Source organism: Corynebacterium sp. HMSC067D03, from assembly GCF_001811185.1.
GTDB classification, from domain to species: domain Bacteria; phylum Actinomycetota; class Actinomycetes; order Mycobacteriales; family Mycobacteriaceae; genus Corynebacterium; species Corynebacterium coyleae.
In genome coordinates this window covers 1-45,852 of record NZ_KV803834.1, presented here as the reverse complement: position 1 = coordinate 45,852, position 45,852 = coordinate 1, and the positions used below count along the sequence as shown (strand labels likewise).

The following is a 45,852-nucleotide window of genomic DNA, read 5'->3' as shown; positions in this document are numbered from 1 at the left end:
TTCGCAGGTGCCGTCACCGTCACCGTAAAGGAAGGCGACGAGGTCAAGGAAGGCGACCCGGTCGCAACCATCGAGGCTATGAAGATGGAGGCCGCGATCTCCGCACCGAAGTCGGGCGTGATCGAGCGCATCGCGCTGACCAAGCCGACCAAGGTGGAAGGCGGCGACCTCGTGGTAGTTATCGCCTAATGCTTAGGCGGTGAAGTCCTTCACGTCGACGGCCATGACATTGTCGTGGCCGTCGACGTTTTTAAATCCGAAAGTTTCGTAGCGGTGGCGGGCACGCTCGTTGTTCGGGTCCACCCACAGCGCCACCTTCGGCGCACCCTGCTTCGCGGCCAACTCCACCGCGGCAGCCAGCAGCCGGACGGCGAGTTTGTGCCCTGCGTAGCGGCGTTCCACCGCAATCGCGATTTCCGGAATATCGCTGCCCAGGTTCGCCCAACCCTGCTCGGGCGTCGACCAGTAGCGCAGCCACACACCGCCCGCCGGCACGCGGAACTGATCGAACGCGAGAACGCCGCCCTCGGCTTCCGGATCCCAGTTTCCGACGTAGTCGTCAGACCCTTCAGCTTCCTCTTGGCCGATCTCGCCGTGCTCGTCACCGAACACGTCGGTAAGAAAGTTCAGCCGGCGCAGGTACGTCCGGTCAGATTCGGTCGCTTCCCGTAGTTCGAACTGAGGTGTGTAATCCATGCGCACCACGTTAATCTTTTCCCATGCTTCGACGCATATTCCTATCGACGACCACCGCAACCACCCTTGCCCTCACCCCCATCGCCAACGCCGAGGTTCCGGTGGTGGAGCAGGGCGCCCGCGTGGTAGTCGTCGATAAGGGCATTTGCTCCATCGGATTCAACGACCCCAACCAACGGATTAGCTACACCGCCGGACACTGTGGCGAACACGGCAGCCGCGCCGCCGTGGGCCAGGCGAACGGAACGTTCTATCCCTCCACGGAGTTTGGTAGGTCTGCGACCGGCAACGACTGGGGCATCATCCGCTGGGACGACGGTGTCCAACTGGGCGCGAACACCATCACCACCGACGCCGTGGTGGACCTCGAGGATCTTCACCCCAACGACGAGATCTGCCTGCTCAGTGCAGGGGAGAAGCGGTGCGGCACCTTCGTTGACCGGCTGGGTAACAACGTCTACTTCGACAGCGACCTTGGCGTGAAGGGCGACTCCGGCGCACCCGTCTGGGCGCCCGGTAGGGGACTGGTGGCGGTCTACTCGGGTGTGAGCACCGTGTCGAACCGGAAAAGCGAGTCGGCCTCCTTGAACCGTGCTTCGAAGCCGCTCAACGGGCCAGGCGTGACGGAGGCGCAGGAGATCGAGCTGATCAGCGCCACGAAACCGATTGGTACGCCCGTTACCCACGACGCCGAGACCCCCGAGTCGCCCGCGACTGATGTGGCTCACTCTGGCTCGAGCGCTTCTCCGGAGGCCATCGCCACGATTGTTGTGGCGGTCGCCGTTGTGTTGGGCTTCCTCGTGCCGTTTATCGGACCTGTGCTGGAGCAGTTCGCGGTTTCCATAGGCCTGCGCTGACAGATTCTGCAAAATCTGTCAGTCGACCTTTGAAGGGGTATAGAACGCCTGGTCGTAGCGTCGTAAAGAAAAGCCCTGACAGATTCTGCAAAATCTGTCAGGGCAATGGGTGGGACAAGCGCCACCGAAGCAACCAGCTACTTCAGCTCCATAAGCACGGCGCCCTTGGACACCTGGCCGCCAGCCTCGGCGGCGAGGCCCGTGACGGTGCCGGCCTTGTGTGCCTTGACCGGGTTCTCCATCTTCATGGCCTCGAGGACCAGCAGGACGTCGCCTTCAGCAACCTCGTCGCCTTCGGAGACGTTGACCTTGATCACGGAACCCTGCATGGGGGAGGCGACGGCGTCACCGGAGACAGCAGCCTTGCCTGCGCGGCGCTTCTTCGGCTTGCGCTTGGCGGGGCCTGCGGCGACGAGTTCCTCGGGTAGGGCGACTTCGACGCGGCGGCCGTCAATTTCAACGGCAAAGGTGCGACGGGTCGGCAGGTCGGTGTCGGCGTCGTCACCAGATGCATCGGCGCTGGACGCGGGCAGTTCGCCGTCCCACTCTTCCTCGATCCAGCGGGTGTACACGTCGAAGCCCTCTTCGGTGCCGACGAATGCCGGGTTATCCAGGATGGCCTGGTGGAAGGGGATGACGGTGGGGAAGCCGGTGACCACGTATTCGCCGAGTGCGCGGCGGGCACGCTGGATGGCCTCTTGGCGGGTGGCGCCGTAGACGATCAGTTTCGCCAGCATGGAGTCGAACTGGCCGCCGATGACGGAGCCTGCGCGCACGCCGGAATCGACACGCACTCCGGGGCCGGTGGGCTCAGCGTATGCAACGACGGTGCCCGGTGCCGGCATGAAGTTTGCGGCGGCGTCTTCGCCGTTGATGCGGAACTCAATAGCGTGGCCACGCGGAGCCGGGTCTTCGGTCAGCTGCAGTTCCTCGCCGCGGGCAATACGGAACTGCTCGCGCACAAGGTCGATGCCGGCGGTGACCTCGGTGACGGGGTGTTCGACCTGCAGGCGGGTGTTGACCTCCAAAAACGAGATCAGCCCGTCAGAGCCCACGAGGTACTCCACGGTGCCGGCGCCGTAGTAACCTGCTTCGCGGCAGATGGCCTTGGCAGAGGAATGGATGCGCTCGCGCTGCTCGTCGGTGAGGAAGGGCGCTGGGGCTTCTTCGACAAGTTTTTGGAAGCGACGCTGCAAGGAGCAATCGCGCGTACCGACGACCACAACGTTGCCGTGCTGATCAGCCAGCACCTGCGCCTCAACGTGGCGGGCCTTGTCCAGGTAGCGCTCCACGAAGCATTCGCCACGGCCGAAGGCTGCGGTGGCTTCGCGGGTGGCGGACTCAAACAGTTCCGGAATCTCTTCGCGGGTGTAGGCGACCTTCATGCCGCGACCGCCACCGCCGAAAGCTGCCTTGATGGCAACGGGCAGGCCGTGCTCGTCGGCAAACGCAACGACCTCGTCAGCGTTGGCCACGGGGTCCTTAGTGCCGGGCGCCATGGGGGCGTCGGCGGCTTCAGCGATGTGGCGGGCGGTGACCTTGTCACCGAGTGCCGCGATGGCCTCCGGCGACGGGCCGATCCAGGTCAGGCCAGCGTCGATGACCTTCTGCGCGAACTCGGCGTTCTCCGAGAGGAAGCCGTAGCCCGGGTGGATAGCGTCGGCGCCGGACTTCTGCGCGGCGTCGATGACCTTGTCCATGTCCAGGTAAGACTCGGCGGCGGTGGTGCCGCCGAGGGCGAAGGCTTCGTCGGCAAGAGCGACGAACGGCGCATCGACATCAGGGTCTGCATACACCGCGACCGACGCAACACCTTCGTCCTGGCACGCGCGGATGACGCGCACGGCAATCTCGCCGCGATTAGCGACGAGCACCTTGCTCAGGCTGCGGGGCAGATCAGTATTCGGTGCGGTGGTGGACACGAAGCAATCCCGTCCTTCAATCGGAAATACGAACCGTCAGAAAATCGGACAAATGTCGTTCTATGTTACAGCCCCACCACGGGAATCCCCTTTAGCCACGGGGACGCGGACCATGTTGCCCCACTCGGCCCAGGAACCGTCGTACAGCGCAACGTCCTCGAAACCGAGAATATTGTTCAGGACGTACCAGGTGTGCGACGCGCTTTCGCCCAACTGGCAGTACACCACTGTGCGCTTCTTCGGATCGAAATCCTTGTAGATCTCGCGGATGTCCTCCAACGGGCGGAAGCGCGCGTTCGGGTGCACGGAACGGCCCCACGGGACGCTAAACGCGCCCGGAATGTGGCCCTGGCGCAGCGTCGGTACTTGGGGTTGCACAGGGGCGGTGCCGTCGCCGCGGTAAGCGGGGGCTGGGCGGGCGTCGATAAGCTGCTCCGGCGGATTATCCAGCAGCTCGGAGGCGAAGGTGCGAACTGCGGTGTCCTTGCGCTCCACCACGGGGTAGTCAGACTCGGGGTAGGAGGGAACGACGAAGGACGTGTCGCGCTCCTCACCCATCCACGCGTCGCGTCCGCCATCGAGCAAGCGCACGTCGGGGTGGCCGAACAGCTCGAACACCCAGGCGGTGTAGGCAGCCCACCAGTTGGCGTGGTCGCCGTAGACCACCACCGTGTCGTCGCGGCTGATGCCGCGGGACCGCATGAGTTTGGCAAAGGCTTCGCCGTCGATGAAGTCGCGGTTGAGCTCGTCGTTAAGATCGCTCTTCCAGTCAATGCGCACCGCGCCCGGAATGTGGCCGATGTCGTAGAGGAACGCATCCTCATCACTTTCGACAACCTTCAGACCATCCACGCCGAGCCGCGCCGAAAGCCACGCGGCGGTGACAAACTTCTCAGGATGTGCGTAGTCCTTGAACTGGGGATTGTCGTCGAGTTCGATACCCACGTCAGCTGCCTTTCGTCTCTGCGGCCCCCGCCGGAATAGGCGAGTGAACAATCACCGACAAGGATACAGGTAGTACCAGCAAATCCCGGCCGGAATCGGCGAGAAACCTCGCCTCGCCACAACAGGTGTGAACTTGCACACTATCAATTCTGCCGCCCTGTGTGGGTCGCTTTAAGCCGATAGAGTCAGAGACGGAACACGACGGCTACGGCTGAGATGTTTCGCGAGTTTTTACCTACCCCGCCGATGCATGCGCTGACCGCATTCACACGCTGCGGGACAACATCATGAAAGGGATCACCGTGCACAAGGCGATTGTTGTCTTCGAGGTTGAGGGCGGCTCCGACAAGTACATTGACGGCCACCGCAAGGACACCATGCCCATTGTCAACGCCATCAAGGAAAAGGGCTGGCACGCAGAGGTTGTCTACTTCCGTCCGGAGTGGGCCGACGACCTGTTCACGTACGTCTCCGAGAACTTCGACGGCTACATCTCGCGTGTGAACCCGGGCAACATCCCGGGCGGCGAAAAGGGCTACTTTGACCTGCTTACCCGCCTGTCCGAGGCCGGCCTGGTCGGCATGTCCACCCCGCAGGAGATGATCTCCTACGGTGCGAAGGATGCCCTGGTGAAGCTGAACAAGACCGACCTTGTGCCGGAAGATACCGCCGCGTACTACGAGGTTGAGGACTTCCACAACACCTTCCCGACCTCCCTGTCCTACGGCGAGCGCGTGCTCAAGCAGAACCGCGGCTCCACCGGCTCCGGCATCTGGCGCGTGCGCCTTGCCGACGAAGCCCTGGCCGACTCCGTCGAACCGGGCACCGCCCTGCCGCTGGACACCAAGCTCAAGTGCACCGAGGCCGTGGACAACCACACTGAGGAGCGCGAGCTCGGCGAGTTCATGGACTTCTGTGACCAGTACATCGAAGGCGACAACGGCATGCTCGTGGACATGCGCTTCATGCCGCGCATCGTCGAGGGTGAGATCCGCATTCTGCTGGTCGGCCCGCACCCGGTGTTCGTTGTGCACAAGAAGCCGGCTGAGGGCGGCGACGCGTTCTCCGCAACCTTGTTCTCCGGCGCGAAGTACACCTACCAGAAGCCGGAGGAGTGGCAGGAGCTCGTCGACATGTTCGCCGAGGCCCGCCCGGTCATCGCCGAGAACCTTGGCGGCGACAACATTCCGCTGATCTGGACCGCAGACTTCATGCTTGCCGACGACGACGAGACCGGGGAGGACACCTACGTGCTCGGCGAGATCAACTGCTCCTGCGTCGGCTTCACCTCTGAGCTCGACATGGGCATCCAGGAGATGGTGGCCGAGGAGGCCATCAAGCGCGTCGAGGCGAAGCACGCGTAAGCGCTGACTTTTCGACGACACCAACGCCCCGGCCCGAAAATCCCGTGCCGGGGCTTCTTGTCTGTCGTGACCCGGTTTTCGCCGACCGGGAATGCGAATCGTCTAGTTGCATTTCGGAGCTGCTAGACGATCCGCATTTTATTGATATCTGTTTTCAATATCACCTGGGGAAATGCATCCGGGGACTCGTGATCGTCTAGTGCCCCTTCCAAGCAGCTAGACGATCTGCTTTTGACGCCTACCCCAGCAGCTCCTTCACGCTGGCCGGGTCGGCGTCGGAAAGCATTTGGCGGCAGCGGTCATACTCGGCGTCGTCGCCAATCGCCTTGGAGGTCAGCGCCAACATCGCAATCGCCTTGAGCACGCCGCGGTTCGGCTCGTGGGACGCCGGGACCGGACCCCAGCCCTTCCAACCGTTGGCGCGCAGGCGGTCCAGGGAGCGGTGGTAGCCGGTGCGGGCGTAGGCGTAAGCGATGAGTTTGTCGCCGGATTCGAGTTCACGCTCGGCGCGGGTGGCCCAGACGGCGGGGGAGTCGGGGTGGGCGAGCGCGGTGTCGTCGGCAAGGAGGTCCTTGCCGGTGGCCGGATCGGCGGGAAGTTCGATGGGCTTCGGTGCGAGCATGTCGTTGATTTCCATGATGGCCAGGCTACCCACAACGTGCGCTACGCGGTCCAGAAGTCGGAGGCGTCCAGTCCGAATCGGTACAGGCAGCGGCGAAGCAGCGGCATGGATAGGCCGATGACGCTGGTGGGGTCGCCGTCGATGGAGTCGATGAACCAGGAGCCGAGCGCCTCGAGTGTGAACGCGCCGGCGCACTCCAGTGGCTGACCGGAGCGGGCGTAGGCCTCGATGTCGGCATCGGACACGTCACCGAAGCGGATCGCGGTGGTGATGGTATCGACGACCCATTCGCCGCCGAACCACACCGCGTGTCCCGTGAGCAGGTGCGCTTCCTTACCGCGCTGTGCTTTCCACCGGCGGATAGTTTCGTCGACGGTGTGGGGTTTGCCCAGCAAGGTGTCGTCGAGAAGCAGCATGCTGTCGCAGCCAACAACAACGTCGTCGGGGAATTCCGCAATTGCGGTCTCGGCTTTTGCGCGGGCGAGGGTGGCCACGGTGGTGGCGGGTGGGACATCGCCAAGTACAGCGATCACCGCATCCTCATCGATGTGCGCGGGGCGCAGCACCGGGGTGACGCCGCCTTGTTCGAGCAGCATGCGTCGCGACGGCGACTGCGACGCCAACACCAACCGCATTAGAAATACGCCGCCGAATCGAACGCGTGCGGATTAAACGCAGTCGCCGGGTGGGACGCACCCCACATGTTGGCGTCCGGCTGCACCCCGGACTGCTTGCGTTCGCGCTGGAGCTGCAGCAACACCTCGGTCAGCGCCTGCAGTTCCGCCTCGGTGGGGTTGCCTTTAACTACCTGAATATCCACGTCAGCCTCCTTACAGCGGGATGTTGCCGTGCTTCTTCTGTGCCGGGTAGGTCACCTTGCGCTCAAGCAGGCGCAGACCCTCGAGGACGCGGGCGCGGGTGGTGGACGGTTCGATGACGGCGTCGACCATTCCGCGCTCGGTAGCCACGTACGGGTTGAGGTTGTCCGCGGCGTACTGCTCCTCGTCGGTGCCGATCGCCTCGGCGGCGGTGGTGGCGTCTGCCAGTGCGATCTGTGCGGTCGGCCAAGCGAACACCAGGTCCGCGCCCAGGCCCTTCGAGCCGAGCAGCGCGTACGACGGACCGAACGCCTTGCGGGTGACCACGGTGATCGTGCCCACCTGGGCCTCTGCAAACGCGTAGGCGAGTGCGGCGGCGGCTGCGGCGGACCCGGAGCGCTCCTCCTCGACCGACGGGAGGAAGCCGGGGGAGTCCACGAACTGCACGATCGGCAGGTTAAACGCGTCGCAGGTGCGGATGAAGCGTGCGGCCTTGCGTGCGGCGTCGCGGGTCAGGCAGCCAGCCAAAACATTCGGCTGCGTTGCGACGACACCAACCGCGCGCCCGCCCACGTGCGCAAAACCGGTGACCACGGAACCTGCGAAGCCAGCGGAGAGTTCCAGAACGTCGCCGTCGGTGACCGAAGCCAGGATGTCGGTGACGTCGTAGGGCTGGTTGTCGTCGTCAGGCATGAATGTGTCGAGGTCGGCCTCCGTCGCAGGGGCCTCGGCGTTGTCGGCACCCAGCGGGGAAGCGGCCTTGTTATTCAGCGGCAGGTAGCTGACCACGGTACGGGCCAGGTCCACCGCTTCCGTATCGGTCGCGGCGACGAGCTGCGCCAGGCCAGTCTCCGCGGCGTGGACGGCGGTGCCGCCAAGCTCATCGGAAGTCGTTTCGGCGCCGGAGACCTTGCTCACGATGTCCGCCGTGGTCACGTGCAGGGACGCGCCCTCGGCCATGACGGTGATGTCCGCGATCGGGACCGTGGTGGCAGCGAGCGAGGCGACATCCCCGGCCACGACCGCGATCTGCGGAATCAAACCCGACGCACGGGTTGCCGCACGCAGGATCTGTGCCTGCATATGCGCGGTGACAATGCCTTCCTTCCAACGCGGGCCAGTCGAGTCATAAATACCGATCAGCGGCACGCCGGTCTTGGTTGCCAAGTCGTAGATCTTGAGGATCTTCTCGCAGTACACCTCACCGACCTGGCCGTCGAAAATCGTCGGGTCTTGGGAGAAGACGCAGACACGACGGCCGTCGATCAGCCCGTAGCCCGTAATCACACCGTCGGTGGAAGGCTTGGACTTGTCCATCTTGTATGCCTCGACGCGGTGCTTGGCCAGGGCGTCGGTCTCCACGAACGTGCCGTCGTCGAGAAGCGAAAGCACGCGCTCACGAGCAGTGGTGCCGCCAGCCTCATGGACAGCATCGATCGCGTCCTGACCGACCGGTGCCTGCGCCTCATCCAGGCGATTGCGCAGATCCTGAATGCGGCCAGCCGTCGTGGTCATGTCGGGTTTAGATGAACTCATAACGCCCCAGTCTAGATTCCGAGATTGTTCCTGCCACATTGCCTATCGACGGCGCGTCGCCAGACGTTTCGCTACGGCGGGGCGTGGTTGGCGTGGCCGGGGCGCGGGGTTGGGGTGAGGGAGCGGGGAACACTAATTGCCGAGAAGCGCGAGAGGCATAACGATCACACCGTCACGTCGTACATAAGCCTGTTTCCCCGTGGTAAGGACCATGAGGTTGGTGACGCGGTCTGGAATACGTTCGCGCAACCATAGGAGGTGTCGGACGTCGGCGTCGTCGATATGAGGCTTCAGCTTGACCTCCACCCCGAGTACCTCCCGTTCAGCGCCCTCAATGATGAAGTCGACTTCTCGCTCTCCCGCGTTCGACCTGAGGTGGTAGACCTTGGCCCTGTTTGCTTGGGCCAGTACACGCAGGGTGAGCGCACACAGAGACTCGAAAAGCGGCCCGAACATGTGCGCAGCACGGTTACTCAAGAGGCCAGATGGGGATATTCCAAGAAGCCTGGCAGCGAGTGCAGGGTCAGCCAAGTGATGCTTTGGGCCTTGCTGCAGGCGTTTGAACTCATTGTTTTCTGGAACCCAACCAGGAACTGGATCAAGCAGCCAAATCTTTGCAAGGTGCTCACGATATGCGAGTGTGGTCTTCTGATTCGGTTGTTCAGTCTGACCGCCGGTGGTCGCATCAAGCAGTCTGGAGTAAGCGGTGGTAGTCGCTGTTGCAGCAGCGTATGCACGCAACCAGCTTCGAAGCGATTCCGGCCGTCTCACCTCGTATCCTGCATCGGGAATATCACGATCGATGATTCGCTCAATGTAGGAATCCAGCAGTGTGACCTGGATGAGCGGATTCGCGGAAGCGATGGCGGGGAATCCGCTTCCGGTGATGAGGCGTGCGTAGTCGTCGAGCGTACAGTCAGAAGAACCAGATACATCGGTGTTTCCGGCCAAGATCCCGGCGAAGCTGCATGTGGGGTTAGCGACGCCACGTTCATGCACTGCCATTGGTCGCATCCTCAGTGAGACGATGCGTCCGGCCCCAGAGTGTGAGCCCTTCGGGTCGACTGGAGTAGCAGAGCCGGTGAGGAGGAAGCGCCCGGGCCCAGCGCCCTGATCTACTTGGCGTCGGACAGAATCCCAGATCTGGGGAAGATGCTGCCACTCATCTAGTAGAAGAGTTCCATCTGGTGCGGAGGAGAGCGAGAAATCTGCCTCGGCAACGTTCCTCATATCGGGATCGTCGAGATACCAAGCAGCGTCGGCTCGGCGCCTTGCGGTGTCGGTCTTACCCACACCTTTTGGTCCGTCAATTGCGATTGCGGGCAGGTGAGGCATGAGGAGATCAAGCTCGTCATCAAGCGTGCGCCGAAGATAAGACATACGGGTAGTGTACAGCATGAATAGTTCCTACTACCCGTTTTTCAGAAGGACTACTACCCGTTTTTCAGAAGGACTACTACCGGATTTTCAGGACTCTTACTACCCGATTTTCAGAAATGGGATGCCTCTCCGGAGAAGCGTGCTACCCGACGTTTTTCGACGACGGGCCGTGGTTCGCGAGGGCCCGCGAGCGCGCCCCCACCTTCCCACCCCAACACCCCGCCGCCTACTACGCTCGTGACCATGAGTGTCAAGGACGTGCAGGCAATTCAGGACAAGGTGGCCGGATACTGGACTGACGTGCGGTGGGTCGAGTCCACCGGGTCGACGAACGCGGACCTGCTCAAGGACGGTTCCGCGCCGGGCACGGTGCTCATCGCAGACGAGCAAACCGCTGGCAAGGGCCGCTTGGGCCGCCATTGGGTATCGCCGAAGGGCTCGCAGTTGGCCATGAGCATGGTCATCGACGTGACCGATACCCCGCCGCCGTTCGGGTTGCTGTCTATCGCGCCGGGGGTGGCGGTGACGGATGTGGTGCCGCAGGCGCAGTTGAAGTGGCCCAATGATGTGCAGATTGGCGGCAAGAAGATCGCTGGCATCCTCTCGGCGTTGGATATGCCGCGGGTGATTGTGGGCATCGGCATTAACGTCGCTATGCGTCCGGAGGATCTGCCTGTGGAGACCGCCACCGCCCTGAACCTGGAGGGCATTGACGTGGATTTCGACGAGTTCACCGCCGACATCCTCGCCGCGATGGGCCGTCGTTTGAAGCAGTGGCAGGAGCGCGACCCGCAGTTGTTGGAGGATTACCGCAAGGTCTGTTCCACGATCGGCCAGCAGGTTCGCTTGGAGTTGCGCGAGGGGGAGGAGACGGTGCGCGGCCTGGTCACGGGCATTAATGATGAGGGCGAGGTGCTTATCGACGACACCCCGTTCTCCGTCGGCGATGTCCACCACCTCCGCCCGACCCAGTAGGCGTGCAGTAACCTAGCCGGTCATGGCTAACAAAGCGGTGTTTCGCGTCGGCGAGGACGAGGTGGTCCTCGCCGATGTGTGTGCGCCGCTTTCTTCGTTGACGTTCCCGTTGCTGGAGTTGGTGGCGCTCACCGGTGTTGCCTGGATGGCGATCGGCTGGATGGATGTGACCCCACATATCGACCCAAGTATGCGCAACATTGTGGTGCTGATCTGGGCGATGCTGGCTCTGTGGCGGTTTGTGTTGCCGTTGGTGTCGTCGCGACGCAGGCGCTTCGTGGTCACTGACAAGCGCGTCCTCGCAAGGGGGCGGCGTGGCGCGGTGGATTCGATCCCGTTGCGCCAGATCCATTCGGTGCGGCGGGAGCGCGGGGGCTTGTGGATCGCGCTGTACGGCTACGCCCAGCCGGTGCGGTTTGACCGGGTGGGCAAGACGCGCGCGGTGGAGAAGGTGCTGCAGTCGCAGCTGCGCGGCTAGGCGGACGCACTGAGCCCGCGCACCCGCGCCGCAGCCCCGCGGCTAGTCCTTCACTTCCGTGGTGTGGAGTTGCTCGTCGAGGTCCTCGGGCGAGAGGTGCCCGCCGAGGAATTCGGCGGTGACGGGCAGGTGCAGTTCCATGTCGGTGCCGGGGCACAGTTCGATGACGGCGTCGTCGACGGTGTAGTCGAGGACGTGGCCGCCGCGCGTGTGGTCGTCGTCAATGAAATGCACGTGGCAGCCGGGCACACCGATGCCTTTGGCGTACATGGGGGTGCGGAATCCGCCGATGACGCCTTCGACGTCGGTGAAGATGTGTTCGGCGTCGTCGGAGACTGCCTCGGACATTGGGGGATAGGGCTTTTCTTGTTTGGTCACGGTGCGCACGCGGACTTCTTTGAAGCGGCCGGTGATTTTGACGGCGGTGAAGAAGTTGTGGCTGGGTTCGGCGTCGTCGATAAATTTGGCGAGTTCGGCGCGGACCATGCCGGCGGGAGCGTCGAAACGCAGGCGGGGTACGAAGTTGGTCACCACGGTAAATGGGGTGTGTTGGTCGAGGTCAGCGACGCGGGCTTTGCCGTCGGAGGTGAGTTGGTGGCATACGCCGTCGAGGATGAGCATCTCGCCGTCGAGGGCGTCGAAGGTGCCGAGGCCGAAGTTGCCTTTGCTCAGGATGTCGCTGATGGTGAGCTCGCCGTCGTAGATGCCGTCGAGAAGTGCGGTCATCAGAGAGTTTTGGAAAATGGTGTGGCGGGCGATGGTTTCAGACATGGCTGCGATGCTAGTCGGTTGGCCGACTACAGTGTGGGGCGTGAGTAACGCGTATGGGATGCCTGTTGTCGCCGTGCTTGGCGACGGCCAATTGGCACGAATGATGCAAACAGAAGCTATCGAGCTCGGCGTGGACACTCGCGTGCTCGCGTCGAGTAAGGACAAGTCGGCGGCGCAAGTCTTCGGTGATGTCCGCATCGGCGACTACACCAACCTTGAGGATCTGCGCGCGATCGTCGAGGGCGCGGACGCGGTCACGTTTGATCACGAGCATGTGCCGAACGAGTACGCGCAATTGCTTATCGACGACGGCGTCGCCGTCGAACCCCGCCCCGAAGCCCTCATCTACGCCCAGGACAAACTCGAGCAGCGCCGCCGCCTCGCGGAGGCGGGCCTGCCGGTGCCGCCGTTCGCAGCGATCACGTCGGCTGCGGACGCGGAGGCGTTCTGGGACGAGACCGACGGTCAGGTGTGTCTGAAGGCGACGCGGGGTGGGTATGACGGGCATGGGGTGTGGTTTCCGTCGTCGAGAAGCGAATGCGCGGAACTCGTGGAGCAGCTTTTGAGCCGCGACCTGCCGCTGATGGCAGAGAAGAAGGTCGCCTTCACGCGTGAGTTGTCCGCCATGGTGGCGCGCAACCGTTCCGGCGATGTGCGTGCGTGGCCGGTGGTGGAATCGCGCCAGGACGACGGCATTTGCCGCGTGGCCATCGCGCCCGCACCGAACATGTCGGACGAGCAGGCCAAGCATTGCGAAGACCTCGCCGTGCGTGTCGCCGAAGGCTTGGGTGTGACCGGCGTGCTGGCGGTGGAACTGTTCGAGTATGAGGGGCCGAACGGCCCGGAGGTGGCCGTCAACGAGTTGGCCATGCGCCCGCACAACACTGGCCACTGGACCCAGGACGGCTGCCTGACCTCCCAGTTTGAGCAGCACATCCGTGCTGTGTTGGACTGGCCGCTCGGTGCCGTGGACACGCTTGCGCCGGCGACCGTCATGGTGAACACACTTGGCGGCGACGAGGATCCGGACACTCCGATGGCCGAGCGCGTCGTCGCGGTGATGCGCAAGTACCCGCAGGCCAAGGTGCACCTCTACGGCAAGGATCACCGTCCGGGCCGCAAGATGGGCCACGTCAACGTGTGCGCCGATACCGTCGAGGAGGCACTCGCGATTGCCGAGGACGCCGCGCACTACATCATCCACGCAACCTGGAAGGACTAAGCAGATGGCACAGCCGCAAGTTGGCATCATCATGGGCTCGGACTCGGACTGGGACACTGTCGCCCCGGCCGCCGAGGTACTCGCCGAGTTTGGCATCCCGTTCGAGGTCGGCGTGGTTTCCGCGCACCGCACCCCGGACAAGATGCTCGCCTACGCCAAGGAGGCACATACCCGTGACCTTCAGGTGATCATCGCCTGCGCTGGCGGTGCCGCGCACCTGCCGGGCATGGTCGCCGCGGCCACCCCGCTGCCGGTCATCGGTATTCCGCGCGCGCTGGACACGCTTGACGGCATGGATTCGCTGCTGTCCATCGTGCAGATGCCCGGTGGCGTCCCGGTGGCCACGGTCTCCATCGGTGGTGCAAAGAACGCCGGCCTGCTCGCCGCCCGCATCCTGGGTGCCGCCGACCCGGCTGTGCAGCGCAAGATGGTGGACTACCAGGCACGCATGGCAGCCGAGGTGGAACGCAAGGACGAGGCGTTGCGTCAGCGCCTGATGGGTGAGTAACCCAATCGTTGTGTTAGGCGCCCGGATTGTGGACGGGCGCCCTTCTCGCATGCTCGAGCACCGCTTGCACAAGGCGCTCGAGGTGTGGCGTGCGAATCCGGCGCCGATCGTGGTGTCCGGCGACGGGGAGGCCGACATCATGGCCGCCTGGCTCACCGCCCACGGTGTGCCTGCTCAGGCGGTGGTGCTCGAGCCGCATGCGCGGTCCACGAACGAAAACCTGGAACGTTCCCGCGCGCTGTTCCCCGACGCGTCGTACCTCACCGTAGTGACCAGCGGTTTCCACGTCCCCCGTACCCGCGTGTGGGCGTGGCACCTGGGCATCCCGGTGCGCATGGTCGCTGCGACGACGCCTGAAACCTCGCGGAAGAAAAACTACGCGCGCGAAGTGTTCGCCGTGCCGCACTCCATCACGCGCGTTGCTTGGCGACGACTCGCCCGCCGCCTCTTCGGCCGCTGAGCCATGCAACACGTGCCGGGCGGCGTCGGCCAGCACGGCGGCGCCCGGGACTAGCGGGGGAGGCCCGGCAGGTTGATGCCGAAGTGTGGGCCAGCAAAGTACAGGCCTGCTGCGCCGAGGGTGGCGATGATCGCAGCCGCACCGACCAGCAGCGCGACGAAGCGCCCTGCGTTATCGACTTCATCCTGGGTGTACTCGGAGCTACCCGGGCCGGTGGCCATCTTCTTGTCTTTCGGGGTGCTGTTTGTGTTCTCGGTTTCCGTCTGAGCCGTGGTCTCAGCCTGGGCCGGGGCGACAGTTGCGGTGGCGAGGCTGACGGTCAGTGCGGGGGCGAGAGCCAGCGCACCAGCGCGGCGGATCAGCGTGCGGGACATGCCGGATTCCCTTCATCAATGCGGGTAGTGTCCGGCACAGCTTAGCCCAGGAGTGCAGGGGTAACAGTCATGACTACTGGATACGGCGCGTGACGTTCTCAGCGGCGGAGATCTCCTGGAGCCGTTTATCGGATACCGAACCCGTGACGACGACCACGGACCCGCCGGCGGCCAGCGGTGCCATCACCGACATCGTGAAGTCATCGGTGCCACGCCAATCTTGGGCGAGGTAGCGTTCGGCCTTAACGCCTGGCTGGGCGAAGGTGGACAGGTCTGGGCTGTTGCCGAAGTAGTCGTCGCCGTAGAAGCGCACGGTGGGGCCGAAGTCCACGGTGCCGGGCGGGATGGTGCCACCGGCTTCCTCGACGCCGCGGCCGAACGGGTCGTCGGAGACAAGGACGCACTCGGTGGCGTCGGTCCAGTTTTCGGCGCGTTCCGGGGTGGTGAAGACGATATCGGGGGCGGTGGGGTGGTCGTCGATGAGCGGAGTGCGCGAAGAGTTGAACGTGCCAACCGCAATCACCGCAGCCTGCCAGGAGATGGGCAGGTCGATGACGATGCTCGCGTCGAGGGGGAGGTCGAATTCCTCGTCGAGCATGTTGGCTACTTTGCTGGCCCAGTTGTCCAGCGTTTGGGCGGAGAAATCCATGCGTAATCCCCGCGCATCGTCGTAAATGGTGAAGCGCGGGGATGCGGGATCTGCGGCGAGAAGTGGGGCAAGCATGCTCATGCTCGCCCAGTGTAGGCACTACAGGAAGATGGCAGCGCCGGGGCCGAGCGGCAGGTCGAAGATGTACCAGATGAACAGCAGGGTAGCCCAGGACACCCAGAACGGAACCACGAACACGATCAGGCGCGACATCAGCGTGCCCAGGCCAGCATTGGGCTCGTATCGACGAAGCAACGTCAGGATCACGATGATGTACGGGTTCAGCGGGGTGATGATCTGGGTGGCGGAATCGCCGACACGGAACGCGGCCTGCGTGAAGGCTGGCTCGAAGCCGATCAGGGCGAACATTGGGACGAACACGGCCGCCATCAGGGTCCACATCGCGGAGCCGGAAATAACCAACAGGTTCAGGCACGACGCCAGGATGATGAACGCGAGGATGGCCGCGAAGCCGGTGATGCCAGCCGCCTCGAGCATCTCTGCGCCCTTGACGGCGGAGAAGGTGCCGATGCCGGACCAACTAAACAGGGAAATGAACTGGCCGAGGATGAACGCGAGAACCAGGAAGCCGAGCATGTCGCCCATCGCCTTGGTCATCATGTCCACGATGTCCTTGATGTTCTTCACTGTGCCGGCGACCTTGCCGTAGACGATGCCGAGGACCATGAAGTAGGTGAAGACGATGAACACGATCGACTGCAGCAGCGGGGACTTCGGCAGGAAGCCACCTTCTTCGTTGCGCCACGGGGAATCCGGGATGAGTACTGCGAACAGGATGATTGCCGTGACGATAAGCGTGGCGACGCCCGCCCACATCAGGCCGCGGCGTTCCGGCTTGGTCAGTTCGACGGAGATCTCGTTGCCGTCGGTGTCGCGGTTCATGCCGTCGTCGCCCTCGACCATCTCCTGGGGGACGTCGAGTTTGTGCATGCGGGGCTCGAGGATCCTGTCGATGATGAAGCCACACACCAGGCCCAGGATGATAGAGGCGGCGATGTTGAAGTAGTAGTTGGACACCGGGTTGACCTCGGTGGCGTCCATGCTCGGCAGGGTTTCCATCACGGCGTTGGTGATGCCGGCGAACAGGGCGTCCAGCGACGTCGGCACCAGTGCGGTGGAGTAGCCAGCGCCGACGGCGGCGAAGCCACCGAGCAGGCCTGCGACCGGGTGGCGGCCAGCGGCCTTGAACACCATCGCGGCCAGCGGCGGGATGACCACGAACGCGGCGTCCGCCATGATCGAGCCGGTCACGCCAATGATGCCAACCGCGTACGGCAGAACCGAGCGGTTAGCGGAGCCGAAGAGCTTGCGGATGAGCGCGGAGAGCATGCCGGAGCGCTCGGAAACGCCCACGGCGAGCATGATCGGCAGGACCGTGACCAGTGGCGGGAAGCCGAGGTAGTTCTGGCCGAGGGTGGGGGTGAACCAGGCCAGGCCCTCACCAGTGAAGAAGCCCTTGATCTTCACACTTTCGTCCTCGCCGGGCACGGCGACCTCGGCACCGAAGTACGCCATCACGGTGGAGATCACCGCGGTAATGAGGAACAGGATGAGGAAGAGCGTGAATGGCTCCGGAAGTTTGTTGCCTACCGACTCGATGGTGCCGAGGAGGCGATCCATTGCGGTCTTCTTTGGCGGCGGACTGGTGTCGGCAGAGCGCTCGAGCTCGGCGCTCTCTGTGGCTTTTCGCGTACTCATGCGTATATGTTGTACCAGTCACATTAATTCTGCGCTAGGGTTTTGTAGAAACGTAATCCGATCGACGGAGAGTGAGCGGACCGTGAGCGAAACGCATCCCAACCGCCCGACCAGCCCAACCCCACCGAACCCTGCCTTCCTGCAACGCATGGACGCAGTGGTGCGAGATGAGATCGCCGCTGCGTCGCCGCAGTTCCCGATTGAGCCGGGCTATCCGGAGCGTGACGCGGTGTGGGGGAAGGTCGAGCGCAACGTCGAAGCCGTCCGGGCCGACCTGGAACACATCATGCGTGACCTGCACGCGAACCCGGAGGAGGCGTTTCAGGAATTCCATGCGCAGGCTGTGATTGCGAAGGTGCTTGAGGGGCAGGGGTTCGTCGTCAAGCAAGGGGCCCATGGTGTGGAAACGGCGCTGCGCGCGGAGTGGCAAAGCGACGATTTTGACCCGAGCACACATCCGACGGTGGCGGTGATGTCTGAATACGACGCGCTGCCGGGTATCGGGCATGCGTGTGGCCACAACGTGATCGCTGCATCCGGGGTGGGTGGTTTCCTCGGCGCGGTCGGTTCGGGTTCGGGCCGCATCGTGTTTCTTGGCACCCCGGCGGAGGAGGGCCACACCGGCAAGGAGTACATGATCCGCGGCGGCATGCTCGACGGCGTGGATTGTGCGGTGATGATCCACCCGTTCTGCTACGACCTGGTGTCGCACGCGTGGACGGGGCGCCGCTCGCTTACCGCAACGTTTACCGGCGTTGCCGCGCACGCGTCGATGCAGCCGTACATGGGGCGCAATGCGCTAGATGCTGCGACGCTTGCGTACCAAGCCATGGGGTTGTTGCGCCAGCAGATGCCGCCGTCGGATCGCCTACACGCGATCATTTCGGACGGTGGTGCGAGGGCATCGATCATTCCGGAGACGGCCACGCTGAGCCTCTACGTGCGTTCGCTGTACACCGAAACACTGATGGATTTGAGCAAGCGTATCGACGACATCCTCACCGGTGCCGCCCTCATGACCGGCACCGGCGTGGATGTGCAGTGGGATAACCACCCCATGTCGCTTCCTGTCCGCAACAACGAAACCTTGGCGGCGCGCTGGGGAGCGACCCAGCAGGCGCGGGGTAGGGAAGTGTTGCCGGGTGGGATCTTGCCGGACTCGCAGGCGGCGTCGACAGATTTTGGCAACGTCTCGCAGCTCGTGCCCGGCATTCACCCGTTGGTCAAGATCGCGCCGGAGGGCACTGCGCTGCACACCACTAAGTTCGCCGATGCGGCGATCACCCCGGCCGCAATGGACGGTGTGATCGACTCCGCGGTGGGGCTCGGCCAAGTCATCGCTGACGTACTCAATGACCCGGTGCTGTTGCAGCGCGCTCGCGAGGAGTTCGAAGCGGCGGGCGGGGCGATCTCCGTGGAGGCGCTGCTAGATGAGGCCTAGATGACGCGTAACTGACGCCTGAATGGCGCGCTACAGGAAGATGGCAGCACCCGGGCCGAGCGGCAGGTCGAAGGTGTACCAAATGAACAGCATGGCCATCCAGAAGATCCAGAACGGAACCGTGAACATGATCAGGCGCGACATGAGCGTGCCCACGCCAGCCTTCGGTTCGTAGCGGCGCAGCTGCGTCAGGATCACGATGATGTACGGGTTCAGCGGGGTGATGATCTGGGTGGCGGAATCGCCGACACGGAACGCTGCCTGGATGAAGGCCGGATCGAAACCGATCAGGGCGAACATGGGCACGAACACGGCCGCCATCAGGGTCCATAGTGCGGAGCCGGAGATGATCAGCAGGTTCAGGCACGACGCCAGGACGACGAACGCGAAGATGGCGGCGAAACCGGTGATGCCTGCGGACTCGAGCGCGTTGGCTCCCTTGACGGCGGTGAAGGTGCCGATGCCAGACCAGTTAAACAGGGCGATGAACTGGCCCAGGATGAACGCGAGGATGAGGAAGTTCACCATGTCCTTCATGGCGCCAGCCATCATGTCTGCGACGTCGGGTACGCGTTTGATCGTGCCCGCAACCATGCCGAAGACTAGGCCCATGACTACGAAGTAGAGCACCACGATGAACACTGTGGACTGCATCAAGGGCGAGTCCGGCAGGAAGTTGCCTTCCTCGTTGCGCCACGGAGAGTTCGGGATGAGGACGACGATCGTGCACACCACGGTCAGCAGCAGGGTGGCCCACAGAGTGGCGCGCAGGCCGCGGGATTCGGCGTCGGTGAGCTCCGCGGAGATTTCCTTGCCGTCGCGGTCGCGGGTCATGCCGTCATCGCCAGCAACCATCTTGTTCGGTACACCGAGCTTGTTTAAGCGGGGCTCGAGGACCTTATCGATGATGAATCCGGCCAGAAGTCCCAGCACGATCGCGGAGACAAGGTTGAACCAGTAGTTAGAGACCACGGTGACCTCAGGGGCGTCGAGGCTTGGTAGCGCCTCCATCACGGAATTCGTGATGCCAGCGAACAGCGCATCGAGTGAGCCCGGCAACAGCGACGTGGCGTACCCCGCGCCCACGGACGCGAAGCCACCGAGCAGACCCGCCACCGGGTGACGGCCAGCAGCCTGGAACACCATGGCAGCAAGTGGCGGGATGACGATGAACGCCGGGTCGGCGATCAGTGAACCGGACACACCAATCAGGCCCACCGCATACGGCAGCACCGAGGTATTCGCGGAAGAGAACAGCCGGCGGATCAGCGCCGACAACATGCCCGAGCGCTCCGCGATACCGACCGCCAAAATGATCGGCAGCACGTACACCAACGGCGGGAAGCCAACGTAGTTCTTGCCCAAGTTCACGGTGAACCAGGCAAGGCCTTCCCTGGTGAAGAAGCCCTTGATGGGGCGGATCTCGTCGTCGCCAGGCACCTGCACTTGCAACCCAGCCCAGGCCATCACTGTGGAAATGACCGCGGTGATCAGGAAGAGCAACAGGAAGAGCGTGAACGGTTCCGGAAGTTTGTTACCTACCCGCTCAATAAAAGAGAGGAGCCGGTCTACGGCTCCTCTTGGTGTCTGATCTCGTTCGGTCCCATCGTCCGGTCCCGGGTCGGGAACCGTGCCTGATGTGGCCTCCTGAGGTGCTACCGAAGTGGAGCCCTGGGCGGCGTGGTGGACTGAATGATTCTTTGCAATGTTCATGCAAAGAGGTTTTACCTGTCGCCGATTCGAATTTCAGGCGATTGGGGGATATTAATTCACGCAGCGCGGGCTGTCCTCGCCAGCTGAGAGCTCAGGGGCAGGCTCGTTGGCACCGAAATCTTCACCTGGCGTGCCCACAGGAGCGACCTGTTCCGCCTCATCAGCATCCATCGCGCCGGGCCCGTTGTAGTCGTCCGCGATGACGGCAATGACCGTGTTCGGCTCCACGCTGGCGTTGGCCACGACGGGCACTCCGCCGAGCAGCTGGGCCAGCTCCTGGGCGGCCGGGTTGTTCTCGTCTGCGGCAAGCACTTGGGTAGCTGTGTAGAGGCCTTCCATGGCGTTGGACACGCTGGTCACGGTCAGACCATCGCCATTGAGTACCTCTGCGACGCGTCCAGCCTGTCCGGGGACGCTGCCGGCGTTGAGCACGACTGCTTCGTAGCCGTTGAACGCCTCGCGTGGGGCGCTGGTGGCGGAGTCCGAACCGTCAGAACCCTCAGTGCCGTCCGTGTTGTCCTCCTCAGGCTTAATCGCTTCTGCCATGAACTTCTGCACCTGCGGTAGATCCACGGTGACGATGGACTCGCCATAGTCACCGACACCATTGACGGAGGTCACAGGGATGGTGGTGAAGGTGACGTTGCCACCAGCCAGGCCGGAAAGTTGCTGGGCCAAGCCCACAATGTCCCAACCCTTATCCAGTGTCACGGAGCGTTCCGCTGCGTTAGACAGTTCGCGCAGTTTCGCCGGGTTGGTCAGGGTGCCTGCGGAAAGCATCGACTGTACGAGCGAAGCCATGTAGGCCTGCTGGCGCACGATGCGGTCTAGGTCGCCGCGCGGCAGGTCGTGGCGTTGGCGCACAAACGACAGGGCTTGCGCACCGTCGAGGGTCTGCTCGCCGGCGGGGAACTTCGCGCCGGAGAGTGGCTCGTCCACGGGATTATTCAGGCACACTTTGACGCCGCCGACAGCGTCGGTGAGCAGCACGAAGCCAAGGAGACCGACCTGGGCGAAGTGGTCGACTTCGACACCGGTGAGGTCCGCGACGGCGTCGATCAGTCCCTCTTGTCCTGCGCGAGCAACCTGCTGTTCGAGCGCCGGGCCTTCGCTCATGCCGGATTCGATCAGTTCTTCGCGTTTTGCGGCAGCGTGTGCGCCGTAGACGCCATTGATTTTCAGGTTGCCGTAGTCGTCCGTATGCACATAGGTATCGCGTGGGATGGACACTGCGGTCGCGCGTGAGCCGTCCTCCGGGATGCGGATAACCATGATGGTGTCGGTGTTGATCTCACCGTCCGCGATACCGGCGTTCAGACGGGAAAGTTCCTGCTCACTTAAGGGGTTGCCCTGCGCGTCCGTGCGCGAATCGGAGCCCACCAGCAGGATGTCCATTGCGCCGTCCAGGGCGTTGCCGTCTTTGCCTTTGCTTTGCGACGACACCTTTAAGTCCGACGCGCTCAACTGCCCGCCAAGCCGCCCAACGGCGAAATACCCGACGCCCGACAGGGCGATCGCGGCGGCGGAGACAATGGCAAGGGTGGTTCGCAGTGCGGGGTGGCCAGATTGCGAAACATCCCGCACCCGGGACGGGGCAGGTTTGATATCGCGGGCTTGCCGCCTGGGCTCAGTCACGCCGGGAATTATACGACATTCCCCGGCTCGCCCTGTGCCGTGCGCCGGAATTGGGGGTCATGGTGGGTATGCTGTCCAACATTGTGAAAGACACAGAGCATCATCCTGACGCTCATCAGGCGCCACTCGCGGTGATCACCGTGACGTATTCGCCTGGGGAGCACTTGGCGCAGCTCATCGCCTCCTTGGAGAAGGCGACGACGCGCCCCGTTGTGCTGCTTTGCGCCGACAACGGCTCCAAGGACGGCGTGCCGCAGCAGGCCGGACGCGAGCACGAGCACGTGGAGTTTTTCCCCACTGGTGGAAACATCGGTTATGGAGCCGCGATTAATGCGGCTGCTCGGCAGTTGGGGGATCGTCGAAAAGCAGGTGCGGTGCGCGGCGACTACTTCCTTATTGTGAACCCCGACGTGGAGTTCACCCCGGGGAGCATCGACGAGTTGATCCACTGCGCCGACGACGCGCCGAAGGCTGGAGCTGCCGGGCCCAGGATTGAAGAGGCCGACGGCTCCGCATACCCCAGCGCGCGCGAGGTGCCCAGCCTGGCCATGGGGATCGGGCACGCGCTGCTGTACGACTACTGGCCGTCCAACCCGTTTTCCCGCGCGTACCAAGCCGGGGCGAATATGGAGGTGCAACGCACAGCAGGCTGGCTGTCCGGCGCGTGCCTCCTTGTGCGGTGGGATGCGTTTGACCAGATCGGCGGGTTCGACGAGCGCTACTTCATGTACCTGGAAGACATCGACTTCGGTGACCGTCTTACCCGTGCAGGCTGGGACAATTTGTACTGCCCGAGTTCCGTGATCTTGCACGATCAGGGCCATGTTGCGGACCGACACAGGGGAGTTACGGTGCCTGCGCACCACGCCTCGGCGTATCGGTTCCAGCGCGACCGCCATCCGCATGCGTGGCAAGCTCCCATCCGCTGGGCGTTGTGGCTCGGCCTCCGAGTGAGGGGTGCGCTGCAGTTGGGTAGGGCGAAACCTGCACGCAGGGCTGGCACCGGCCGTGGGGAAGTGAACTGACAACAAGATGAAGGATCTAGCAATGGCTCAGACAGCCTCCACCGAAATCACCGAGTCTGCTGAAATTGCAGAAATCACAGAAATGGATGCGGTGATTCTCGTCGGCGGGCGTGGCACACGCCTTCGTCCGCTGACTGTCTCTACACCCAAGCCGATGTTGCCGACGGCAGGTTTCCCGTTCTTGGCACATCTGCTTGCCCGCATCCGTGAGGCTGGCATGCGTCACGTGGTGCTGGGGACGTCCTATAAGGCAGAGGTGTTTGAGGAGTACTTCGGCGACGGCTCCGAGTTCGGTCTAGAGATCGAATACGTCGTGGAGGAAGAAGCGCTTGGCACCGGAGGTGGCATCCGCAACGTCTACGAGAAGCTCCGCTACGACAACGTGATGGTCTTCAACGGTGATGTGCTTTCTGGCGCGGACCTGTCGGCGATTGCGCACACGCACGTGGATAAGGACGCGGATGTCACGCTGCACCTGGTGCGGGTGCCGGATCCGCGCGCGTTCGGCTCGGTGCCGACGGATGAGGACGGCAACGTGCTGGCCTTTTTGGAAAAGACCGAGGATCCGCCGACCGACCAGATCAACGCCGGTTGCTACGTGTTTAAGCGTTCGGTGATCGAGCAGATCCCGGCAGGACGTGTGGTTTCCGTAGAGCGCGAAACCTTCCCGGGCCTGCTTGAGCAGGGTGCGAAGGTCGTCGGCCATGTGGATTCGTCGTACTGGCGCGACATGGGCCGCCCGGACGATTTCGTCCAGGGCTCCTCGGATGTGGTGCGCGGCATTGCGTACTCGCCGCTGTTGAAGAGGCGTACGGGCGAATCTGTGGTGGATCCGTCTGCCGGTGTTGCGCACGGCGTGATTCTGATGGGCGGCACAACGGTTGGCCGTGGCTGTGAGATTGGGGCGGGCTCGCGTATCGACGACTCCGTGATCTTCGACGGCGTCACCATCGAGCCTGGCGCAATGGTGCGCAATTCCATCATTGCTGCCGGAGCCACGATTGGAGCGAATGCGCGCTTGGTTGATTGTGTGATCGGTGAAGGCGCCCAGATTGGTGCGCGCTGCGAGCTGCAGGGTGGCATGCGTGTGTGGCCGGGTGTTGTGATCCCAGATTCGGGAGTGCGTTTCTCCCCAGACGCGTAACCGACACGCCAACACGGCCAAATAGTCGCGCTTTTTAGTCCCGACACTACATGTAGTACCCCCGAAGTCCACCCCCATTGCAGCTATACTGTGACAGTTGTGGCTGGTGTGAAAGTTGACGTGGGGAATGTCTGAAAAAGGCGCGCTCGGTCCACATTTTGGTTGCGACTATTTAGTGCCTCGGTGTGTAATCACAGAAGTGTTATTTCCGCATCCGCAACCAGCGGGTGCATCACTCTTCGAACGACCACCGAAAAGATCAACTAAGCAACAGGGAAGGTAATGGCGTGGAAAATCAAGCGGACGCCATCCTCCGCGGCGCTGCTGCGGGAGGGATGACCCTCGACGAGTTGTTTGGCACTGTCGAGCAGGAGTGGCAGGACCAGGCGCTGTGTGCGCAGACTGACCCCGAGGCCTTCTTTCCTGAAAAAGGCGGCTCAACTCGTGAGGCCAAACGAATCTGCAAGGCATGCGCAGTGCGCGATGAGTGCCTCGAGTACGCACTCGAGCACGATGAGCGCTTCGGTATTTGGGGTGGGCTGTCCGATCGTGAGCGTCGCCGTCTGAAGAAGCAGATCGGCTAACAACTCCCAAGATCTACAGTGTGGATCTACCAGGGAAAATCGGGATTCACAGTGCGTGGATCCAAATTTAAATAGTTTGCTACCAGCGCGGTGAGCACCCACGTGAGCAACTCTGCACGCTCCTGGGTGGTCACCGCGCGGTGTTCTATCGGCATGCGAAACACGACAAAGCGCGCACGGGTGGGGTTGCCGTGCTGATCCACGCCTGCCTGGAGCACCCGCCCGAGAGGGACCGGGCCGTCGGCGATGATCTCGTCCGGCAAGATCGTCATATCTGCGTGCAGGCGCATGCGTGGGATCGTGTCCACCGCCAGATCCACGCTTGCCAGCTGCTCAAAGTACGCGTTGTGGAGCGGGGCGTAGGCCTCCATGACAAGTGCGTCGAATGCGTCGTTGCGCGAGCGATAGCGGGGCACCCCAACGGGCAGGAGCGGGCCACGGGCACCTCGCCCGTGGCGGTCGCGTGCGGCGCGGACGTGCGAGGGACCGACGCCGGGCCTGGAAGGGGTCTGCATGACGGCAATCCTAAGGTGGAAACAGGCCGGTGTGGAGGGGGCGCGCCGCGCCGCAGTACAAAAACCTCAAGAAGGGGTTTAGACTGTCCGCCGTGAATGTCTTCCGTCGTTGTTGTCGCCCGGGTTGCGGCAGGCCCGCTGTGGCCACGCTGATTTACGCGTACGCGGACTCGACGGCAGTGATCGGTCCGCTCGCCCCGGTAGCAGATCCGCATGCGTGGGACTTGTGTGAGCGCCATTCCGCCCACATCACCGCGCCCGTTGGTTGGGAAATGGTCCGTGTAGAGCACGTCGAGTTAGAAGGCGATGAGGATGACGATCCGGAAGCCTCCGACATCACCGCCTTGGCTGAGGCCGTGCGTGAGGCGGGTCGACTGACCACTGGTTTGGTCGATTCTTCGCAGGACCCAATCGAGTACGAGGCCTCGCACGACTTCAACGACCCGGATACCTCGAATCACCCGGTGCATCGCACGAAGCGGGTGGAAGAGCAGATTGCTGCGCATAAGGCGGCGCGCCGTTCGCATTTGCGCATCGTGCCGGATCCTTCGGCTGAGCAGGAATAGCGAAACCACAGCAGCCGGGGAGGGGTCGTGTCGCGGGGCGCACTAAGATGGCCTGCATGGCTATCCAGCACACACGTGAGACTCTGAGCAGCGTTATTAAGGCCTACGACGTTCGAGGCGTTGTCGGCGAGCACATCGACGAGGACTTTGTCCGCACCGCCGGCGCTGCGTTTGCCCACATTCTGCGCGAGGAGGGTGAGACCCGTATCGCGGTCGGCCACGACATGCGTCCGTCGTCGCCGGCGCTGGCCGCGGCGTTCGCCGAGGGAGCTGCCTCCCAGGGGCTTAATGTCACCGACTTGGGGCTGACGTCGACTGACGAGCTCTACTTCGTTGCCGGCTCCCAGCGTTGCGCTGGTGCGATGTTTACCGCCTCGCACAATCCGGCTCAGTACAACGGCATCAAACTCTGCCGCGCGGGCGCGACCCCGGTGTCTACAGATACCGGTTTGTCGGAAATCGGCCGCATGATTCTTGAGGGCGTGCCGGAGTTTGAGGGGGAACGTGGTGTCGTCGAGAAGCAAAATGCGCTCGAGGCATACGCGAAGTATGTGCGTGATCTGGTGCCGGTGCCTACGCGGCGCAAGTTGGTCGTGGCAGTGGATGCCGCAAACGGCATGGCTGGGCTGACGGTTCCGGCGGCGTTGGGGGATATGGATATTCGCTCGCTGTACTTCGAGTTAGACGGTACTTTCCCGAACCATGAGGCGAACCCGCTCGACCCGAAGAATTTGGTTGACCTGCAGAAGTTCACTGTTGAGCAGGGCGCGGACATCGGGTTGGCGTTTGACGGGGATGCGGATCGTTGCTTTGTTGTTGACGAGCGGGGCGAGGCCGTTTCCCCTTCCGCCATCACTGCGCTGATTGCCACGCGCACCCTTGCGGAGAACCCCGGTGCGACGATCATCCACAACCTGATTACCTCGCGTGCAGTGCCGGAGATGATCGACGAATGTGGTGGCACCGCCGTACGCACCCGTGTGGGCCACTCTTACATTAAGGCCAAGATGGCCGAGCACAACGCGCTATTCGGCGGTGAGCACTCCGCCCACTACTACTTTGCTGAGTTCTTCAACGCGGACTCTGGCTTGGTCGCTGCGCTCCACGTTTTGGCGGCGCTGGCAGAGCAGGACAAGCCGCTGAGTGAACTGATGGCGCAGTACGAGCGCTACGTCGCATCTGGTGAGATCAACTCGGAAGTTGCCGACCAGGAAGCGGCGACGAAGCGTGTGGTGGATGCGTTCGCGGATCGTGCGGAATCGGTAGACACCCTCGACGGTGTGACTGTGCAGTTGAAGGACTCCAAGGCGTGGTTCAACGTGCGTGCATCCAACACGGAGCCGCTGCTGCGTCTTAACGCGGAAGCGCCGACCCAGGAAGAGGTCGACGCGCTGGTCAACGAGATTCTTGGCCTGATTCGTTCCTAGGCACCGAATTCTTGTAACTCGAACGGGGAGCGTGGGACTGCTATTTTGGACGTTTGCGCTCACGCAGAACCAAAGGAGGCCACATGGAGCGATTGGATGGGGTACTGCGACCCTACCCATGGGGGTCGCGGACGCTGCTCGCACAGCTGAGGGGGACGCCCTCGCCGAGCGAGAAGCCCGAGGCCGAACTGTGGTTTGGTGCCCACCCTGCCGCCCCAGCGACCATTGATGGACGTGGCCTCGACGAGATCATCGCCGAGGACCCCCAGGCAGCATTGGGCGACCGCGTGATTGCCCATTATGGCGAGCAACTGCCGTTTTTGGTGAAGTTGCTCGCGGCGGATTCCCCGCTGAGTATCCAAGCGCACCCGTCGCGCGAGCAGGCCGTTGCTGGCTTCGAACGGGAAAACGCTGAGGGCATCAGCCTCAACAGCCCGCAGCGCAACTACAAGGACTCGAACCCGAAGCCGGAACTTATCGTCGCGTTGACTACGTTCCGTGCGATGGCGGGCTTTCGCCCTGTGGAGCAGATGACCGAGTTGTTCGAGGCGTTTTCCTCCCCAGCCTGGGACCGTTACGCAGCACTACTGCCGGCGGCCGGCGGTGCAGGAGACATGCGGGTGTTGTTTACTACCCTGGTGTCGTTACCCAAGCCCGCGCTGACGGAGGTGCTCGACGCCGTCGGACATAGTGCCCGCACGATTGCCGATGGAGGCACCGCAGCCCACCCTGCGTGGGTTGTGGAAGCAGCCGAGGTATTCCTTGAACTAGCGCAGCGTTACCCGGGCGACGCTGGTGCGTTTGCGGCTCTGCTGCTCAACATTGTCACCCTCAAGCCGGGTGAGGCGGCGTTCCTCGGCGCAGGTCAACTGCATGCCTACCTCAGCGGTCTCGGCGTGGAGGTCATGGAAAACTCCGACAACGTTCTGCGCGGTGGTCTGACCACCAAGCACGTAGATGTGCCAGAGCTCGTGCGTGTACTCGACTTTTCTTCGTTGGAATCGCCGCGCGCAGACACCGAGGAGGTGGCTGGCGGGACGCGATTCGTGCTGCCGGTGGAGAGTTTCACCGTGAGCATGCACGAGCTTGATCAGGGCGAGTTGCGTATCGACGAAGATGGCCCCGCAATCGCACTCTGCACCGCGGGCACCGCCACGGACGGGACAATGTCAATCGCCGCTGGGGAGGCTGTGTGGATTCCCGCAAGCGATGGTGCGGTGACCCTGCGGCCTGCAACGGATGGGGAACCCACCCAGGTGTTTGTGGCTACCGTGTAACGCTTCGCGCGATCTGGTCAAGCGCCTCGCGGGGGCTAAAGCCCTCATCCGGCTGGGGGTATCCGGCCACGTCCTCCTTGCCCGGCACACGCGCCCGGGCAGTTGTGGGCGCAGATGCCTGCGACTGCAGTTGAGCCTCCAGCTGGTCTGCAGGAATCGCCTTGTTGTTTTCGGGGTGCTCATCGCGATCGTTCTCACGCGAGGTTGGCTCGGCGGGGGAGGAGCCGGGTGCGGGTTTGCCGTCCTTGATCTTCGGCTCGTTGTCCGCAGATGTGCCGGGGCCGCGCTCGGGCTCGGATGGTGCCGTGGGGATCCCGGAGGTGCCTGCCGAGTCGGTCTCAGTCGGCGTTTGTGCAGACGTGCCAGGCGTGTCCGGCGTGGACGGGTGCGACGCCTCAGGCGTTGGCTGCGGCCTGGACTCCGACGGGGACTCAGGCGTTGTCTCGGGGCGGTTCGGCCGTTCTTCGCTCGTTGTTCCAGACGGGCGGGTCGACTGTGAGGCTGACTGCGGCCCCGATCGCTGTGATTGCGGTGCCTGCTGGGCCGACTGGGCCGGTGGCGGCACAACGATGTTGGTCGGGCGGTACACCTTGGTCGGCTGCGCCGGATCTGCCTGGCCCACCACTGCGTGCGGTGGCAGGTATGGATCGTTCTGCGCCGCATAGTTCGGGTTGACGTGGTGCGTGCCACCCTGCATGCCGTGTTGTGCGCTGTAGTCCTGGTCTACCGGTGCATCGTTTCCGTCAGTGCGCCCATCTGCAGAGGTTTCTGTTGTCGACGAGTCGGTCGCTGTGCGGGAACTCGACGTGCTTGAGGTTGTCGAGTGCGCGCTGGTGGTGTCTGCGGCCTCGGCGGAAAAGCCTGCGTGGTCCGAAGGTGCGGTGGACGATGACGCCCATACGGTCCAACCGGTCAGGCCAGCAAGCCCGAAGCCTGCAGCAAAAAGAGCAGCGGTACGGCGGTTGGTCGGTTTCACGTCCCCGCTCCTTCCACGGTCGGCGCGCAGCCCTTACATCACGAATTGGTAACAGTATGGTGGTGTAGGAATGTTTATAGCACGTCGTACGGCGAAGGTGTACCCCCATAAGGTGCAAGTGCCGTATATAAAGACGTAATAGATACCGTGTTTGCAGCACTCGATACAGACGGAAGGAGCGTCACAGTGACGACCTGGGACGAGCAGATTTTCACCATTGACACCAATGCAGATTTCCTCGACGAGATCTCTGACCTGGATACCGACGAGATTGTGGAAGCAGTGCGTGACGCCGTGCTCCTCGCCGCAAATGGGGATTCCGCAAGCGAAGATGAGATCCTCAACGGCCAGGCTGCGGCGACGATCGCTGCAATTTGGTCGGGTGCACCTTTTTCTGCCGGTGATGTGGCAGAGGCGTACCCGTTCATCCGTCTGCGCCCGGACGAGATCGACGAGAAGCTCGTCGAGGCTGCTGCTGCGGTATTGGAAGCAGTGGAGACCGAGGCGGACCTTGAGCAGTTCCTCGAGGCGCTGGCCTAACGGTTTGCGGCCATGATTATTGCGTTTGAAGGTATCGATGGCGCGGGCAAGAACACGCTTGTCACCGCGATCAAGAAGGAACTCAACGCCGACACGCTTGCGTTTCCGCGTTACGAGGACTCCATTCACGCCCAGCTCGCACAAGACGCGCTGCACGGGCGCATGGGGGATGTGACGGATTCCGCGTTTGCGATGGCGACACTGTTCGCACTTGACCGTCATGGGGCGAAGGCGCTTCTCGACGAGTACGTCGACGATCCGTCCCGCGTCCTCATCTTGGACCGCTACGTGGCCTCTAACGCCGCGTACACCACTGCGCGCACCGGTGACGATGCCGCCTTGCGCTGGGTGGAAGACCTGGAGTTTGGGCGTTTGGGGTTGCCGAGGCCGGACTTGCAGGTGCTCGTCGATACGAGCCCGGAGCTTGCGCGGGAACGCGCAGCGAAGCGCGAGACGCAGGACGCAACGCGTGCGCGCGATCGCTACGAACGCGATGGTGGCCTGCAGGCCGCAACGTATGCGATGTACGGACGGCTGGCGGAAATGTCGTGGGGTGGGCCGTGGGTACGCGGCTCGGATCCTGCGGTTATCATTCAGGCAATACGCGACCTGGCATAGGCCTCGTCATTTCAACCCCTATAAGAGCCCTGACAAAGGAGTACATGTGGCCCACAAGATCCTGGTCGTGGACGATGACCCGGCGATCAACGAGATGCTCACCATCGTGCTTGAGGCCGAGGGGTTTGAGACGAGTTCCGTCACCGATGGCGCTGAGGCCGTTGGCGCGTGGCGCAGCTTTGATCCGGATCTGATCCTGCTCGACCTGATGCTGCCAGGCGTCAACGGCATTGATATTTGCCGCGAGATCCGCAAGCAGTCCGCCGTGCCGATTGTCATGCTGACAGCGAAGACCGACACGGTGGATGTGGTGCTTGGACTGGAGTCTGGTGCGGACGACTACATCACCAAACCCTTCAAGCCGAAGGAACTGGTCGCCCGAATCCGCGCGCGTCTGCGTCGTACTGACGACGAGCCGGCGGAAATCTACGAGGTTGGCGATCTGACCATTGACGTTCCGCAGCACACCGTGACTCGCGGCGGCCAGGAAATTCAGCTGACCCCGCTCGAGTTTGACCTTTTGCTGGAAATGGCACAGAAGCCGAACCAGGTGCACACCCGCGAGGAGCTGCTGGAGTCCGTGTGGGGCTACCGCAACGCTTCGGATACGCGCCTGGTCAACGTGCATGTCCAGCGTCTGCGCTCCAAGATTGAGCACGACCCGGAGAACCCGGAGATCATCCTCACTGTGCGTGGTGTGGGCTATAAGACCGGCAAGCCGGGGGTGTAGTCGCTGAATGCGCTCAAACGCGCACGCGAACGCGTAGCGCACGCATGGTCGACCTCGTTGCAGGTGAGGTTCGTGGGCACGGTACTTATCGTGTCCGCCATCGTGATGTCCGTGCTTGGGTTTGTGCTGGCGTCGGTGGTCACTAGCCGCATCACCGAGGCGAAGCTGGAAACCGCGAGTGTGGAGATCGAGCGCGCACGCGCCACCGTCGAATACCAGCTGGACAACAGCGGCAGTTCCGCCTCGCTGCAGGCGCGCTTGAACTCAGCCCGTGCAGGTTTGACCCAGCGCGCACAGGAACACTCGGACACGTCGAGCTTTTACGAGCCGGTCTTGGTGGCGGAAAGCGGTGGCGGGGTGGTGACCTCGTCGCCGGAGTCGTACCAGATCCCAGAGCGCTTAGCGCAGTTCGTCAACGACGGAAATGTGGCCTACCAATTCGCCACTGTGGAACGGCCGGATGCGACGTTGTATGACGCGTTAATCGTCGGTACACCAACGAATGCGGATATCCCGAATCTGCAGCTCTACCTGGTCATGAATATGGAGAGCGAAACCACCACCGTTGCACTGATGCGTGGCATTTTGGCTATCGCTGCGGTGATCGTCGTGGTGCTTTTGATGGGCATTGCGTGGCTTGCGTCGCAGCAGATTGTGGCGCCGGTGCGCTCGGCGTCGAGAACTGCTCAGCGTTTCGCGTCTGGCCATCTGCGCGAGCGCATGCCGGTCGATGGCGAAGACGAAATGGCAGTGCTGGCCATGTCCTTCAACAACATGGCGGACACGCTGTCTAAGCAGATCAACAACCTGGAGGAATACGGTGATCTGCAGCGCCAGTTCACCTCTGATGTTTCCCACGAGTTGCGCACGCCGCTGACTACGGTGCGTATGGCCGCAGACATGATCGCGGCGAACGAGGATTCGCTCGAACCGTCGACCAAGCGCGCTTCCCAGTTGATGATCAAGGAACTCGACCGCTTCGAGGCGCTGCTCAATGATTTGCTGGAAATTTCGCGTCACGACGCCGGCGTGGCCGAACTCTCCACCACCAGCATGGATGCTCGCGGGCCGGTGGAGTCTGCATGGCAGCAAACCCAGCACCTTGCCGACGAGTTGGATGTGGAAGTCGACTTTGACATCCCGGAGGAACCACAGACGATCGAGGGTGACCCACGGCGTATCGAGCGCATCGTGCGCAACCTGGTGGCCAACGCCATCGACCACTCGGAGGGCAACCCGGTGAAGGTTGTGATGCGTTCCAACGACGAGGCCGTGGCAATCACCGTCACCGACCGCGGTGTTGGGCTGAAGGAAGGCCAAGACGAGTTAGTGTTCAACCGCTTCTGGCGCGCGGACAAGTCCCGCAAGCGCCACTCGGGCGGCACCGGCCTGGGCCTGGCTATTGCGCGCGAGGATGCGCTATTGCACGGCGGCATCCTCGACGCCGCTGGCACGCACGGCGTGGGTTCCCAATTCCGCCTGGTGCTGCCGAGAGAAGTCGGGGCGAAAATCAACGTCGCCCCGTTGGACTTGGTCGCGCCGGGACAGAATGCTGCCGAGATCCAAAGGGCGCCTGTTGCCGCCAAGGAAGCAGGAGATGCCGAAGCTGACGCCAGCAGGGGAGTGGACCTCTCCACCGATAGCGGGGCCGGTACCGGCGCTGCTGGCGGAGCTGCCGGCGGAGCTGCTGGTGCAGTAGCACCGGATCCGCAGCCTGAAGTCCAGGAGGAACATCGATGAGGACGAATAAAGCTGCATCGTTGGCGCTGTCGGCCGTGGCCACGTTGACTGCGATGTCCCTGCTGTCGGGGTGCGCAACGCTGCCAACCAACTCGGCACCTCACGTGCTGCGTCCGTTTACGCCGGCGGAGTCTCCGACGCCGGATGCTGGTCCCGCGGAGGATGAGGAGCCAGACTTGCTGCTGCGTGGGTTCTACGCAGCATCGGCGATTCCGGACGGCGACTACGAAATGGCGCGTGCTTACCTGACGGAGAGCGCTGCCCAGGCGTGGGATCCAAGCGGGCAGAAGCTGATCGTGGACAGCTTCGGCGTGACCACGCTGCCGGGGGCCTCGGCAGGGAAGCGTCGCTTTGCGGTTCACGGAAACGTAGTTGGTGCGGTGCACACCGGGGGATCGTTTGCTCCGGAGCGCGGCAAATACGAGGCAGAAATCGAGCTGGACATGATCGATGGGCAGTGGCGTATTTCGTCGCTACCCGCGGGTGTGGTCATGGAGCGAACTGAGCTGCGTAACCAGTATCAGCCGTATAACCTGTACTTCTTTGATGCCGACGACCGTGAGTTGGTCACCGACCGCCGTTGGGTTCACTCGCGTCGCGAGGCCCTGGCGGGTGACTTAATCGGGTTGCTTATGGAGGGGCCTGCGGAGCGTCTGCGTCCAGCGTTGCCCAATGCGTTGCCGTCGAAAGTGGCCTATACGGGGTTCAAAGACGGCGCGTTTACCTTTACTGGTTTCAGCGAAGTCGACGCCGCACGCCGCACGCAGTTTGCTGCCCAAGTGGTGTGGACCCTTGCCACCGCCGGCATCACAGGTCCGTATCGTTTGGAAGCCGACGGCAGCCCCCTTATCGAAGGCGCTGACGAACTCGGTACCGACGACTTTGCGGACGAGAGCCCACTGGTGGAAACCGCGGGTGAAAGCACGCTCTACGCGCTCGTCGATGGGCGCATTTTGCGTGTCGACGGCCGCACCACCCAGGCCGTCGACGGCAGCCTCGGCAGCTCTGGCCAGATCACTTCAGCCGACCTGGCCAAGGGTGGCCAATGGGCTGCTGTCTTCGGCAAACCAGACGATGACAAGGACGATGTGCTTCGCGTGGGCAAATTCGGTGCCCGCGAGGAAGAGGTTATGCGGGCGCGTACATTCACACGCCCGAGCTTCGAAGCGAACGCGGCGGCGGTGTGGTCGGTTGCAGACGGCAAGCGGATCCTGCGCACAGTCCAATCCGCAGCCAGTGGCGAATTGTCCACCGGCGAGGTGCACGTCGACCTGCCAGAAGGCGTGGACGGCAACATTTCTGTGCTGCGCCTGTCGCGCAGCGGCACCCGCGTGGTCATGGTGATCGACGGAAAGCTCTACACGGGCATTGTCCAGCGTGGCGCTTCCGGCGAACGCTCTATTGTCAATGTGCTCGAGTACGCCCAGGAGCTCGGTGGCAGTGTCGTATCTGCCGAGTGGCGTGCGGATGGTTCGCTCATCGTCGGTACCTCCGCCCCGTCGCCAGTGCTGCGTGTGGAGCAGGACGGCTCGTCTATGACCGCGTTGTCGGCGGGCAATATTTCGGCTCCGGTGGTGGCAGTGGCGGCGTCGCCAAGCATGCTCTACGTCACTGACGTCAATGCTGTATTGCAAGTGCCGGCCTCAGGTGCGGATAACCCCATCTGGCGTGAGGTGCCAGGTCTGGAAGGTATGCGCGCGCTACCGATCATCGCGCGGTAGGGGAGTCAGGGATGCTGGGGGATATCGGGGAGTTGCTGCTACCGCGCAAGTGCGCCGGATGCGGCGTGCCGGGTCCGCTGTTGTGCGCCACCTGCCGGATGGAGTTGGCGCACCCGCCGCAGCGCGTGTTTCCCAACACCACACCGATGGTGCCGGTGTTCGCATTAGGTGCCTATGCGGGTGCGCACCGTGGGGTGGTGTTGGCAATGAAGGAACGTAACCACCTTGCCGTGCGTCGCCACGTCGGTGCGGTACTCAACGCCGGGCTGGACTACTTGGAGGCGCGCGGCGATATCGCAGTCGGCGCGGTGCTGGTTCCCGCACCGACGAAGGTGTCCTCGGCACGCGCCCGCGGCGGCGACCCCGTGGAAGCTATCTGCCGCGCCACCCGGCGCAGTGTCACACCCGCGTTGCTACTCGACGCCAGCGCTGCCGATCAGTCGAACCTTGACGAGTCTTCGCGCCGCGCAAACCTGTCCGGAGCAGTACGGCTTGCCGCCATCCCTGCAGGTCCCGTGGTTCTTATCGACGACGTCGTAACCACCGGCGCAACCCTCCAGGCCAGTGTGTCCGTGCTGCTCGCCCACGGGGTTGACGTGAGTGCGTGCGTGACCGTGTGCGCAGCGTAACCGCAGGCCAAATATGTGTTTTTGCAGGTGTCCAGTAGGGTCACAGGAATGAAATTGCGTCTTCTTCCACTCGTGTGTGCCCCGGTTCTCGCGTTGGTCGGTTGCTCGACTGCAGAGATCACCCCACTTCATGAGGCCCGTGTTCAGGAGGTCTCCGAAATCCGTGACGCCCTTGCCGGCACGGACTTCGACTGCACCAACTGGCAGGAGTTGAAGCAGGAAGAGGGCGTGTGCATGCAGAAGGAAAAGGGCCAGATCAAATTCAAGCTCGACGGCACGCCTGAGGATTATGCGCGCTACCTCATGGAGGAGCAGTTCCCGTACGCAAAGGAAGTCATCGTCGGCGAGAACTGGGTTGGCCGCTGCGATAACACTGATGAGGGCACCTGCCAGACCATCGCTGAAGGTCTCGGTGCAAACGTGAAGCAGAGCACCCGCAGCTAAGCATCCGCTGCTCAACACCCGGCAGCGTAGCTCTCAGTAAGCTCATAGCGAACATTTTGCGAACCCCCGTGTATTGGTCATAACCAGTTGTATAGTGGTGATGGACAAAGTTCCTACTACCCACAGGGAGGAAGCACATGACTTCTGCAGACCAGAATGCCGTACAGGGTGGCGCACAGGGGGAGGGTCTCGGACCCGATGTGGCGTTGACCATCACCGGCCGCAACGTTGAGGTTCCGGAGCACTTCCAGGAACGCGTAAGCGGCAAGTTGGCAAAGATTGCGAAGCTCGATCCGACTCTGAATTCCTTCCACGTTGAGCTCAAGCATGAGCCGAATCCGCGTCGTGAACAGGAAGCGGAACGCATCCAGATCACCGCAACTGGCTCGGGCCACCTCGCACGCGCTGAGGCGAAGGAAGACACCTTCTACAACGCCTTGGATGCCGCAGTGGCAAAGCTGGAGCGTTCGCTGCGCAAGGTCAAGGCTCGTCGCACCACTCCGATGTCTGGCCACCGTGCACCGAAGGGCGCCGGCAAGCTGGCCGCTGAGCTTGAGGCTGAGCAGAAGGCAGCGCAGGCTCGCGAGGCTGCTGCGCAGGGTCCGTACGATGTTGACCCGTACGAGGATCAGGTTGAGGATCTGACCCCGGGTCAGGTCGTTCGTACCAAGGTGCACTCCAACGCTCCACGTAGCGTGGATGATGCGCTCAGCGAGATGGAGCTGGTTGGACACGATTTCTACCTCTTCATCAACGAGGAGACGAACCGTCCGGCTGTGGTCTACCGCCGTCACGCGTTTGATTACGGTTTGATCGAACTGGCTGATGAGGCGGAAGCCGAAGCAGGCGAGAAGTAGCGCTTGCGCTGTTACCCGCACGGTCCTGTGAAAGGGGCCGGGCGGGTTTTGTCGTCGATTAGCAACGCCGGGTTGTTCTCTGCAACGTAGGCGTGCGTACAATGGCGGGTTGTTACACCTTGGCCCTGCCTACTCCAGTAGTAAAGGATTTTCTCACGTGTTTGGACTGTCGAAGCTGCTCCGCGCCGGTGAGGGGCGTACCGTCAAGCGCCTGGCGAAGATCGCTGACCAGGTCATGGCCCTGGACGATGAATACGCGGCGCTGACCGATGAGGAACTTAAGGCGAAGACCGCCGAGTTCAAGCAGCGCATCGCCGACGGCGCGAGCCTCGACGACATTTTGCTCGACGCGTTCGCGACTGCCCGTGAGGCGTCGTGGCGCGTGCTGGGACAGAAGCACTACAAGGTGCAGATCATGGGTGGTGCCGCACTGCACTTCGGCAACGTCGCTGAGATGAAGACCGGTGAAGGCAAGACGCTGACGTCGGTGCTGCCGGCGTACCTCAACGCGCTGTCCGGCAAGGGCGTGCACGTGGTCACCGTGAACGACTACCTGGCTAAGCGTGACGCCGAGATGATGGGTCGTGTGCACCACTTCCTCGGCCTGGAGGTGGGCGTGATTCTGTCGGAGATGCGTCCGGCGGAGCGCAAGAAGGCGTACGACGCTGACATCACCTACGGCACCAACAACGAGTTGGGCTTTGACTACCTGCGCGACAACATGACGCGTTCGGTCAACGAAATTGTGCAGCGTGGCCACAACTTTGCGATTGTGGATGAGGTTGACTCGATTCTTATCGACGAAGCCCGTACCCCACTGATCATCTCCGGCCCGGTCGATGGGTCCAGCCAGTTCTACTCGGTGTTCGCACAGCTTGCGCCGCGTATGCGTGAGGGCATCCACTACGAGGTGGATCACCGCAAGCGCACCGTCGGTATTTCCGAGGAGGGCGTGGAGTACGTCGAGGACCAGTTGGGCATTGACAACCTGTACGCGCCTGAGCACTCCCAGTTGGTGAGCTACCTCAACAACGCGATCAAGGCCAAGGAGCTCTTCGAGCGCGATAAGGACTACATCATCCGTCAGGGTGAGGTCATGATCGTGGACGGTTTCACCGGCCGTGTGCTCGCGGGCCGTCGTTACAACGAGGGCATGCATCAGGCCATTGAGGCCAAGGAGCAGGTGGAGATCAAGAACGAGAACCAGACGCTGGCCACCGTTACCCTGCAGAACTACTTCCGCCTGTACGACAAGCTCTCGGGTATGACCGGTACCGCTGAGACTGAGGCGGCCGAGCTGCACCAGATTTACAAGATGGACGTTGTGCAGATCCCGCCGAACCGTCCGAACCAGCGTGTGGACCGCGACGACCTGATCTACAAGACGCAGGAAGCCAAGTTCGCGGCCGTTGCGGAGGACATTGCGGAGCACGCGGAGAAGGGCCAGCCGGTGCTGGTCGGTACCACCTCGGTGGAGCGTTCCGAGTACCTGTCGCAGCTGCTGACCCGCAAGGGCGTGGCCCACAACGTGCTCAACGCGAAGCACCACGAGGAAGAAGGCCGCATCATCGCTGAGGCTGGCCTGCCGGGCAAGGTGACCGTTTCCACCAACATGGCTGGTCGCGGTACCGATATCGTGCTGGGTGGCAACCCGGAAATTCTCTTGGATGCGAAGTTGCAGGAGCAGGGCCTCGACCCGTTTGAGGACGAGGAGCGCTACCAGGAGGCGTGGAACGATCAACTGCCGAAGGCGAAGGAACGTTCCAAGAAGCTTGGTGATGAAGTCCGTGAGGCCGGCGGCCTGTACGTTATTGGTACGGAGCGTCACGAGTCGCGTCGTATCGACAACCAGCTCCGTGGCCGTTCCGGCCGTCAGGGTGACCCGGGCGAGACCCGTTTCTACCTGTCCATGCGCGATGAGTTGATGGTTCGCTTCGTGGGTCAGACCATGGAGAACATGATGAACCGCCTCAACGTTCCGGACGATGTGCCGATCGAGGCGAAGATGGTGTCCAACGCCATCAAGGGCGCACAGTCGCAGGTTGAGAACCAGAACTTTGAGATGCGTAAGAACGTGCTCAAGTACGACGAGGTGCTCAACGAGCAGCGCAAGGTGGTCTACGGCGAGCGTCAGGAGATCCTGGCGTCGAAGGACATCAAGGACCAGGTGCGTCGCATGATCGAGTCCACTATCACTGCGTACGTCGATGCGGAGACCGCGGAAGGCTACGTGGAGGACTGGAACCTCGAGGAACTCTGGCACGCACTCGAGTCCCTGTACGGCCCGTCCGTGACGCCGCAGGAACTCATCGATGGTGACGAGTACGGTCGTCCGGGTGAGCTGACCTCGGCACAGTTGCGCCAGGCGCTTCTCGACGACGCCAACGCCCTCTACGACAACCTCGAAGAGAACATCTCTGCGATCGGCGGCGAAGAGCAGATGCGCAACCTGGAACGCATGGTGATCCTGCCGATCATCGATACGAAGTGGCGCGAGCACCTCTACGAGATGGACTACCTCAAGGAAGGTATTGGCCTGCGTGCGATGGCGCAGCGCGACCCGCTGGTGGAGTACCAGAAGGAGGGTGGCGACATGTTCAACGCCATGAACGAGGCGATCCAGGAAGAGACCGTGCGCCAGCTGTTTGCCATGCGTAAGCAGTTTGAGACCCAGCCAGCCCAGGCTGCTGAGGGCGAGACTGACGGCGGCACCGCCACCGTCTAAAACCGCCGCTGAACCCACTGTTTGGGGCCACTGTTTGGGGCCACTGTTTGGGCCAGTGCGGTCTCACACTGAGGGCAACGCCCTGGTGAGGGCGTGAGGAGCCGTCTGCGACGTGTTGCGCGCAGGCGGCTCCAGTATTTTGAACGACTGCAGTTTGCCGTCCGCCATCTTCGCGGCAAAGGCGAGGCGTCGCCCGCCTTTCTCCACGGTGCCGTAGAACTCGCCGGCCTCACCAGAGTGGCAGGTGATCACCCGGACGTGCTGGGTGGGCAGGACTGCGGTGTTGCGGGTGTGGGCGCGGAGTTGGAGCTGGGCTCGTCGATACGCACGGATGTGTGTGCGCACCGACGTACTGAACCGCGAGGCTGTCATGACAGTCGGGTCGTAGCCTCCGAACGCAGCGCTGATGGCCTGGCGCACGAGAGGGTCGACGCGTTGATTGGTCTGTGGTGTGGCGCTGAGCGCGGTGTCCGGCTCGAGCACCGGCGGCGCCGGTTTCGGCGCGGGCGTGCGGCGCTCAGGTGCGAGGAGTTGAATGTGCTGGTGGCCGGGAACGCTGTAGTACCTGGTTGTGGGCATGTGGGAATCCTCCGTCACGGGAGGGGGTGGGCGCGGCGCGGGGTAGGTATCATTGTTCACGATTGGCGCAATGAAATAAAGAGTGTGCGCACTAAAATACGCATCACGTACGCGAAATACGCAGCTAACGAAAGCTAACGAAAGAAGGCCGAAGTGCAGGGTTTGATCATCGACTACGCAGGTGTGCTGGACACGGGCGCTGAAGACCAGAGCCGCTGGAAGACCCTCATCGAGGAAGCCAAGAAGAAGGACGTCTCCGTGGCCATCCTCTCCAACGAGGCAGCTGAGGGCGAGATTGCGGACGCGATCCGCGAGTGGGAGTTCAAGGGCGTTGTCGACGCGGTTGTGCTCTCCGGCGAGATCGGTGTGGAAAAACCGGAGCGTGCAGCGTTCCAGGCGGCAGCCGACGCGATCGGCCTGGACATGAACGAGTGCGTGATGATCGACGATGACATCATGAACATCCGCGCCGCAGTGGAATACAACCTCATTGGCATCCTGCACACCGCGCTGGACCGCACTGCGGTAGAGATCCAGTCCCTGTTCGACATTGAGGGCGAGTTCTAGTGCGCGTCTACATCCCGGCAACCTTTGGCATGCTGCAAGCGCTGCAGGACAACGGTCTGTTGCATGCGCGCAGCGGGTGGGGTTTTTCTGCGACGAAAGCGTTGCAGGAGTTCTTCACCTCGGGCGATCTCGAAGAGATCGAAGATGTGGCGTTCGATGACGCAGCGTTGGCGTCGCTACGCCTGCTCGCCATTGGGGACGAGGAGCGCTTCCCGCACCGCCGCGTGGTCATCTCCGTGGACGTGGACGCGACTGAAGCGCCCGATATGGGCGAGTCTGTGGTGAAACTGTCCGGCCCGGTGAATCTTGAGGACGTCGCCGCGATCCATGTGGACATCAAGGAATCCGAAGAAGTCACCGCGAAGGCCATCGAGGTGGTCGATGCCGCGGATCTTGGCGACGAAGACGCGGAGCTGACCGTCGGCGACGCCCAAGACAACTACATGGCGTTCTATCACCCAGACGAGTTAGCGTTCCTCCTCGAGCTGCTTTAACTCCCACTCGTTATTGCTGTGTAGCGCCTCCAGCAGGTGGCGCACAGCCAGCGCGCGGCGCCCGATGGGGGATTCGGCGTCGAGCGTGTCCCAGGCACACTCCGGGTCCGCAGGCGGACCCAAGTGGGTGCAGCCGCGGGAGCAGCCTTCGGCGGCCTCGGCGAGATCGGGGAAGACCTGCACGATTTGTTCCGGGGCGACGTGTGCGAGGCCGAAGGAGCGGATACCGGGGGTGTCGATAATCCAGCCACCGCCGGGTACCTCCAGCGCCACGGACTGGGTGGAGGTGTGGCGGCCCTTGCCCACGCCGGAGACCTCGCCAGTTTCGCGGTCCGCGTCCGGGACGATGCGGTTGACCAGGGTGGATTTGCCCACGCCGGAATGGCCGATCAGCGCAGAAACGCGGTCGCGGATGTGTGTGAGCAGTTCCGCGATGTCGTCGTCGACGCCGGTGCGCAGCACCTCCACACCAAGGTCGGCGAGTTCACGCTCGAAATCGGTAGGGTCGGCCAAATCAGACTTGGTCACGCACACCACCGGGGTCACGCCGCCGACAAACGCGGCGACTAAGGCGCGCTCCACAAACCCGGTACGCGGTGGGGGATCGGCGGCGGCAACCACGATGAGCAGCAACTCAGCGTTGGCAACGATGATGCGCTCGTACGGGTCCGTATCGTCAGCCGTGCGGCGCAGGACAGAGGAACGCTCCTCGCGCTTCACAATGCGCGCCAGCGTGTCCTTCGCGCCGGAGGTGTCACCGACGACGCCGACACGGTCGCCGACCTCGATCGAGGTGCGCTTCAGGTCCCGGGCGCGGGTGCATTGCAGGCGCGTGGCGTCGTCGTCAAGCACGACGCCCCAACGCCCACGATCCTTCGCCACGACCAAACCGAACTTGGCATTATCGTGCGACGGGCGGTTCTTCGAGCGTGGCCGTGAGCCCTTGCCGGGGCGGACGCGGACGTCGGATTCGTCGTAATCGGAAAACTTGCGGCGCATTACTTGGAAACCATCTCCAACCACATGTCCTCAAACCCAGGAAGCGTCTTCGCGGTGGTTGCAATGTTTTCCACCTGGACGCCCTCCACAACCAGACCGATGATGGCGCCGGCGGTGGCCATGCGGTGATCGTCGTAGGAACGCCACGTCCCGCCATGCATCTCGGTCGGAGTGATACGCAGGCCGTCGCCGAGTTCCTCGCAGTTGCCGCCGACGTTGTTGATCTCGTTGGTCAGCGCCGCCAGGCGATCCGTCTCGTGGCCGCGCAGGTGCGCAATGCCAGTTAGCTCGCTCGGGGTGGAGGCGCACGCCGCGATGACGGCGACGGTGGGGGCCAACTCGCCGATGTCGCTCATGTCGAGTCGAATGCCCTTTAGCGTGCCAGGCTTCGGGCCGCGCACGCGCAGGGTCTGGGTGGAGCCGTCGGCGATGAGTTCGACCTCGCAGCCCATGCGCTCCAAGACGGTACGGATCACTGCACCCGGCTGGGTGGTGCGCAGCGGCCAGTTCGGGATACGCACCTCGCCGCCAGTGACAGCTGCCGCGGCGAGGAAGGGTGCTGCGTTGGACAGGTCGGGCTCGATCACCCAGTTAGTGCCGCGGATCGGCTGCGGGTCAACGTCCCAGGTGTCACGGGTACCGGTGACCTTCACGCCAGCCTCTGCGAGCATGTCCACCGTCATCTCAATGTGCGGCATCGACGGCAACATGCCACCCGTGTGGCGGATGGACACGCCACGCTCGAACCGGGGCGCAGACAGAAGCAGGCCCGATACGAACTGGGAGGAACCAGAAGCGTCAATCTCCACCGGGCCGCCGTCAGCCTTGCCGGTGCCGTGGACGGTAAACGGCATCCCGTCACCCGCAACGGACACGCCGAGGGTGCGAAGGGCGTCGAGGATAACCGCGATGGGGCGGTTGCGGGCGTGGGGGTCGCCGTCGAAAAGCACAGGCCCCTGCGCAAACGCCGCAACCGGCGGCACAAACCGCATCACGGTGCCAGCAAGACCGCAATCAACCTCCGCGCCGCGCAACTCGCCCGGGGTCACACGGATGACGTCGCGGTCGTGCTCGAAGCCGGTGCCCATGGACGCCAGTGCGGCCTCCATAAGATCCGTATCGCGCGAGCGCAGCGCCCCAGTCATCGTCGACGGACCAGCGGCAAGTGCCGCCAGCACGTAGGCGCGGTTAGTCATGGACTTTGACCCCGGCACCCGCTGCGTGTGGGTGATCGGGGCCGGATGGAACGGTGCGGGCCACATGTTCGTCATGAACGTCATAATAATGGAGCGCATGTGCGGACGATTCGTTCTTTTCACTACTGGCGACGAGCTCCTCTCCGAGGTAGCCACCCTGCCCGGCATCAACCACGTCGAAGCGCCCGACGGCACCCCGCCGTCGCGCTACAACATCGCGCCGACAAACCAGGTGCCACTCATCCGGATCGCAGAGCAGACTGCGCGTATCGACGCCGCCCGCTGGGGTCTCCTCCCAACCTGGAAGAAAGACGACACCGGCATGCCTCTGTTCAACGCACGCGGAGAGACGGTGGCGGAGAAGCCCTCGTTCCGCAGCGCGTTCAAGGCGCGGCGCGGGCTGATGGTGCTCGACGGCTACTACGAGTGGAAGCAAACCGAATCCGGCAAGCAGCCCTACTACGTGCGCCCTGCAGAGGGCTTGCTGTACGCGGCGGCACTGTGGGAGACCGGGCTGGACCGGCTATCCACCACGATGATCACCACCGACGCCACCGACAACATGGCCTGGCTCCACCACCGCCTACCGCTCTTTCTGCGTGACGACGAAATCCGCCAGTGGGTCGACGGCACCCCAGAGGAAGCACTAGAACTTGTGCACCCCTCGCGCGTGGCCGACACGTTGCAGTGGAACGAGGCCGCAAAGGAAGTAGGCAACGTGCGCAACGACTACGCGGAGTTGATCTCGGGCTAGTCCAGGGCTATTCAGTCCCGATAGGCGCGAACTTCGCGTTGGTCAGCTCCGCCAGGTCGGTAGGCGACAGCGCAATAGAAAGGCCCCGTTGGCCGGCGGAGACGGTGATGGTTTCGAGGTCGGCGACGGAGTCGTCGATAAGCGTAGGCATGCGCTTGGTGGTGCCCAGCGGGGAGATCCCGCCCACGACATAGCCGGTCGCACGCTGCGCCTGAGCAGGATCGGTCATCTCCGCACGCTTCCAACCCAGCGCTTTCGCCGCCGCCTTGAGCGAAAGGTGGCCGGCGACGGGCACGCAACAGATCGCCATGTCGCGTTCGTGATGGATCACCAAAGTCTTCAGCACCGTGTGGGGGTCACGGCCCAACTCAGCAGCAGAATGGGCCCCGAAATGATCCTTGCTCGGGGTGTATTCGAGCACCTCATGAGGGGTTTGAGAAAGGGCGCTCAGTGCGCGAGTCTTAGCAGCCATGGGGCGATTTTAGCGCTGACCTACAATAGCGAGCATGCCCGAAACCGAGCTTGATCAAGAAGCAAAGGCACGCTTCGCAGAAGAAGCCATGCCGCTGCTCGACCAACTCTACGGCGGAGCCCTGCGCATGACCCGCAACCCGCAAGACGCCGAAGACCTGGTGCAAGAGACCTACCTCAAGGCGTACAAAAACTTCGACAGCTTCACGCCCGGTACCAATCTCAAGGCGTGGCTGTACCGGATCATGACCAACACCTACATCAACTCGTACCGCAAGAAACAGCGCCGGCCGCTGGAAACCTCCGCGGACGAAGTGACGGATTACCAGTTGTACTCCTCGAGCTCGCACGACTCGACGGGACTGGAATCCGCCGAGGTTGAAGCGCTCAAGGCAATGCCGAACTCGCGGATCTCCGAGGCGCTCAACGCGTTGAACGAGGACTACCGCATGGTGGTCTACTACGCCGATGTTGAAGGGCTGGCGTACAAGGAAATCGCCGATGTGCTGGACATCCCTATGGGCACTGTCATGAGCCGACTGCACCGTGGAAGAAAACAACTGCGCGGCATGTTGAAAGACGTGGCGAAGGAACGAGGCATTGGCCTCGACCACGCGGACATGCAGGACACCGACACTGCGGCGAAGGAGAAGTAATGGCTACGGGACACGGATGCGAAGCGACATACCGCCTGCTGTGCGAACTTTTCGACGAAGAGACTTCCCCACAGCGCCGCGAGGAAATCACCTCCGAGATCGCGCAATGCCCGGAGTGCCGCAGTATTGCCGAGTCTGAACGTGCCGTTCGCGCCATCGTCCGGGATTGCTGCCAGCCAACGAAGGCTCCTGAGCCGCTGCGCGAGCGCATCATCACCACTATCTCCTACACCGAGGTCACGTGGCACTAGGGCGCTTTTAGGGGGTTTTAGGGGGAGTTCGGGGGCTGGTTGTTGTGGCCTTTCTCATCGTCTAGCTGGGCTTGTGATGCTGCTAGACGGTCTCGTTTTGGCCTCTGTGTTTGCCCTGGTGGTGTTGGGGTTGTTTGTCGTTATGGGGCTGATCGTCTAGCTGGTGTTTCGGGGTGCCAGACGATGAGCGTTGGGGTGGTGGACTGGTGTGTTCGTGGGGTTGAAACGCCCTGTTTTCGTGTCTTGAGGTCTGTTATGGCGTGCCTGGTCCTAAAACGGGGG

At 62.9% G+C, this 45,852-nt stretch carries 49 protein-coding genes; 29 read left to right on the top strand and 20 right to left on the bottom strand.

From position 1 onward, the window contains the following. On the top strand, positions 1–189 hold a 189-nt coding region (locus HMPREF2785_RS08195; protein WP_141750672.1), incomplete at its 5' end, for a biotin/lipoyl-containing protein. Between the two features lie 3 nt (positions 190–192). Here the strand turns inward: HMPREF2785_RS08195 and HMPREF2785_RS08190 are convergent. Beyond that, the gene (locus HMPREF2785_RS08190) at positions 193–696 is read right to left on the bottom strand and encodes a GNAT family N-acetyltransferase (protein WP_070422881.1); all 504 of its coding nucleotides are present in this window, start codon (positions 694–696) and stop codon (positions 193–195) included. Positions 697–719: 23 nt separating this feature from the next. On the opposite strand from HMPREF2785_RS08190, the gene HMPREF2785_RS08185 reads away from it, so the two are divergent. Further along, the gene (locus HMPREF2785_RS08185) at positions 720–1,553 is read left to right on the top strand and encodes a chymotrypsin family serine protease (protein WP_070614843.1); all 834 of its coding nucleotides are present in this window, start codon (positions 720–722) and stop codon (positions 1,551–1,553) included. A 137-nt stretch (positions 1,554–1,690) separates the two neighbouring features. On the opposite strand, the gene HMPREF2785_RS08180 is transcribed toward HMPREF2785_RS08185, so the two are convergent. Both HMPREF2785_RS08180 and HMPREF2785_RS08175 read right to left on the bottom strand, forming a co-directional pair. Next, positions 1,691–3,475: an acetyl-CoA carboxylase biotin carboxylase subunit gene (locus HMPREF2785_RS08180; protein WP_246821207.1), complete on the bottom strand. Its 1,785-nt coding sequence runs from the start codon at positions 3,473–3,475 to the stop codon at positions 1,691–1,693. A gap of 60 nt (positions 3,476–3,535) precedes the next feature. Further along, positions 3,536–4,420, bottom strand: a complete 885-nt coding sequence (locus HMPREF2785_RS08175) for a sulfurtransferase (protein WP_070422836.1) — start codon at positions 4,418–4,420, stop codon at positions 3,536–3,538. Positions 4,421–4,722: 302 nt separating this feature from the next. Between HMPREF2785_RS08175 and HMPREF2785_RS08170 the strand changes: the two genes are divergently transcribed. Then, the gene (locus HMPREF2785_RS08170) at positions 4,723–5,784 is read left to right on the top strand and encodes a Cj0069 family protein (RefSeq protein ID WP_070422883.1); all 1,062 of its coding nucleotides are present in this window, start codon (positions 4,723–4,725) and stop codon (positions 5,782–5,784) included. Positions 5,785–6,022: 238 nt separating this feature from the next. On the opposite strand, the gene HMPREF2785_RS08165 is transcribed toward HMPREF2785_RS08170, so the two are convergent. From HMPREF2785_RS08165 to HMPREF2785_RS08145, 5 genes are all read right to left on the bottom strand, one after another. Beyond that, a complete protein-coding gene (locus tag HMPREF2785_RS08165; RefSeq protein WP_070449528.1) occupies positions 6,023–6,421 on the bottom strand; it encodes a DUF3151 domain-containing protein in 399 nt (132 codons plus the stop codon). Positions 6,422–6,447: 26 nt separating this feature from the next. After that, positions 6,448–7,041: a Maf family protein gene (locus tag HMPREF2785_RS08160; RefSeq protein ID WP_070570505.1), complete on the bottom strand. Its 594-nt coding sequence runs from the start codon at positions 7,039–7,041 to the stop codon at positions 6,448–6,450. Next, a complete protein-coding gene (locus tag HMPREF2785_RS08155) occupies positions 7,041–7,226 on the bottom strand; it encodes an acyl-CoA carboxylase subunit epsilon (protein ID WP_070422838.1) in 186 nt (61 codons plus the stop codon). Before HMPREF2785_RS08155 ends, HMPREF2785_RS08160 begins: the two co-directional genes overlap by 1 nt. A 10-nt stretch (positions 7,227–7,236) precedes the next feature. Then, the gene (locus HMPREF2785_RS08150; protein ID WP_070614840.1) at positions 7,237–8,760 is read right to left on the bottom strand and encodes an acyl-CoA carboxylase subunit beta; all 1,524 of its coding nucleotides are present in this window, start codon (positions 8,758–8,760) and stop codon (positions 7,237–7,239) included. Between the two features lie 132 nt (positions 8,761–8,892). Continuing rightward, positions 8,893–10,140: an ATP-binding protein gene (locus HMPREF2785_RS08145; protein ID WP_070614857.1), complete on the bottom strand. Its 1,248-nt coding sequence runs from the start codon at positions 10,138–10,140 to the stop codon at positions 8,893–8,895. Between the two features lie 243 nt (positions 10,141–10,383). Between HMPREF2785_RS08145 and HMPREF2785_RS08140 the strand changes: the two genes are divergently transcribed. Continuing rightward, positions 10,384–11,115 (top strand): biotin--[acetyl-CoA-carboxylase] ligase, encoded by a 732-nt coding sequence (locus HMPREF2785_RS08140; protein ID WP_070482371.1) that lies wholly within the window; start codon positions 10,384–10,386, stop codon positions 11,113–11,115. A 22-nt stretch (positions 11,116–11,137) separates the two neighbouring features. Continuing rightward, positions 11,138–11,593 (top strand): hypothetical protein, encoded by a 456-nt coding sequence (locus tag HMPREF2785_RS08135; RefSeq protein WP_070614838.1) that lies wholly within the window; start codon positions 11,138–11,140, stop codon positions 11,591–11,593. A 42-nt stretch (positions 11,594–11,635) separates the two neighbouring features. Here the strand turns inward: HMPREF2785_RS08135 and budA are convergent, their stop codons facing one another. After that, entirely contained in the window at positions 11,636–12,364 is a 729-nt protein-coding gene (budA, locus tag HMPREF2785_RS08130; protein ID WP_070614836.1) for an acetolactate decarboxylase, read from the bottom strand. 58 nt (positions 12,365–12,422) lie between these two features. On the opposite strand from budA, the gene HMPREF2785_RS08125 reads away from it, so the two are divergent. Genes HMPREF2785_RS08125 through HMPREF2785_RS08115 form a run of 3 tightly spaced genes read left to right on the top strand, consistent with a single transcriptional unit; the run spans position 12,423 to position 14,554 of the window. Beyond that, entirely contained in the window at positions 12,423–13,586 is a 1,164-nt protein-coding gene (locus HMPREF2785_RS08125; protein WP_083291902.1) for a 5-(carboxyamino)imidazole ribonucleotide synthase, read from the top strand. A gap of 4 nt (positions 13,587–13,590) precedes the next feature. Further along, complete coding sequence (purE, locus tag HMPREF2785_RS08120; RefSeq protein ID WP_070570497.1) at positions 13,591–14,094, top strand: 5-(carboxyamino)imidazole ribonucleotide mutase; 504 nt, start codon at positions 13,591–13,593, stop codon at positions 14,092–14,094. After that, on the top strand, positions 14,087–14,554 hold the full coding sequence (locus HMPREF2785_RS08115; protein ID WP_083279476.1) for a YdcF family protein: 468 nt from the start codon (positions 14,087–14,089) through the stop codon (positions 14,552–14,554). The genes purE and HMPREF2785_RS08115 overlap by 8 nt, the downstream gene beginning before the upstream one ends. A gap of 50 nt (positions 14,555–14,604) precedes the next feature. On the opposite strand, the gene HMPREF2785_RS08110 is transcribed toward HMPREF2785_RS08115, so the two are convergent. The 3 genes from HMPREF2785_RS08110 to HMPREF2785_RS08100 form a co-directional block, all read right to left on the bottom strand. Then, a complete protein-coding gene (locus HMPREF2785_RS08110) occupies positions 14,605–14,928 on the bottom strand; it encodes a hypothetical protein (protein WP_070422844.1) in 324 nt (107 codons plus the stop codon). Between the two features lie 73 nt (positions 14,929–15,001). After that, entirely contained in the window at positions 15,002–15,658 is a 657-nt protein-coding gene (locus HMPREF2785_RS08105; RefSeq protein ID WP_070614834.1) for a TIGR03089 family protein, read from the bottom strand. Between the two features lie 18 nt (positions 15,659–15,676). Further along, entirely contained in the window at positions 15,677–17,218 is a 1,542-nt protein-coding gene (locus tag HMPREF2785_RS08100) for an AbgT family transporter (RefSeq protein WP_083308938.1), read from the bottom strand. Between the two features lie 226 nt (positions 17,219–17,444). Here HMPREF2785_RS08100 and HMPREF2785_RS08095 point away from each other — a divergent pair, with 226 nt between their 5' ends. Continuing rightward, a complete protein-coding gene (locus tag HMPREF2785_RS08095) occupies positions 17,445–18,737 on the top strand; it encodes a M20 family metallopeptidase (protein ID WP_070449590.1) in 1,293 nt (430 codons plus the stop codon). A 30-nt stretch (positions 18,738–18,767) separates the two neighbouring features. Here HMPREF2785_RS08095 and HMPREF2785_RS08090 read toward each other — a convergent pair whose 3' ends face one another. Continuing rightward, entirely contained in the window at positions 18,768–20,450 is a 1,683-nt protein-coding gene (locus HMPREF2785_RS08090) for an AbgT family transporter (RefSeq protein ID WP_083308936.1), read from the bottom strand. 51 nt (positions 20,451–20,501) lie between these two features. Next, positions 20,502–22,085 (bottom strand): LCP family protein, encoded by a 1,584-nt coding sequence (locus tag HMPREF2785_RS08085; protein ID WP_083308935.1) that lies wholly within the window; start codon positions 22,083–22,085, stop codon positions 20,502–20,504. Positions 22,086–22,153: 68 nt separating this feature from the next. On the opposite strand from HMPREF2785_RS08085, the gene HMPREF2785_RS08080 reads away from it, so the two are divergent. The 3 genes from HMPREF2785_RS08080 (at position 22,154) to HMPREF2785_RS08070 (ending at position 24,838) form a co-directional block, all read left to right on the top strand. Then, positions 22,154–23,110 carry a glycosyltransferase family 2 protein gene (locus HMPREF2785_RS08080; RefSeq protein WP_070614849.1) on the top strand — a complete coding sequence of 319 codons (957 nt, stop codon included), beginning with the start codon at positions 22,154–22,156 and terminating at the stop codon, positions 23,108–23,110. A gap of 82 nt (positions 23,111–23,192) precedes the next feature. Beyond that, a complete protein-coding gene (locus HMPREF2785_RS08075; protein WP_070614847.1) occupies positions 23,193–24,254 on the top strand; it encodes a mannose-1-phosphate guanylyltransferase in 1,062 nt (353 codons plus the stop codon). Positions 24,255–24,589: 335 nt separating this feature from the next. After that, positions 24,590–24,838 (top strand): WhiB family transcriptional regulator, encoded by a 249-nt coding sequence (locus HMPREF2785_RS08070; RefSeq protein WP_180952331.1) that lies wholly within the window; start codon positions 24,590–24,592, stop codon positions 24,836–24,838. A gap of 26 nt (positions 24,839–24,864) precedes the next feature. On the opposite strand, the gene HMPREF2785_RS08065 is transcribed toward HMPREF2785_RS08070, so the two are convergent. Then, positions 24,865–25,353 carry a metallopeptidase family protein gene (locus HMPREF2785_RS08065; RefSeq protein ID WP_070422848.1) on the bottom strand — a complete coding sequence of 163 codons (489 nt, stop codon included), beginning with the start codon at positions 25,351–25,353 and terminating at the stop codon, positions 24,865–24,867. Positions 25,354–25,445: 92 nt separating this feature from the next. On the opposite strand from HMPREF2785_RS08065, the gene HMPREF2785_RS08060 reads away from it, so the two are divergent. The 3 genes from HMPREF2785_RS08060 to manA all read left to right on the top strand — a co-directional run bounded on the left by HMPREF2785_RS08060 (position 25,446) and on the right by manA (position 28,623). After that, positions 25,446–25,919 (top strand): DUF3499 domain-containing protein, encoded by a 474-nt coding sequence (locus tag HMPREF2785_RS08060; protein WP_083279486.1) that lies wholly within the window; start codon positions 25,446–25,448, stop codon positions 25,917–25,919. A 56-nt stretch (positions 25,920–25,975) separates the two neighbouring features. Next, positions 25,976–27,346, top strand: coding sequence for a phosphomannomutase/phosphoglucomutase (locus HMPREF2785_RS08055; protein WP_070614832.1), 1,371 nt, complete (start codon positions 25,976–25,978; stop codon positions 27,344–27,346). 83 nt (positions 27,347–27,429) lie between these two features. Then, positions 27,430–28,623 (top strand): mannose-6-phosphate isomerase, class I, encoded by a 1,194-nt coding sequence (gene manA, locus HMPREF2785_RS08050; RefSeq protein WP_070614829.1) that lies wholly within the window; start codon positions 27,430–27,432, stop codon positions 28,621–28,623. Here manA and HMPREF2785_RS08045 read toward each other — a convergent pair. Further along, positions 28,613–29,599 carry a hypothetical protein gene (locus HMPREF2785_RS08045; RefSeq protein WP_070614827.1) on the bottom strand — a complete coding sequence of 329 codons (987 nt, stop codon included), beginning with the start codon at positions 29,597–29,599 and terminating at the stop codon, positions 28,613–28,615. The two genes, manA and HMPREF2785_RS08045, sit on opposite strands and share 11 nt — an antisense overlap. 186 nt (positions 29,600–29,785) lie before the next feature. Here HMPREF2785_RS08045 and HMPREF2785_RS08040 point away from each other — a divergent pair, with 186 nt between their 5' ends. From HMPREF2785_RS08040 to secA, 9 genes are all read left to right on the top strand, one after another. Continuing rightward, positions 29,786–30,139, top strand: coding sequence for a DUF4259 domain-containing protein (locus HMPREF2785_RS08040; protein WP_070422853.1), 354 nt, complete (start codon positions 29,786–29,788; stop codon positions 30,137–30,139). Positions 30,140–30,151: 12 nt separating this feature from the next. Further along, positions 30,152–30,757, top strand: coding sequence for a dTMP kinase (locus HMPREF2785_RS08035; protein WP_070422854.1), 606 nt, complete (start codon positions 30,152–30,154; stop codon positions 30,755–30,757). 46 nt (positions 30,758–30,803) lie between these two features. Further along, positions 30,804–31,487 carry an MtrAB system response regulator MtrA gene (gene mtrA / locus HMPREF2785_RS08030; protein ID WP_083279481.1) on the top strand — a complete coding sequence of 228 codons (684 nt, stop codon included), beginning with the start codon at positions 30,804–30,806 and terminating at the stop codon, positions 31,485–31,487. Positions 31,488–31,559: 72 nt separating this feature from the next. After that, on the top strand, positions 31,560–33,227 hold the full coding sequence (mtrB, locus tag HMPREF2785_RS08025; RefSeq protein WP_371326169.1) for an MtrAB system histidine kinase MtrB: 1,668 nt from the start codon (positions 31,560–31,562) through the stop codon (positions 33,225–33,227). Continuing rightward, positions 33,224–34,948, top strand: coding sequence for an MtrAB system accessory lipoprotein LpqB (gene lpqB / locus HMPREF2785_RS08020; RefSeq protein WP_070422855.1), 1,725 nt, complete (start codon positions 33,224–33,226; stop codon positions 34,946–34,948). The genes mtrB and lpqB overlap by 4 nt, the downstream gene beginning before the upstream one ends. Before the next feature lie 11 nt (positions 34,949–34,959). After that, entirely contained in the window at positions 34,960–35,577 is a 618-nt protein-coding gene (locus tag HMPREF2785_RS08015) for a ComF family protein (RefSeq protein WP_070614826.1), read from the top strand. 48 nt (positions 35,578–35,625) lie between these two features. Beyond that, positions 35,626–36,021, top strand: a complete 396-nt coding sequence (locus HMPREF2785_RS08010) for a hypothetical protein (RefSeq protein ID WP_070449560.1) — start codon at positions 35,626–35,628, stop codon at positions 36,019–36,021. A gap of 137 nt (positions 36,022–36,158) precedes the next feature. Further along, positions 36,159–36,878, top strand: a complete 720-nt coding sequence (gene hpf / locus HMPREF2785_RS08005) for a ribosome hibernation-promoting factor, HPF/YfiA family (protein WP_070449563.1) — start codon at positions 36,159–36,161, stop codon at positions 36,876–36,878. 157 nt (positions 36,879–37,035) lie between these two features. After that, positions 37,036–39,603 carry a preprotein translocase subunit SecA gene (gene secA, locus HMPREF2785_RS08000; protein ID WP_070422858.1) on the top strand — a complete coding sequence of 856 codons (2,568 nt, stop codon included), beginning with the start codon at positions 37,036–37,038 and terminating at the stop codon, positions 39,601–39,603. 63 nt (positions 39,604–39,666) lie between these two features. On the opposite strand, the gene HMPREF2785_RS07995 is transcribed toward secA, so the two are convergent. Next, positions 39,667–40,182: a hypothetical protein gene (locus HMPREF2785_RS07995; protein WP_070614824.1), complete on the bottom strand. Its 516-nt coding sequence runs from the start codon at positions 40,180–40,182 to the stop codon at positions 39,667–39,669. Positions 40,183–40,335: 153 nt separating this feature from the next. On the opposite strand from HMPREF2785_RS07995, the gene HMPREF2785_RS07990 reads away from it, so the two are divergent. Further along, on the top strand, positions 40,336–40,749 hold the full coding sequence (locus HMPREF2785_RS07990; protein WP_070422860.1) for an HAD-IA family hydrolase: 414 nt from the start codon (positions 40,336–40,338) through the stop codon (positions 40,747–40,749). Beyond that, positions 40,749–41,243: a DUF6912 family protein gene (locus tag HMPREF2785_RS07985; RefSeq protein ID WP_070614822.1), complete on the top strand. Its 495-nt coding sequence runs from the start codon at positions 40,749–40,751 to the stop codon at positions 41,241–41,243. The genes HMPREF2785_RS07990 and HMPREF2785_RS07985 overlap by 1 nt, the downstream gene beginning before the upstream one ends. Here HMPREF2785_RS07985 and rsgA read toward each other — a convergent pair. Together rsgA and aroA are read right to left on the bottom strand one after the other, a co-directional pair. After that, entirely contained in the window at positions 41,217–42,242 is a 1,026-nt protein-coding gene (rsgA, locus tag HMPREF2785_RS07980; RefSeq protein ID WP_070482350.1) for a ribosome small subunit-dependent GTPase A, read from the bottom strand. The two genes, HMPREF2785_RS07985 and rsgA, sit on opposite strands and share 27 nt — an antisense overlap. Beyond that, the gene (aroA, locus tag HMPREF2785_RS07975; protein WP_070614820.1) at positions 42,242–43,522 is read right to left on the bottom strand and encodes a 3-phosphoshikimate 1-carboxyvinyltransferase; all 1,281 of its coding nucleotides are present in this window, start codon (positions 43,520–43,522) and stop codon (positions 42,242–42,244) included. The genes rsgA and aroA overlap by 1 nt, the downstream gene beginning before the upstream one ends. A gap of 13 nt (positions 43,523–43,535) precedes the next feature. Between aroA and HMPREF2785_RS07970 the strand changes: the two genes are divergently transcribed. Beyond that, positions 43,536–44,192 (top strand): SOS response-associated peptidase, encoded by a 657-nt coding sequence (locus HMPREF2785_RS07970; RefSeq protein ID WP_070614845.1) that lies wholly within the window; start codon positions 43,536–43,538, stop codon positions 44,190–44,192. A 7-nt stretch (positions 44,193–44,199) separates the two neighbouring features. On the opposite strand, the gene ybaK is transcribed toward HMPREF2785_RS07970, so the two are convergent. Next, on the bottom strand, positions 44,200–44,664 hold the full coding sequence (gene ybaK / locus HMPREF2785_RS07965; RefSeq protein ID WP_070422862.1) for a Cys-tRNA(Pro) deacylase: 465 nt from the start codon (positions 44,662–44,664) through the stop codon (positions 44,200–44,202). 34 nt (positions 44,665–44,698) lie between these two features. Here ybaK and HMPREF2785_RS07960 point away from each other — a divergent pair, with 34 nt between their 5' ends. Both HMPREF2785_RS07960 and HMPREF2785_RS07955 read left to right on the top strand, forming a co-directional pair. After that, positions 44,699–45,319, top strand: coding sequence for a sigma-70 family RNA polymerase sigma factor (locus HMPREF2785_RS07960; protein WP_070422863.1), 621 nt, complete (start codon positions 44,699–44,701; stop codon positions 45,317–45,319). Continuing rightward, on the top strand, positions 45,319–45,570 hold the full coding sequence (locus HMPREF2785_RS07955) for a hypothetical protein (protein WP_070422864.1): 252 nt from the start codon (positions 45,319–45,321) through the stop codon (positions 45,568–45,570). Before HMPREF2785_RS07960 ends, HMPREF2785_RS07955 begins: the two co-directional genes overlap by 1 nt. Positions 45,571–45,852 lie beyond the last annotated feature (282 nt).

Excerpts from the sequence above, each read along its gene's own strand:
- HMPREF2785_RS08190 (WP_070422881.1), bottom strand. The coding sequence starts at position 696 with ATGGATTACACACCTCAGTTCGAACTACGGGAAGCGACCGAATCTGAC.
- HMPREF2785_RS08185 (WP_070614843.1), top strand. The coding sequence starts at position 720 with ATGCTTCGACGCATATTCCTATCGACGACCACCGCAACCACCCTTGCC.
- HMPREF2785_RS08165 (WP_070449528.1), bottom strand. The coding sequence starts at position 6,421 with ATGGAAATCAACGACATGCTCGCACCGAAGCCCATCGAACTTCCCGCC.
- HMPREF2785_RS08160 (WP_070570505.1), bottom strand. The coding sequence starts at position 7,041 with ATGCGGTTGGTGTTGGCGTCGCAGTCGCCGTCGCGACGCATGCTGCTC.
- HMPREF2785_RS08150 (WP_070614840.1), bottom strand. The coding sequence starts at position 8,760 with ATGAGTTCATCTAAACCCGACATGACCACGACGGCTGGCCGCATTCAG.
- HMPREF2785_RS08145 (WP_070614857.1), bottom strand. The coding sequence starts at position 10,140 with ATGTCTTATCTTCGGCGCACGCTTGATGACGAGCTTGATCTCCTCATG.
- HMPREF2785_RS08140 (WP_070482371.1), top strand. The coding sequence starts at position 10,384 with ATGAGTGTCAAGGACGTGCAGGCAATTCAGGACAAGGTGGCCGGATAC.
- HMPREF2785_RS08135 (WP_070614838.1), top strand. The coding sequence starts at position 11,138 with ATGGCTAACAAAGCGGTGTTTCGCGTCGGCGAGGACGAGGTGGTCCTC.
- budA (WP_070614836.1), bottom strand. The coding sequence starts at position 12,364 with ATGTCTGAAACCATCGCCCGCCACACCATTTTCCAAAACTCTCTGATG.
- HMPREF2785_RS08125 (WP_083291902.1), top strand. The coding sequence starts at position 12,423 with ATGCCTGTTGTCGCCGTGCTTGGCGACGGCCAATTGGCACGAATGATG.
- purE (WP_070570497.1), top strand. The coding sequence starts at position 13,591 with ATGGCACAGCCGCAAGTTGGCATCATCATGGGCTCGGACTCGGACTGG.
- HMPREF2785_RS08110 (WP_070422844.1), bottom strand. The coding sequence starts at position 14,928 with ATGTCCCGCACGCTGATCCGCCGCGCTGGTGCGCTGGCTCTCGCCCCC.
- HMPREF2785_RS08105 (WP_070614834.1), bottom strand. The coding sequence starts at position 15,658 with ATGAGCATGCTTGCCCCACTTCTCGCCGCAGATCCCGCATCCCCGCGC.
- HMPREF2785_RS08100 (WP_083308938.1), bottom strand. The coding sequence starts at position 17,218 with ATGGATCGCCTCCTCGGCACCATCGAGTCGGTAGGCAACAAACTTCCG.
- HMPREF2785_RS08095 (WP_070449590.1), top strand. The coding sequence starts at position 17,445 with ATGGACGCAGTGGTGCGAGATGAGATCGCCGCTGCGTCGCCGCAGTTC.
- HMPREF2785_RS08090 (WP_083308936.1), bottom strand. The coding sequence starts at position 20,450 with ATGAACATTGCAAAGAATCATTCAGTCCACCACGCCGCCCAGGGCTCC.
- HMPREF2785_RS08080 (WP_070614849.1), top strand. The coding sequence starts at position 22,154 with ATGCTGTCCAACATTGTGAAAGACACAGAGCATCATCCTGACGCTCAT.
- HMPREF2785_RS08075 (WP_070614847.1), top strand. The coding sequence starts at position 23,193 with ATGGATGCGGTGATTCTCGTCGGCGGGCGTGGCACACGCCTTCGTCCG.
- HMPREF2785_RS08070 (WP_180952331.1), top strand. The coding sequence starts at position 24,590 with ATGACCCTCGACGAGTTGTTTGGCACTGTCGAGCAGGAGTGGCAGGAC.
- HMPREF2785_RS08065 (WP_070422848.1), bottom strand. The coding sequence starts at position 25,353 with ATGCAGACCCCTTCCAGGCCCGGCGTCGGTCCCTCGCACGTCCGCGCC.
- HMPREF2785_RS08055 (WP_070614832.1), top strand. The coding sequence starts at position 25,976 with ATGGCTATCCAGCACACACGTGAGACTCTGAGCAGCGTTATTAAGGCC.
- manA (WP_070614829.1), top strand. The coding sequence starts at position 27,430 with ATGGAGCGATTGGATGGGGTACTGCGACCCTACCCATGGGGGTCGCGG.
- HMPREF2785_RS08035 (WP_070422854.1), top strand. The coding sequence starts at position 30,152 with ATGATTATTGCGTTTGAAGGTATCGATGGCGCGGGCAAGAACACGCTT.
- lpqB (WP_070422855.1), top strand. The coding sequence starts at position 33,224 with ATGAGGACGAATAAAGCTGCATCGTTGGCGCTGTCGGCCGTGGCCACG.
- HMPREF2785_RS08015 (WP_070614826.1), top strand. The coding sequence starts at position 34,960 with ATGCTGGGGGATATCGGGGAGTTGCTGCTACCGCGCAAGTGCGCCGGA.
- HMPREF2785_RS08010 (WP_070449560.1), top strand. The coding sequence starts at position 35,626 with ATGAAATTGCGTCTTCTTCCACTCGTGTGTGCCCCGGTTCTCGCGTTG.
- hpf (WP_070449563.1), top strand. The coding sequence starts at position 36,159 with ATGACTTCTGCAGACCAGAATGCCGTACAGGGTGGCGCACAGGGGGAG.
- HMPREF2785_RS07995 (WP_070614824.1), bottom strand. The coding sequence starts at position 40,182 with ATGCCCACAACCAGGTACTACAGCGTTCCCGGCCACCAGCACATTCAA.
- rsgA (WP_070482350.1), bottom strand. The coding sequence starts at position 42,242 with ATGCGCCGCAAGTTTTCCGATTACGACGAATCCGACGTCCGCGTCCGC.
- aroA (WP_070614820.1), bottom strand. The coding sequence starts at position 43,522 with ATGACGTTCATGACGAACATGTGGCCCGCACCGTTCCATCCGGCCCCG.
- HMPREF2785_RS07970 (WP_070614845.1), top strand. The coding sequence starts at position 43,536 with ATGTGCGGACGATTCGTTCTTTTCACTACTGGCGACGAGCTCCTCTCC.
- ybaK (WP_070422862.1), bottom strand. The coding sequence starts at position 44,664 with ATGGCTGCTAAGACTCGCGCACTGAGCGCCCTTTCTCAAACCCCTCAT.
- HMPREF2785_RS07960 (WP_070422863.1), top strand. The coding sequence starts at position 44,699 with ATGCCCGAAACCGAGCTTGATCAAGAAGCAAAGGCACGCTTCGCAGAA.
- HMPREF2785_RS07955 (WP_070422864.1), top strand. The coding sequence starts at position 45,319 with ATGGCTACGGGACACGGATGCGAAGCGACATACCGCCTGCTGTGCGAA.